Below are 56,495 nucleotides of genomic sequence, written 5' to 3'. Positions count from 1 at the left end.
CCCACCCACCCGCACCCGACGACGCAGCCGAAACGCACAGGGTGCCCCCGGCGAAGAGGGCACCCTGCATCCAGCCAAGCCGAGCGCAGCGGCTACGCGTCGTAGTCGTCGTCGAGGCGCTCCTGCTCACGCTCCCGCTCGCGCGGCGGCGTCGGCTCGTCTTCACGACGCTGGCCGCGGCGGTTCTGGCCCGGCTCCTTGGCCTGGCCCATCTTGTCGCGAGCCTGCTGCTGCCACTGCTCGGCCTGGTCCTGGAACTTGTCCTTCATGCCCATGTGATTCACTCCCTGTGATGGGTGGGGGATGGGGCTCCCTCAGATTCACACGGGCCAACACGCTCTGCATGTCGATCAGTCACGCTGTGTAGCCCGCATCATCCGGGCCTCCTCGTCGGCCGCGCCGCCCGCGCCCACCAGCCCGGTCCGCATGCCCTCCAGCCGGTCCGCGAACCGCCGCATCTCCCGCTGCCCGACCGTCCCGATCACCGCCGGCAGATACCCGCGCACGCCCTGCATCCCGCGCAGCCACCACTGCCCGTACACATGGGCGGAGCGCCGCTCGATGCCGGCCACGATCCGGTCCACGGCCGGTCCCAGCGGGTACGTCTTGTTGGACGGCCACGGCAGCCGCTGCCTCAACTCCCGCATGACGTCCTCCTGATCGGCCCCGCGCACCATGTCCGTGTCGGTCCACGACAGATAGCCGACGCCGACCTTCACACCCCGGTACCCGACCTCCGCGCGCAGGCTGTGCGCGTACGCCTCCACACCCGACTTGGACGCGCAGTACGCGGTCATCATCGGCGCCGGCGTGATGGCGGCGAGGGAGGCGATCTGGAGCAGATAGCCGCGGCTCTCCATCAGCACCGGGAGGAACGCCCGCGCGGTCACCGCCGAACCGATCAGGTTGACCTCGATCACCCGCCGCCAGGCCTCCGGATCGGAGTCGGCGAACGGACCACCGGTCGCCACACCCGCGTTGGCGACCACGATGTCGACCTTCCCGAACCGCTCCTTGACCTCCCGGGCCACCCGGGCCATCGCCTCGTGGTCGGTGACGTCGGCGTGCCAGTGGTCGCTGTCGCTGTGCAGCCGCGCGGAGACGTCCTTGAGCGCGTCCGGTTCCAGCCCGACCAGCGCGACCTTCACCCCGCGCGCGGACAGCTTGCGCGCCAGCAGCTCACCGACGCCGCGCGCGGCCCCCGTGACGACCGCGACCTGCCCTTCGAGGCTCACCCTGCTCATGCGCCTTCCCTCACCTTCGCGTACGTCGTGACGAGTTCCCGTATCTTCCCGGTGACCAGCTCGGGCGCCTCCACGGGTGTCATGTGGCCGAGCCCGGGCAGCTCGGTGAGGCCGGCCGCCCGCGGGAGCGCGGCGACGAGCGCCCGCGCCTGCGCGGGTGGCGTGAGCCGGTCGTGCGAGCCGACGACGACCGCCGTGGGCGCGCTCAACTCCCGTACGCCGTGGTCGAGGTCGAGCACGTCGAGGACGCGCGCCCAGCTGTAGCGCACGGCGCGCGGGCAGGCGTGCACGACCCGAGCGCACGCCTCCACCATGTGCGGGGCGGAACCGGCGCCCATCGTGCCGTACTTGAGGACGCGCTTCGCCAGCCGCGTGACCGGCCCGAGAGGGGCGCGCGAGGCGAGAACGCGCCGCGTCAGCCAGGTGCGCAGCCGTCCCGGGCGCAGCGGTACGACGGTGGCGGCGGCGACCAGCTGCGAACTGCCCGTGCTGCACAGCAGGACGGCCGCCGTGTGCTCCCGCACCCGGGCGCGCCCGGCCGCCGCCATCACCGTCATGCCGCCCATGGAGTGGCCGGCGAGCACCGCCTTCTCACCGGGCGCGAGGGTCGAGGCGAGCACGGCTTCCAGGTCGTCGGCGAGGGCGTGGGTGCTGCACGCCGGGCTCGCGGGGCTGCGGCCGTGGCCGCGCTGATCGTAGGCGATGACCCGGTGGTCGGTGGCCAGGGCGCGGATCTGCGCGGCCCAGAACGCGGTAGAGCAGGCCCAGCCGTGGATGAGGACGACGGCAGGCGCGTTCTCCGGCCCGTGCACCTCGACGTGCAGCCGCGCGCCGTCGGCGGAGACGACGGTCAGCTCGTGCGCGGGCGCGGGCGGGGCGTAGGGGCCGGAGACGACGTGGAGGAGGCGGCTCATATGGCGGCCTCGGCGGTCTCGGCAGCCTTGGCCGGGGCGGCGCTGCCGGCGTCCTCGGAGGCGGCACCCTTGGCCGGCGCCCGCAGCACCTCGTACTCCATGAGGTCCACCCGCCGCGTCGCCCGCCGGAACTCGGACGTCGTGCCCGGCCAGATGGTGGTGTTGCGCCCGTTCGCGTCGAGATACCAGCTGGTGCAGCCGCCGGTGTTCCACACCGTGCGCTTCATCCGCTCCTGCACCCGCCGGTTCCAGGCGTTCACGGCGCTGGGACGCGCGTCGAGTGCGGCGCGCCCGCCGAGCACGCCGAGCTGCCGTACGAAGTCGGCCATGTAGTTCAGCTGGGACTCGATCATCAGGATCATCGAGGAGTTCCCCAGGCCGGTGTTGGGCCCGATGATCGTCATCCAGTTGGGGAACCCGGCCGCGGAGGCGCCGCGCAGGGCCTCCATGCCGCCCTTCCAGACCTCGGCGAGGGTCTTGCCCTCCGCGCCGACGACCCGCTCCGCGATCGGCATGTCGGTGACGTGGAACCCGGTGCCGAAGATGATCGCGTCGACCTCGGCCTCGCTGCCGTCCGCGGCGACGAGCGTCGAACCGCGCACCTCCTTGAGCCCGCTCGCGACGACGTCGACGTTCGGCCGGGCGAGCGCCGGATAGTACTCGCTGGACAGCAGGATCCGCTTGCAGCCGATGCGGTAGTCGGGGGTGAGCTTGACGCGCAGCGCCGGGTCCTTGATCGCTCGGGCCATGTTCCGCTTGGCCAGCTGCTCGACGAAGCCCAGCTCGCCCGGGTGCTTGGTGAACGCCTGGACCTGCAACTCCCGGATGCCCCACAGCAGTCCGCGCCGGGCCTGCGTGGTGAACGGCAGCTGCCGGTGCAGCCACCGCTCGGCACCGCTGATCGCGCGGTCCATCCGGGGCATCACCCACGGGGGCGTGCGCTGGAAGAGGGTCAGCCGGCCGACCTGCGGCTGGATGGCGGGCACGATCTGGATCGCCGAGGCGCCGGTGCCGACCATCGCGACCCGCTTGCCGCGCAGGTCGTAGTCGTGGTCCCAGCGGGCGGAGTGGAACACCTTGCCGGGGAAGGAGTCCAGGCCCGGAATCTCGGGGATCTTCGGGTCGGACAGCGGCCCGGTGGCGGAGACGACGATGTCGGCCGAGAGCCGCCCGGAGCTGGTCTCGATCTCCCAGCGAAGCTTCTGGGCGTCCCAGGTCATCATCTTCACCTCGGCGTTGAAGCGGAGGTGCGGTCGCAGCCGGAAGACGTCCGCGACATGCTCCAGGTAGGCGCGGATGTGCTGCTGCCCGGAGAAGGTGCGCGGCCAGTCGGGGTTGGGCGCGAAGGAGAACGAGTACAGGTGGGACGGCACGTCGCAGGCGCACCCCGGATAGCTGTTGTCCCGCCAGGTGCCGCCGACGCTGCCGGCGCGCTCCAGCACCACGAAGTCGGTGATGCCCTCCCGCCGCAGCCGCACGGCGGCCCCGAGCCCGCCGAACCCGGACCCGACCACCGCCACCCGCACATGCTCGTACTCGTGCTCGGCCATCCCGAAGCCTCCACGCATCGCTCGCGACCATGCCAGTGAACACTGGCGCAATGGGGAGACTAGAGGAGAGCCGTACTCACCGGTAGGGGTCGGAACGAGGAAAGTTACCGACGGTACGACTTAGGGTTCGAACGTGGCAGACAAGGCAGAGAAGCAGGCGGCGAAGCGCGAGTACCGCATGGAGGAACTGGCCCGCCTCGCCGGCATCACCGTGCGCACCCTGCGCTTCTACCGCGAACGCAAGCTGATCCCGCCACCCCGCCGCGAGGGCCGCATCGCCTGGTACGACGACCACCACCTGGCCCGCCTGCGCACCATCAGCGCCCTGCTGGAACGCGGCCACACCCTGAACGGCATCGCCGAACTCGCCGAGGCCTTCGACCACGGCCGCGACGTCGGCGACCTCCTCGGCCTCGGCGCCCCCACCGAGGAGACCCCGGTCCGCCTGACCCCCGAGGAACTCGCCGACCACTTCGCCGGCCAGGCCACCCCCGAGAACCTCGCCGCCGCCCTGGAACTCGGCTACCTCGGCACCGACGGCGACGAGATCGTCCACATCAGCCGCCGCCTGCTCGACGTCTCCTCCGCCCTCGTCCACGAGGGCATCCCCCTGGCCGAGGTCCTCGCCGCCGGCAAACACGTCCGCGAACACGCCGACGCCCTGGCCGACCTCTTCGCCGACCTGATCCTCCGCCACGCCGGGGAAACCGACATCGACCGCCTCCGCCCACTGGCCCGCAGCGTGATGGAGGCGGAACTGTCACTGGCACTGGACCGGCGACTGCGGAAACAGAACCAGAGCGGAAGCAGAGCAGAACCAGAGCAGGACTAGAGGTCGTAGACGATGGTGACCGGCGCGTGGTCCGACCAGCGCTCGGCATGCGTGGCGGCGCGCTCGACGTACCCCTTGACCGCCTTGGCCGCGAGGCCGGGGGTGGACACGTGGTAGTCGATCCGCCATCCGGTGTCGTTGTCGAAGGCCCGCCCCCGGTACGACCACCAGGTGTACGGGCCCTCGGTCTCCGGGTGCAGTGCCCGTACGACGTCGACGTAGCCGCCGGCCTCCGGGGTGAGGACCTGGGTGAGCCAGTCGCGTTCCTCCGGCAGGAAGCCGGAGTTCTTGGTGTTGCCGCGCCAGTTCTTGAGGTCGGCCTGCTGGTGGGCGATGTTCCAGTCGCCGCAGACGAGGACCTCACGGCCGTCGGCGGCGGAGCGTTCGCGCAGTTCCTTGAGGTAGGCCAGGAACTCGCCCATGAAGCGCAGCTTCTCGTCCTGCCGCTCGGTGCCGACCTCGCCGGAGGGGAGATAGAGGGAGGCGACGGTCACACCGGGCAGGTCGGCCTCGACGTAGCGCCCGCTGCGGTCGAGCTCGGACGACCCGAACCCCACCCGCACGCGGTCGGGTTCACGCCGGGTGTACAGGGAGACGCCCGCGCGCCCCTTCGCGGCGGCCGGGGCGTGCACCACGTGCCAGCCGTCCGGCGTCCGCACATGTTCGGGCAACTGCTGCGGCTCGGCGCGTACCTCCTGAAGGCACAGCACATCGGCGTCGGTACCGGCCAGCCACTCCACAAAGCCCTTCTTCGCGGCGGCGCGCAGCCCGTTCACGTTCACGGAGGTCACAGTGAGCACCCCGGCACGATACCGGCACACTGGACGAAGTCCAGATTGCCCTCTGCATAGAAGTACGATGCTTCACATGAATATACGCCGCGTCTCCTTCGATCATCCCGACGCCGTCAAGCTCAACGACGAGGTCCAGGCCGAGTACCACGAGCGCTACGGCGACGGCGGCGACGCCACCCCGCTCGACCCCGCCGACTTCGACCCCCCGAACGGCGTGTACTTCATCGCGTACGACGAGCTGGACCGGCCCGTGGCCACCGGCGGCTGGCGGCGCCAGGACCAGAACGACGAGGGCAACGAGGACGGCGACGCCGAGCTGAAGCGGATGTACGTGATCAGGGAGATGCGCGGCCTCGGCCTCGCCCGCCGCATGCTCGCCGCCCTGGAGGACGACGCCCGCGCGGCCGGCCGTACCCGCATGGTCCTGGAGACCGGCACCCAGCAGCCGGAGGCGATCGCCCTGTACACCTCCAGCGGCTACGAACCGTGCGCCAAGTTCGGCTACTACCGCTTCCACGAGGCGAGCCGCTGCTACGCGAAGACGCTGTGACGCGGACCACTTGAGGGCCAGTCACCTGGCCCTCGCCCGTCGCACAACACGATAGAGCCCCGCTGGAATCCCAGCGGGGCTCTATGCTGCGTGGACCTGAGGGGATTTGAACCCCTGGCCCCCTCGATGCGAACGAGGTGCGCTACCGGACTGCGCCACAGGCCCTTGCAACGAGTGAAACTTTAGCACCTCGATCGCCCTGCTCGGAAATCCGCTCCAGGTCGGGCGGGCTACTCGTTGGCCGCGCGGGGCCGGTCGCCGTCCTCGTACTGGTCGAACAGCGGCGTACGCCCCCGCTCCCGGGCCCGCCGCGCGGACGCGGCCCGCCGGGCGTCGCTGCGGCCGCCGCTCTCCGGCCGGTCCCCCTCGTGGTCCGCCGCACCGTCCCCGGGGTCCTCCTGGGGCGCCTCGGCGGTCAGCCGGGTCTCCTCCTCGCGGGCGACGGCACTCGACCGCGCCGAGCTCCAGGCGTCCGCCGCCCCGAGGTCGACATCGGCGGTGGCCCGGGGCGCGACCGGCGCGGTCACATAGGTCGGCAGCGGCACGGGTACCGGCTCCCAGCTGTCGCCGTGTCCCGGCCGCCGCTGCCGCTCCCGCTGCTGGTCGACCCACTCGGCGTGGTCGGTCTGCTCGACGAGCGCCCGCCGGTCGGCGGCGAGCGCGGACAGGCCGGCGTCGGCCTCCGGCTCGGGTCCCTCGTCGGGTGCGTCGGTGTCGGCGGGGGCGGCGGCGGGCTGCCGGCGCGACTGGCGCACCCGCTCCCGCAGCCGCTGGGCGGCGACCTCCGCGCGGCGGCGGTCCATCTGGTAGGCGAACCGGCGGCGTTCCTGGGCGCGCAGGTACGCGATGTACGCACTGAGCAGCACCGCGGGCACGCCGGGCGCCCACAGGAAAGTGAGTCCTCCGACGGCGGCGACGACCGAGCCGAGCGTGAACGCGAGGAAGAGCATCACGGTGGTGCGCCGTCGGCGCGCGAGGACCTTCGAGCGCCGGGCCCGTGCCGCTGCCGCCTCCGCGCCGGGCGCGCGCCGGGCGGCGGGCACCTGCTTGCCCGCCTCGGGTGCGGGTGCCGATCCGCGGGACGAGGGCCCGTCCACCGCGATCCCGGCCATGCCTCCGGCCGCGTCCGCGGCCGTGTCCGCCGGTGCGGACGTCCGTGCGTGTGCCGGTTCCGCGCGTTCCGCGCCGCGTGCCGGCGCGGGCACCTGGGTCTGGGGGCGGGTCGGGGGCACGGCGAAGGCCCGGACGTCCACCGAGTCGGTGACGGCGTCCGGGTCGCTCAGGACGGGCTCCTCCTCGTCGGCGGAGCGCGCCCGCAGGTCCTTGGCGTATCGGCGCTCCATCCCGGCCCGTCCGGACAGCAACCGGATGGCTGTGCTGAAGCGTTCCGTCGGACGGGCCTCATTCAGCTCGTCCTGCCTACGGAGCCACATCGGCACCAAGTAGGCGGCCCAGGCCCCGACGATGACTGCGTAGATGAGGCCGCTGCTGCTCACGCCTCACACGGTAGAGGGGTTTGCGTGAGGCCATCCGCCAATTGAGCCGGTGTGTCGCACGATCTGGCTGATATTTCGAGCTTTTTTTGTGATCGATGCGATCAACGGGGCCCCGCGAACGTCAATTCGGCGTTCCGGAGCCGTCACCCATCGATCGAATTCGAACGTTTATTCAATTTCAAGCCCGATTTCCCTGACCGCCCTGCACACGGGTGCGCCGCCACCGGTTCACCAGGCCGTCGGGCACTTCCTCCGCGGTGAGCGCGAAGACCAGGTGGTCCCGCCAGGCGCCGTCGATGTGGAGATAACGGGGCCGCAGCCCCTCCTCCCGGAATCCGAGTTTCTCCACGACGCGGCGGCTGGGCCCGTTCTCCGGGCGAATGCAGACCTCGACCCGGTGCAGTCCGACGGTCCGGAAACAGTGGTCCACGACGAGCGCCACGGCGGTGGGCATCACTCCGCGGCCGGCCACCGCCTCGTCCACCCAGTAGCCGACGTGCCCGGAGCACATCGAGCCCCAGGTGATCCCGGCGACGGTCAACTGCCCGACCAGCCGCCCCTGGTACTCGATGACGAAGGGCAGCATCCGGCCCGCGTTCGCCTCGTTCCGCAGATGGCGGACCATCTGCCGGTAGGTCGGCCGGTGCGTGACCGGCCCGCCGGGCGCGGGCGGCGGAATGGTCGCCTCCCAGGGGCGCAGCCAGTCACGGTTGCGCCGGTTGACCTCGCGCCAGGCCCGCTGGTCGCGCAGCTTTATCGGCCGGAGGACGACATCGCCCTCCGAGAGCTCGACGGGCCAGGATGCGCTGTTCAGCTCGCACCCCCATGGCCGGGTCTGGGGTGGTCACCGCCGCGGATCTGGTCGACGGCGTGCATCAGCAGGGGTTCGAGGACGGCCAGTCCGTCGCGCACGCCGCCGGTCGAACCGGGCAGGTTCACGATCAGTGTGCCGCCCGCCACTCCGGCCAGGCCCCGGGAGAGCACCGCGGTCGGCACCTTGTCCCTGCCGTACGCGCGGATCGCCTCGGCGATGCCCGGCACCTCCCGGTCGAGCACCGCGCGGGTGGCCTCCGGGGTGCGGTCGGTGGGCGAGATGCCGGTGCCGCCGGTGGTGACGATCACGTCGTACCCGGCGTCGACGGCGGCGCGCAGCGCGGCCTCCACGGGATCGCCGTCGGGGACGACCCGGGGGCCGTCGACGGCGAACCCGAAGGCCTTGAGGCCGTCGGCGATCAGCGGGCCGCCCTTGTCCTCGTAGACGCCCGCGGCGGCGCGGTTGGAGGCCGTGACGACCAGCGCCCGGTACGGCGGGACGTCGTTGCTCATGCCCTGCTCCAGTCGCCCGACTTGCCGCCCGTCTTCTCCTCCACCCGTACGTCCGTGATGACCGCCCCCTTGTCGACCGCCTTGACCATGTCGATCACGGTGAGCGCGGCGACGGAGACCGCGGTGAGGGCCTCCATCTCGACGCCCGTGCGGTCCGTCGTCCTCACCGTGGCGGTGATCTCCACGGCGTCGTCCGCGACCGACAGGTCCAGTGTCACACCGGACACCGACAACGGGTGGCACAGCGGGATCAGGTCGGGGGTGCGCTTGGCGCCCATGATTCCCGCGATCCGCGCGGTGGCGAGGGCGTCGCCCTTGGGGACCCCTTCGCCGCGCAGCAGCTCGACCACACGCGGGGAGACGAGGACGCGTCCGCCGGCACGCGCGGTCCGCGCGGTCACGTCCTTGCCGGACACGTCGACCATGCGGGCGGCGCCCGCGTCGTCGATGTGCGTCAGTCGGTCCTGCTCAGGGGCTCGTCCGGGGGTCTCCCCCCGGGAAGGCACAGTCATGGTGTGGCGCTCCCGGTCCGGGCCCGTCGCGGTGCGGCGCACGGGCCTGTTGTGCGCGACACGGTACCTCCAACGCCGGGCGCTCAGCCGAGCAGGACCACCTCGACGTCGGTGCCGGGCTCTACGGACTCCAGGTCCTCGGGGACGACGATCAGCGCGTCCGCGTGGGCGAGGGCCGCGACCAGGTGGGATCCGGTGCCGCCGACCGGGGTCACCGCGCCGTCGGCGTACCTCGCCCGCAGGAACTGTCTGCGGCCCTTCGGCGAGGTCAGCGGCTTGTCCACGGTGAGGGTGGCGCGGGTCCGCGGCCGGTGCACGTCATCGAGGCCCATGAGGGTGCGGATCGCGGGGCGGACGAACAGTTCGAAGGAGACGTAGGACGACACCGGGTTGCCGGGCAGGGCCAGCAGCGGGGTGTGGTCGGGGCCGATGGAGCCGAAGCCCTGGGGCTTGCCGGGCTGCATGGCGAGCTTGCGGAACTCGATGCCGCTGCCGGGCTCGTCCTCGTCGCCGACGTGCGACAGCGCCTCCTTGACGACGTCGTACGCCCCGACGCTGACGCCGCCCGTGGTCACCATCAGGTCCGCGCGGACGAGCTGGTCCTCGACGGCGGTGCGCAGCGTCTCCGCGTCGTCGGCGACGGCGCCCACGCGGTAGGCGATCGCGCCGGCGTCGCGCGCGGCGGCGGTGAGCGCGAAGCTGTTGGAGTCGTAGATCTGTCCGCTCGCCAGTTCCTCGTCGGGCTGGACGAGTTCGCTGCCGGTGGACATCACGACCACGCGCGGGCGCGGGCGCACGCGTACGGTGCCGCGGCCGATGGCGGCGAGCAGTGCGATCTGCGGCGGGCCGAGGACGGTGCCGGCCTCCAGGGCGCGGTCGCCTGCCTTCACGTCGCTGCCCGTCGCGCGGACGTGCGCGCGTGCCTCGCACGGCCGGTACACGCGCACCTGCCCGGTGGCGCCCTCCGGGGCGAGGCTGCGGGCGCGCATCCCGGTGACCGGGCCCTCGCCGAGGCCGCCGTCGGTCCACTCCACGGGGATCACCGCCTCGGCGCCGGGCGGCAGCGGGGCGCCCGTCATGATCCGGGCGGCCTGGCCGGGGCCCACCTGGAGCAGGCCGGCCTGGCCCGCCGCGACATCCCCCACGACGTCCAGCGCGGCGGGGAACTCCTCGCTCGCGCCCGCGACATCCGCGACCCGTACCGCGTACCCGTCCATGGAGCTGTTGTCGAACGGCGGCAGGGAGACCGGCACCGTGACGTCGTCGACCAGGACGCAGCCCTGGGCGTCGAGCAGGTTCAGCTCGATGGGTTCGAGGGGGCGGACGGTCGCGAGGATGTCCTCCAGGTGTTCGTCCACCGACCAGAGGTGGTCCTGACCGGTGGCGTGGGGCGCGGCGGTGCTCAAGGTGGCTACATCTCCTCGGTGACGTAACTGCGAAGCCAGGTCCGGAAGTCCGGTCCCAGGTCTTCACGTTCGCACGCGAGTCTGACAATGGCACGCAGGTAGTCGCCACGATCGCCGGTGTCATAGCGGCGGCCCTCGAAGACGACGCCGTGCACCGGGCCGCCGACCTTCTCGTCCTGGGCGAGCTGCTGGAGCGCGTCGGTCAGCTGGATCTCGCCGCCGCGGCCCGGCTCGGTCTTGCGCAGTATGTCGAAGATGTGCGCGTCGAGGACGTAGCGGCCGATGACGGCGTAGTTCGACGGGGCGTCGGCCACGTCGGGCTTCTCGACCAGCCCGGTCACCTTGACGACGTCGCCTTCCGCGGTGGCCTCGACGGCGGCGCAGCCGTAGAGGTGGACCTGCTCGGGAGCGACCTCCATGAGCGCGATGACGCTGCCGCCGTGCCGCTCCCGGATGTCGATCATCCGCTTGAGCAGCGGGTCGCGGGGGTCGATCAGGTCGTCACCGAGGAGGACGGCGAAGGGTTCGTCGCCGACGTGCGGGGCGGCGCACAGGACGGCGTGGCCGAGGCCCTTGGGGTCGCCCTGGCGGACGTAGTGCATCGTCGCGAGGTCGCTCGACTGCTGCACCTTGGCGAGCCGTTCGGCGTCGCCCTTCTTCTCGAGCGCGGACTCCAGTTCGTAGTTGCGGTCGAAGTGGTCCTCAAGGGGACGCTTGTTGCGACCCGTGATCATGAGGACGTCGTCGAGGCCCGCCGACACGGCCTCCTCGACCACGTACTGGATCGCCGGCTTGTCCACAACCGGCAGCATCTCCTTGGGAGTGGCCTTGGTCGCCGGCAGGAACCGGGTACCGAGACCGGCTGCGGGAATGACAGCCTTGCTGATCCTGGGGTGCGACTGAGTCATGCCCGCCACCATATCCGGTGCCTTGGTAGGGAATCTGGGACTCCGGCTAATTGGCGCTCATATGAGCACATTGGAACAGGATGGGGTGACAGATGAGCCACATGGGACCTGCCGCGGAGCCTGACAAGCGATCGTTGCGACGAGGGTTCATCGCCGTGAGGAACAGGTTGACGGCGGATGACGTGCGGGAATCCGCGGTGGCGTTGGCCGGCCGGGCGCTGGAGCTGCCCGAGCTGGCGCATGCGCGCACGGTGGCGGCGTACGTGTCCGTGGGGAGCGAACCGGGCACGCGCGCGCTGCTGGACGCGCTGCGCGCGCGGGGCGTGCGCGTCCTGCTGCCCGCCCTGCTGCCCGACAACGATCTGGACTGGGGCGTGTACGCCGGCGAGGGCTCGCTCGCCCAGGTTCAACACGGCGGGCGGATGGCGCTCTTGGAGCCCGTCGGCGACCGCCTCGGCGTGGACGCGGTGACCGCCGCCGACGTGGTGCTGCTGCCCGGCCTCGCGGTCGACGCGCGCGGCATGCGGCTGGGGCGCGGCGGGGGGTCGTACGACCGTGTCCTCGCCCGGCTGGAGCGCGCGGACGCGCGTCCGGCGCTGGTGGTGCTGCTGTACGACTCGGAGGTCGTCGAGCACGTCCCGGAGGAGGCGCACGACCGGCCGGTGCAGGCGGTGGTGACGCCGTCGGGCGTGCGCCGCTTCGGGAGCGGGTGAAGCGGGGGATGTGAGAGCGGGCATGTGAAAGGGGTCCTCCACGCGCGCGTGGAGGACCCCTTTCACGAGTGTGCCGTCAGCGGCTCACGGCTTCAGGACGAGGGTGTCACTCGTGCTCTTGTCGACCGCCTTCTCGGAGAAGGACCACGGCAGCAGCTCGCCCTTGACCCACTTGCTCGTCTGGTCGGTGTAGTGGGCGCTGTAGGCGTGCCCGGAGGCGCCGCTGAGGTTGATCCACCGCGACTTGTCGAGGTCGCCGAGGTTGACCACCATCCGCATCGACGGCACCCAGACGACGCCGTAGCCGCCGGCGGCGTTCCAGCCGGTGGCGTTGACCGTGGCCTCGCCGCCGCTGAGCTTCCAGGGACCGCGGTTGAGGGCGTACTGGAGGAAACCGGGGCCCTCGGTGCCGAGGGTCTGGTTCTTCAGGAACAGGCGGTGCAGCCGGCCCCAGCTCCAGGTGTCGATGTCCTTGCCGAGCTTCGCGGTCAGCTCCCAGCGGGCGTCGATCATGGCGCGCTTGAACAGCTCGTCGCGGTTGTCCGCGTCGGGGCGCGTGCCCGCCTCGGGCGCCTTCCACCAGTCGCTGTCCTGGTCGTCCATCAGGGTGCGGACCACCTCGAACCAGCGGTCGCCGCCGTCCGGCTGGGCCTGGTCGGCGTCGCGCTGGCCGCACTCGCGCACCCGGCGGTCGTCGTCGACGGGTCCGGTGGTGTCGACCGGCTCGACCCACAGGCACTGGCCCTTGACGCGCAGTTCCTTGGGCAGCTTGTTGCCGAAGGAGAGCTTCAGGACATTGCGCCAGACGGCGTTGAAGTAGGCGGCGGCCGCGGAGTCGGCGTCCTGGGTGTAGTCCCAGCCCTCCAGCAGCTTCTGCGCCTCGCGGACGTCCTTGTCGCCCACGTCGATCTTCAGCAGCGTCGGCACCAGCAGCTTGGCGATCTCGCTGCTGTTGTCCATCTGCATCTGGCGCATGTCCTCGGTGGACACCTTGCCGTCGCCCTTGATCTTCGACTCGATCAGGTCGGTGATCCGCTGGCTGCGGGTGCCGTAGCCCCAGTCCGTGGTGAGCGTGTAGGGGTAGTCCTTGCCGACCACGGCCTGGTTGGCGGTGACGATGTAGCCGCGCTTCGGGTCGTACTCGTACGGCAGCTCGTCCTGGTCGATGTAGCCGGTCCAGCGGTACTTCGCGTCCCAGCCGGGCGCGGGGATGGAACCGTCGTGGCCCTTCGCGCGGGTGGGGATCCGGCCGGGCAGGGTGTAGCCGATGTGGTTCTCGGTGTCGGCGTAGACGAGGTTCTGCGAGGGCACCTCGAACAGGGCGGCCGCCGCGCGGAAGTCGTTCCAGTCGGCCGCCTTGTCCATCTCGAAGACGGCGTCCATGGTCCGGCCCGCGTCGAGCGCGGTCCAGCGCAGCGCGATGCCGTAGCCGTCGCCCCGGTCGGGGGCGGCTGTGTCGACGGTGGCCTTCTTGCCGGCCTTCACGAGTTCGTCGTCGCGGTCGGACAGCAGCGGTCCGTTGTTGGTCTCCCGGACGATGATGTCCTTGGACTTGCCGCCGGCGACCTTGATGGTCTCCACGCGGCTCTCGAAGGGGACCACCTTGCCGTCGTACAGGTAACCGTCGCCGGTGAGCTTCTCCAGGTAGAGGTCGGTGACGTCGACGCCGGAGTTGGTCAGGCCCCAGGCGATGTCCTGGTTGTGGCCGATTATGACGCCCGGCATGCCCGCGAAGGTGTAGCCGGAGACGTCGAACTGGCAGGTCCGGGAGACGGTCCGGCAGTGCAGGCCCATCTGGTACCAGACGGACGGCAGCGACGGCGACAGGTGCGGGTCGTTGGCCAGCAGCGGCTGACCGGTGATCGTGTGCGCGCCGCCGACGACCCAGGAGTTGGAGCCGATGCCGTTGCCGTTCACGCCGACGGCCGCGGGGAGGTCGTCCAGGACCTCGTAGAGGCCGGACAGCTGGGTCTGGAGCGCGCCCGAGGCCGCGTTCGGGTCGGTGCCCGCGGCGGTGCCGGCACCGGTACCGGTTCCGGTGCCCGTGCCGGTGCCCGCGGTGCCTCCGGTGGAGGTGCCGGTGCCGGTGCCGTCGGTGGACGTGCCCGCGCCGGGGCCCTGCTCGAACGTCTGGGTCAGCTCGTCGTACTGGCCCTCCTGGACGATCGCCCGGTTGCGGCTGTACGGGTACTGCGGGTACAGGTCGGCGATCTGCTTCGGGCCGAGACGGCTGGTCATCAGGGCGCGGTCGATCTCGTCCTGCATGTTGCCGCGCAGGTCCCAGGCCATCGCCTTCAGCCAGGAGACCGAGTCGACCGGGGTCCACTCCTGCGGCTTGTAGTCGTTGCTGAAGCCGAGGGCGGCGTACTCCAGCGAGATCTCCTTGCCTTCCTTGCCCTTGAGGTAGGCGTTGACCCCCTTGGCGTAGGCCTGGAGGTACTTCTTGGTGGAGTCCGACAGCTTGGTGTCGTACTCCTCCTTCGCGATCCGCTCCCAGCCCAGGGTGCGCAGGAACTCGTCGTTGTCGACCTGGCTCTTGCCGAACATCTCGGACAGGCGCCCGGCGGTCATGTGCCGGCGTACGTCCATCTCGTAGAACCGGTCCTGCGCCTGGACGTAGCCCTGCGCCATGAACAGGTCCTCGTCGGAGGAGGCGTAGATCTGCGGGATTCCGTAGCCGTCCCGCTTCACGTCGACGGGCCCGGACAGGCCGTCGAGCGTGAGTGAACCCTTTGTCTGCGGGAACGAGGCACGGACGGTGCTGACGGTCCAGTACGACCCGTAGGCGACGCCGCCGATGATGGCCAGCACCAGCACGAGCACGATCAGACGGGCTTTGCGCCCCTTTTTCCTGCCGGACTTGCCGGGCTTCTGACCCGTTGAGGCGGTGGTGTTGGGGGGCATCGCTGTCCTTGCTGTCCTAACGCGAGCGGCAGGCGGTCCTGGAGTGCTGGAGCAACCATAGGCGCAGGGCCCCCTCCGCCTTGACGCGGAGTCGGGAACCAGCGCGCACGGACGTTCGATCTTGCCTGGGCGAACGTCAAGAAATCGTCAAGAGTTAGGTAAGGTAACGAAGTAGTTGGTGCGGAGTGGGCTCGACTCCGTGTCGGATATGTACAAGAGCGTGCACGCGCGCGTGGAGCGCGTGGACCAGGGAAGGGAACGGCCGCTGACTGTCCACCACCTCAACCAGCTCCTGCTCGTCTGCTCGCTCGTCCTGCTCATCGCCGTCGCAGCGGTCCGGATCTCCTCGCGCAGCGGGCTCCCAAGCCTGCTCGTGTACCTGGGCATCGGCGTCCTCATGGGCCAGGACGGGATCGGCGACATCCACTTCGACAACGCCGAACTGACCCAGGTCATCGGATACGCGGCCCTCGTCGTGATCCTGGCCGAAGGCGGTCTCGGCACGAAGTGGAAGGAGATCAAGCCGGCCCTGCCGGCCGCCTCCGCGCTGGCGCTGGTCGGGGTCGCGGTGAGCGTGGGGGTCACCGCGGCGGCGGCCCATCTGCTGACCGGCCTGGAATGGCGCCAGGCACTCATCATCGGGGCGGTCGTCTCCTCGACCGACGCGGCGGCCGTCTTCTCCGTCCTGCGGAAAATCCCCCTGCCCGCGCGCGTGACGGGCACTTTGGAGGCCGAGTCCGGCTTCAACGACGCCCCGGTCGTCATCCTGGTCGTCGCGTTCTCCACGGCCGGCCAGGTCGAGCACTGGTCCGTCCTGATCACGCAGATAGCCGGAGAGCTGGCCATCGGCGCGGCCATCGGGCTCGCGGTGGGCTGGCTGGGCGCCTGGGGCCTGCGGCACGTGGCGCTGCCCGCCTCCGGCCTGTACCCGATCGCCGTCATGGCGATCGCCGTCGCGGCGTACGCGGCGGGCGCGCTCGCCCACGGCAGCGGCTTCCTCGCCGTCTACCTCGCCTCGATGGTGATGGGCAACGCGCGACTGCCGCACTGGCCCGCCACGCGCGGGTTCGCCGACGGCCTCGGCTGGCTCGCCCAGATCGGCATGTTCGTGCTGCTCGGCCTGCTGGTCACGCCGTCCGAGCTGGGCGACGACATCGTGCCCGCGCTGCTCATCGGCCTGGCGCTGACCATGGTGGCGCGCCCGCTGAGCGTCGCGGTCTGCCTGACACCGTTCCGGGTGCCCCGGGCGGAGCAGACCCTGATGTCCTGGGCCGGGCTGCGCGGCGCCGTGCCCATCATCCTGGCGACCATCCCCATGGTGAACGGCGTCGAGGGCAGCCGCCGCATCTTCAACATCGTCTTCGTGCTGGTCGTCGTCTACACCCTCGTCCAGGGGCCGACGCTGCCCTGGCTCGCGCGCAAGCTGCGCCTCGGCGACGGCTCCGAGGCCGCCGACCTCGGCATCGAGTCGGCGCCCCTGGAGCGGCTGCGCGGGCATCTGCTGTCCGTCGCGATCCCCAAGGGGTCGAGGATGAACGGCGTCGAGGTCGCCGAGCTGCGGCTGCCCGCCGGGGCCGCCGTCACCCTCGTCGTGCGGGAGGGGAAGTCGTTCGTACCGCTCCCGACGACCGTGCTGCGGCGCGGTGACGAGCTGCTGGTGATCGCCACCGATCCGGTCCGGGACGCCGCGGAGCGGCGCCTGCGCGCGGTGGGCCGGGGCGGCAAGCTGGCCGGCTGGCTGGGGACGGACGGCAACGGGACGTAAGGGACCATGCCGAGTGCGATGGGCTGCAACGGGTGCAACGGACGGCAACGGACGCAATCAACCGCAACGGGACGTAGGGGTGCGCCGAGCGCTGTCACGTCCCGCCGCATTTCACAGGTGGCGACCCTGATGGTGCCCCTTTTCACAGGTGCAACGCGCGTAGATGCCTGTACCATAAAGGCGAACCAGACTTGATCGAACCAACTCTGCCTGACGCAGAGCTGGCGCGACCGTATGGCGGCCGGCAGGGCTCCTCACAGTGAGCGCCGGTATCTACCGCAGTTCCGCGCAAGAGGACAGCTCTCGGCGCCGCGCCCCCCACGAAGGGGCCGCGCTACCAGGCGGCAGAAAGGCACGGGCCGTGGCGTCCACGGTCACCACCGAGCCGTCCAAGGACACGACGGCGTCCGCCCGTCCGGGATACGGGCAACTGCTGCGCACACGCGGCGCCTGGACGTTCCTGCTCCCCGGCTTCGCGGCACGCCAGCCGTTCGCCATGCTCACGATCTCCATCGTGCTGCTCGTGCAGCACACCACCGGCTCGTACGGGGCGGCGGGCGCCGCCGCGGCCGTCACCGGTGTCTCCATGGCACTGTTCGCGCCCTACAGCGGACGCCTCGCGGACCGTTTCGGGCAGCGCGCCGTACTGGTCCCCGGTGTGCTGGTGCACGCGGTCTCCGGCCTCACCCTGACGGCGCTCGCGCTGGCACACGCCCCGCTGTGGGCGCTGTTCCTGGCCGCGGTGCCCACCGGCGCCTCGGTGCCGCAGGTCGGCCCCATGGTGCGGGCCCGCTGGGGCGTGACGCTCCAGGGCTCGCCCCTGATGACCACGGCGGCCGCCTTCGAGTCGGTCACGGACGAGCTGACCTTCGTCGTCGGTCCCCTGCTCGCGACCGCCCTGTGCACCGCGGTCGACCCGGCGGCGGGCCTGGTCACGGAGGCCGCGCTGACCCTGATCGGCGGTCTGCTGTTCGCCGCCCAGAAGACCACGCAGCCGGCGGTCGCCGCCGACGGGCACGCGCGCGTGCAGCACGCGTCGGCGCTGCGGGTCCCCGGGGTGCGGGTGCTGATCGTGGCCTTCCTGGGCATCGGCTCCGTCTTCGGCGGCATGCAGGTCTCCTTGGCCGCGTTCACGGAGTCGATCGGCGAGCCCGGGCTGAACGGCGTCCTGTACGGGACCTTCGCCGCGGGCAACATGCTCTCGGGCATCGCCTGCGGCGCCATCGCCTGGAAGGCCGCCCCGCAGCACCGTCTGGTCGTCGGCTACACCGCGCTCGCGGTGGCCGCCGCCGGCCTGTGGGCCGCGCACTCGGTGCTCGTCCTGGCAGGCCTCGGCCTGCTGGTCGGCATGTGCATCGCGCCCGCCCTGATCACCGGCTACACCCTGGTCGAGGGCCTGGTCCCGGCCGGGGCCCGCACCGAGGCCTTCACCTGGCTGACCGGCGCGGTCGCACTCGGGCAGGCGGCCGCCGTCACGGTCGCCGGACAGCTGGAGGACCGCTTCCAGGACGGCGCCGGATTCCTGGTGCCGCTGGGCGGCACCGTGCTGGCGCTGGCCACCGTGGTCGCGCTGCGTTCACGGCTGGTGGCGCGGCCCCACAGCCGCACCGTCGCGCGTGGCGTCGGTCACCGCTCGCCGGTCACGGTGGACTGATCGGCTGGAATACGTCACTATGGAGCGTCGTTAGCACTCATCGAGTGAGAGTGCCAGGAGGAAGACAGTGCCGACCTACCAGTACCAGTGCACCGAGTGCGGCGAGGGCCTCGAGGCGGTGCAGAAGTTCACCGACGACGCCCTGACCGAGTGCCCCAACTGCGGTGGCCGCCTCAAGAAGGTGTTCTCCGCGGTCGGCATCGTCTTCAAGGGCTCCGGCTTCTACCGGAACGACAGCCGCGGCTCCTCGTCGAGCAGCTCGCCGGCGTCGTCGAAGTCGTCGTCCTCGTCGACGTCCTCGTCCTCGGAGTCCAAGAGCTCGGACTCCAAGGCCTCCGGTTCCAGCACCTCCGCCGGAACCGCCGCGTAACACGCTTCCGAGAAGACCCCGCCGTCACCCGGCCGCGGGGTCTTCTCGCGTTCCCCGGGCGGCTCCCCGTCCGCGGATGACGGCGACTACTGTGCTGGTCATGGCGAACGCAGAGATCGGTGTCATCGGCGGGTCCGGCTTCTACTCGTTCCTCGAGAACGTGACCGAGGTGCAGGTGGACACGCCCTACGGGCAGCCCAGCGACTCCCTCTTCCTCGGCGAGATCGCCGGGCGGCGGGTCGCCTTCCTGCCTCGCCACGGCCGTGGCCACCATCTGCCGCCGCACCGCATCAACTACCGGGCCAACCTCTGGGCGCTGCGGTCGGTGGGCGTGCGCCAGGTCCTCGGCCCGTGCGCCGTGGGCGGCCTGCGGCCCGAGTACGGACCGGGCACCCTGCTCGTCCCCGACCAGCTGGTCGACCGTACGAAGTCCCGCGTCACGACGTTCTTCGACGGCCTGCCGCTGCCCGACGGCACCGTGCCGAACGTGGTGCACGTGTCCCTGGCCGACCCCTACTGCCCGGTCGGCCGGGCGGCCTCGCTGAAGGCGGCGCGCGGCCGGGACTGGGAACCGGTGGACGGCGGCACGCTGGTCGTCGTCGAGGGGCCGCGCTTCTCGACGCGCTCCGAATCGCTGTGGCACCAGGCGCAGGGCTGGTCGGTGGTCGGCATGACCGGCCACCCGGAGGCGGCCCTCGCCCGCGAACTCGAGCTCTGCTACACGTCCCTCACCCTGGTCACCGACCTGGACGCGGGGGCCGAGACCGGTGAGGGCGTCTCGCACGACGAGGTGCTGCGGGTCTTCGCGGCGAACGTGGACCGGCTGCGGGGCGTGCTGTTCGACGCGGTGGCCGCGCTGCCGGCGGCCGGGGAGCGCGACTGCCTGTGCACGCGGGCGCTGGGCGGGATGGATCCGGGGTTCGAGCTGCCGTAGCCGATCGCGGCCTGGCGTGGTCGAGGCGGCCCGCCGTGGCCGGACCGTGGACGTGGCCGGGGCGACCCGCCGTGGTCGGGCCAGGACGGAGCCAGGGCGGCCAGGACGTGGCGTCGGCCCGTGGGCGGCGGAACTCGTCGTTCGGGTGAGGCGGTTGTCCACAACCCGCCAGTAGTGCACCGGCCCCGGCGGGCGTCGGCGCGAGGCCTCATCGTGGGCTCGAACCGATCGCTCGTCGCAGGTGGTGGTCCTCATGTCCTTCGCTCCGTCGTCCGCTCCGCCGTCCCCCCGCCCGCCGGGCACCGACGTGCCCGCCACGTGCCAGGTGCCGCACTTCCCTCCGGTCCGGGTGCGCGGCGGACGGTACGGGCTGCGCCGACTCGTACGGCACCGGCAGCGGGCGCTGGCCGCCGGGCTGGCGCTCACCGCCGCGGCCCTCGTGGCGGCCGGCCCGCGCGCCCCGGTGGACGCCCCTCGCGGCGACCGGGCCCGCGGGCACCCGGTGGCCGACCGGACTCCGGAACGGCCCGTCGCGCCGCGGGTGACCGCGCCGGTGCGGATCGCCGACGCCGCCACGGTACGGCTGCTGCGGCCGGGCGACCGGGTCGACGTCATCGCCGCGGAGGAGACGGCGGCCGGGGGCGAGGCCCGCGTCGTCGCGCGCGGGGCGCGGGTGACGAGGGTGCCCGAGCCGCTCGGCGACGCGGTCGACAGCGGCGCGCTGGTCGTGCTGTCGGTTCCGCGCGCCACCGCCGCTCGTCTCGTCGGCGCGAGCGCCACGGCACGGCTGGCGGTGACGCTGTGCTGAACACGATCTCTCGCGTTCCGGGCGATCCGCCGTCAGGTCGCTCGTTCGAGCCCCCGAATTGGACAGGGCGGCGGCGCCGTGACGTAGGTTGCGGAGCGTTTTGTTCCACACCCTGTGCGTGCGAGGAGAGGCCCCGAGGTGAGCGAGAAGAAGGAACCGAGCGTCTGGCAGGGCTTCAAGGCCTTCCTGATGCGCGGGAACGTTGTCGATCTGGCGGTTGCGGTGGTCATCGGCGCCGCCTTCACGAACATCGTGAACTCGGTGGTGAAGGGGGTCATCAACCCGCTGGTCGGCGCGATCGGGACCAAGAATCTCGACAGCTACAGCTCGTGCCTCAAGGGCCCGTGCGAGCTGGCGGCGGACGGCTCCGTCTCGAGCGGGGTCATGATCCTGTGGGGTTCGGTCCTCGGCGCGACCCTCAGCTTCGTGATCACCGCTGCGGTCGTCTACTTCCTGATGGTCCTGCCGATGGCCAAGTACCTGGCGCGGCAGGACGCCCGCAGGAAGGCGCGGGAGGGCACGAAGGAGCTCGTGGAGGTGACCGAGCTGGAGGTGCTGAAGGAGATCCGCGACGCGCTGGTCGCGCAGCGGGGTTCGGGCCGCACCGAGTCGTAGCCGCGGTCGCGGCTCGACGGGTTCACAGGTGGTGGGGCGGCTTCTCGTCGAGGAACCGCTTCAGGTCGTCGGCGCTGTCGCCGCCCGGCCGGTCGCCCCAGCCCCGGTCCGTGTCGTCGGAGGACTGCTCGTCCAGCGGGTCGTCGAAGATCAGCGCGGCCTTCGGGTCGCGCGGCTCGGGGGAGGCGGTGCTCATGCCCCCAGGGTACGGCCTGCGGGGAAACCGGCCCGCGGTCCCTTCGAGTGCACTCCCCCCGCCTTGTGAACTCAATCACAAGATTTTTCGTCCGGTTTCTGCTCTGCTGGGGCTTATGACCTCCAGTTCGACTCCGCGGCCCGCTCACGCGGGCGGACACACCCCCGGACGGCCGCCGTTGCGTCGGCTCACCGCGCGGGGCCGGGACGAGGCGCACCGCGTCGCCTCTCCGCTGGAGCTGTTCTTCGACCTGTGTTTCGTCGTGGCGGTCGCCCAGGCCGGCCTGCAACTGGTGCACGCCGTCGCCGAGCACCACGCGGGCGAGGGCATCCTGAACTACGCGATGGTGTTCTTCGCCATCTGGTGGGCCTGGATGAACTTCACCTGGTTCGCCTCGGCCTACGACAACGACGACGCCCTGTACCGCGTGGTCACCCTGGTCCAGATCGCCGGTGTCCTGGTCCTGGCGGCCGGGGTGGCACGGGCCTTCGACGAGCACGACTTCGTCACCATCTGGCTCGGGTATCTGATCATGCGGCTGGCGATGGTCGCGCAGTGGCTGCGGGCCGCGAGATCCGCGACCGGCGCGGAACGGACGACGGCGGTGCGGTACGCGGTCGGCGTGCTGATCTGCCAGGTCGGCTGGCTGGGGCTGGTGCTCCTGCCGGAGCCCGCCCGGCCGTGGCTGTTCCTCGTGATGGTGATCGCGGAACTGTGCGTGCCCGTCCTCGCCGAGCGGGGCTTCGAGACGACCTGGCATCCGCACCACATCGCCGAGCGGTACGGGCTGTTCACGATCATCGTGCTCGGCGAGACCATCGCCGCCGCGACGGTGGCCGTGCAGTCCGGTGTGGAGGAGAACGACGCGCTGGGTGAGCTGCTGCCGATCGCGGCGGGCGGCCTGCTGATCGTGTTCTCCGCGTGGTGGATCTACTTCGTGGTGCCGATCGCAGGCCGTCTGCACTCCAACAGACAGGCGTTCCTCTGGGGCTACGGCCACTACGTGATCTTCGCCGCCGCCGCCGCGATCGGCGCGGGGCTGGAGGTCGCGGTCGAGCAGGCGGTCGGCGAGGCGCACATCTCCACCCTGTCCGCCTCCGCCGCCGTGACGCTGCCGACGGCCCTCTACCTGCTCGCCGTGTGGGCGCTGCACTCCCGCCACTTCAAGGTGGGCATCGCCCAGCAGACGGTGCTGCCGGTGACCGCCCTGCTGGTCATCTGCTGCAGCTTCCTCGGCGACTGGGCGGTCCTCGCGGCGGGCGTGGCGACGGCGCTGGCGGTGGTGACCGGGGAGACGCTGACGGCGCGCGGAGCCGCCCGGGGGCGCGGGGCGAGGGCACACACGTCGGCGGTCTGAGCGCACCGCGCGGAGAGCCGGCCCTCGCGCGGGCCGCAGCACGTGAGACTTGTCCCCATGACTGTGGACGCTCTGACGGACGTGGCAGGCCTGCGGGTGGGACACGCGACGCGCGTCGGTGACGGCTGGCTCACCGGCGCCACCGTCGTCCTGGCCCCGGAGGGCGGAGCCGTCGCCGCCGTGGACGTACGCGGCGGCGGCCCCGGCACCAAGGAGACCGACGCGCTCGATCCGCGCAACCTGGTACAGAAGGTCGAGGCGATCGTGCTGACCGGCGGGAGCGCGTACGGACTCGACGCGGCGTCCGGGGTGATGGCCTGGCTGGAGGAACGGGCGCGCGGGATCCGCGTCGGGGCGGATCCCGCGCACGTCGTACCGGTCGTGCCCGCCGCGTGTGTCTTCGACCTGGGCCGCGGTGGCGACTTCCGGGCCAGGCCCGACGCGGCCGTGGGTCGGGAGGCGGTCGAGGCGGCCGCGGCCGGCGGGCTCGGCGCTCCGGTGCCGGAGGGATGCGTGGGCGCCGGGACGGGAGCCGTGGTGGGGGCGCTGAAGGGCGGCGTCGGCACCGCGAGCACCGTGCTCGGCTCCGGGATCACGGTGGCGGCGCTGGTGGTGGCCAACGCGGTGGGGTCCGTGCTGGATCCCGGGACGGGGGCGTTGTACGGGGAGTTGTTCCAGGGGCGGGTGGACTACCCCGAGGCACGGGTCCACGAGGCCGCGCGGGGGCGTATCGCCGAGGCGGAGGCCCGGAACGTGCCGCCTCCGCTGAACACCACGCTCGCGGTGGTCGCCACCGATGCGGAGCTGACGAAGGCGCAGGCGCAGAAGCTGGCGGGCACGGCGCACGACGGCATCGCGCGCGCTGTCCGGCCGGTGCACCAGCTCAACGACGGCGACACGGTGTTCGCGCTGGCGACGGGGGCGCGGCCACTCGACGCCGGGAGCCCGCTCGCGCTCAACGACCTGCTCGCCGCGGGCGCGGACCTGGTGACGCGGGCGATCGTGCGAGCCGTACGCGCCGCGCAGCCGGTGGACGGTCCGGGCGGTGCGTGGCCTTCGTACCGGGAGTTGTACGGGTGAGGGAGTTGTACGGGTGAGGGGAAGGGGTACCGGGAAGTGGCCGGTAAGTGGCGTCCGAATGCCGACGGGGACTGCCAAGCGTCCTCTGACCAGGGGTTTTTGACTGGTCGTCGGATCACGTGGGAACTTTCCGGGCGGCCCGTCCGTTTTCCCGGCGTACGTTTTCTCGGTTCCCGGACACGATGTCCGGCCGAGGGGCTACGGTATGCACCCACTAGGTGACATGCAGCAACGCCGGGAGAAGTTTTGAGCGTTCCGTACGAGACCGCAGCGTACGAACCACCCGAGTCGCCCGAGTCTCCGGAGGAGCATCTCGCGCGACTGCTCGGCCGCGCCCTGAACTCGTTCGAACTGCCCGACGAGACGATCAGGCGCCTCGACAGCGCGCTGGCACACGACAGTTCGCTGCACTCCGCGCACCACAGCGCCGGCCTGCACCGCGAGACGTACCGGCACACCTGGCTGCTCGCCGACGGCTCGGCGCTCACACTGTGGGAGCTCGTCCACAACACCGCGCGGGGCCGCGCGGTCCAGCACGAGGTGTACGTCGACGAGGAGGAGCTGCGCGCGGCGACCACGCGGCTGCCGCTGCCGCCGGAGGCCCCGGACTTCGAACTGCCGGTGCTGGTGCAGCTGCCCCCGGTGACGGGACCGCGGCACTCGTACGCGCCGGACGACTCCGCGGACCACGCGCGCCGGCTGCTGCGCCGCGCGGAGAACCCGGACCGGCCGGGGGCGGAGACGGCGGCGCTGCTGGCCACGGCGTGCGCGCACCAGATCACGCAGGCCTTCGGGCGTCCGTGCCGTGCGGGCCGTGCCGGACTGGGCTTCTCGCTCTACGAGCACGCGTTCCTGCTGCGCGACGGCGCGGAGGTCTCCCTGTGGGAGGTCGAGCACACGGCCACGCCCGACGGGCGGCACATGTGCGAGGTGTACACGTCCGAGGACGCGGCGCGGGAGGCGATGGAGCGCCGGGCGGCGCAGCTGTCCTGAGCGGGGCGGCTCAGTGGCCGTGGCCGAGCTGCCGTACCAGTCCCGCGAAGGCGTCCTGCTCCGCCGGGGTCAGTTCGACCGACTCCAGCTCGGGGGCGCTCCGACGCTGTTCGGGGAGCGCGGCGAGGAGGCGCGTGCCGGTGCGGGCGGCGGCGGCCCGTGGGCCGGTGCCCGTGGCGGGCCGGGAGCGTACCTGCCGCAGCAGACGGGTCAGGCCGACCACCCAGGCGACGGCCGCCAGGACGAGGAAGGCGACGCCCCCCAACTGCAGGATCGAGACGTGCTCAGGCATACGGCCCAGTAGACATGAGATCACGGTCCGGGACATCGACCCCGGACCGTGATCTATGTCGCAGGTGCCGTGAACCGCTCACCGGCACCGCAAAGGGACATCCCCTCTTCCCGCTCCTACGCGGCCACCGGCTGCTTGGTCGTGGCCGTCGCGGCGGCCGGGCCGTCGGCCGCCGGGGCGGTCCCGGCTTCGGGTGCCCGCTTGCGCAGGCCCTTCAGCAGGATCACCAGCCCGGCGGTGACCGCCGTACCGGCCGCGATGGCCAGCAGGTACAGGAACGGCTTGCCGATCAGGAAGGTGACCCAGATGCCGCCGTGCGGGGCGCGCAGCGTTGAGCCGAACGCCATGGCGAGGGAGCCGGTGACCGCGCCGCCCGCCATGGCGGCGGGGATGACCCGCAGCGGGTCGGCTGCCGCGAACGGGATGGCGCCCTCGGAGATGAAGGAGGCGCCGAGGACCCAGGCGGCCTTGCCGTTCTCACGTTCGGCGGGGGTGAACAGCTTCTTGCGCAGGGTGGTGGCGAGCGCCATGCCCAGCGGCGGCACCATGCCCGCGGCCATCACGGCGGCCATGATCTTCATCGCGGAGTCGCTGGGGGCGGCGACGGAGATGCCGGCCGCCGCGAAGGTGTACGCGACCTTGTTGACGGGACCGCCGAGGTCGAAGCACATCATCAGGCCGAGCAGGGCACCGAGGAGGACGGCGTTGGCGCCGGACAGGCCGTTCAGCCAGTCGGTCAGGCCCTGCTGCGCCTTGGAGATCGGCTTGCCGATGACCACGAACATCAGGAAGCCGACGACCGCCGACGACACCAGCGGGATCACCACCACCGGCATGATGCCGCGCAGCGCCGCAGGGATGTTGACGCGCTGGATGGCGAGGACGACGCCACCGGCGAGCAGACCGGCCACCAGACCGCCGAGGAAGCCCGCGCCGATGCCCACGGAGATCGCGCCGCCGACGAAGCCGGGCACCAGACCTGGCCGGTCGGCCATGCCGTACGCGATGTAGCCGGCGAGGACCGGGACGAGGAACTCGAAGGCGGTCGCGCCGATCTGGAAGAACAGCGCGCCCCAGCTGTCGGCCTGGCCCCAGTCGAAGTGTTCGATGACGGACTGGGCCTCGTTGATCTGGTAGCCGCCGATCGCGAAGCCGAGAGCGATGAGCAGACCGCCGGCCGCGACGAACGGGACCATGTAGCTGACGCCGGACATCAGCCACTTGCGCAGCTTGGTGCCGTAGCCCTCGCCGGGCTCACCGGCGCGCTCCACCGGCGTTCCGCCGGGCTTGGCGGCGCTCGTCACCTCGCCGCGCGCCGCCTTCTCGCGCACCTCGGCGATGAGTGCGGCGGGGCGGTTGATGCCCGCCTTGACTCCGACGTCGACGGTGGGCTTGCCGGCGAAGCGGTCCTTCTCGCGGACGGGGACGTCGTGGGCGAAGATCACGCCGTCCGCCGCCGCGACGACGGCCGGGTCGAGCCGGGTGAAGCCGGCCGAACCCTGGGTCTCGACGACGACTTCGACGCCTGCCTCACGGCCGGCGTTCTCCAGGGACTCGGCGGCCATGTAGGTGTGGGCGATGCCGGTGGGGCAGGAGGTGACGGCGACGATACGGAAGGGGCGCTCGCCCTCTCCGGTCGCGCTCTCAACGCGCGGGGCGCCTTCCGCGGCGTCGGCGGCCTGTGCCGCTTCCGTGGCCTCCGCGCGCTCCGCGCCTCCCGCTTCGGTGGTGTCCGTGGCGGCGTCGGCGGAGGCCGCCACCGGCGCCGCCACGGAGTCTTCTGTGCCGCCCTCGGCCGCCGCCTCGGGCTCCTCCCCGCGGATGAGCGCCGCCGCGGCCGACGGGTCGCCGACCCCGCGCAGGGCGTCGGTGAACTCGGAGTTCATCAGCTGCCGGGCGAGCGACGACAGGATCGTCAGATGGGCGTCGTCGGCACCGGCGGGCGCGGCGATCAGGAAGATCAGGTCGGCCGGGCCGTCCGGGGCACCGAAGTCGATGCCGTCGGCGCTGCGCCCGAACGCGAGCGTCGGCTCGGTGACGTGCGGGCTGCGGCAGTGCGGGATGCCGATGCCGCCGTCGAGGCCGGTCGGCATCTGCGCCTCACGCGCTGCCACGTCGAAGAGGAAGCCCTCCAGGTCGGTCACCCGGCCCAGGGCGACCATGCGCTGGGCGAGGGCGCGGGCCGCCGCTTCCTTGGTGTCGGCGGACAGGTCGAGGTCGACCAGTTCCGCGGTGATCATGTCGCTCATCGCGGGCTCCTTAGCTCGCGTATCGCCCGGGGAGTGGGTGGGCGGGGATGGGGACGGGGGTGCGGTGGGGGGTTGCGGGGGTGGGGAGACGGAGACCCAGACGAGTGGGCCGGGTCGGGAGACGGAGACCCGGACGACTGGGACAGGTGGGGAGGGCCCGCCTCAGTGCGGCTCGTGGGGAGTGAGCCGGTCCGGACAACGAGGACGTACGCCGCGTCATGACACGGCCTCCTTCAGCACACGGTCCACCGGGACGTCCGCCGTCACCGACACCGCGGCCGGGTTCAGGTCGGACGGCGTCGGCATCACGCTGCCGGGGAGCTGGACGGCCGCCGCGCCGTGGGCGATCGCGGAGGCCAGGGCGTGGGGGCCGCTGCCGCCGGCGATGAGGAAGCCGGCGAGGGAGGAGTCACCGGCGCCGACGTTGCTGCGTACGGCGCCGACGTGGGCGCTGCCGAACCAGGTGCCCGCGTCGTCCACGAGGAGCTGCCCGTCGGCGCCCAGGCTCGCGAGCACGGCACGTGCGCCCCGCTCGCGCAACTCCTCGGCGGCCTTCAGCGCGTCGCCCACCGTGGCCAGGGGGCGCCCGACGGCTGCCGCCAGTTCCTCGGCGTTCGGCTTCACCACGTCGGGCTGCGCGCGCAGCGCCTCCAGCAGCGCGCTTCCCGAAGTGTCCAGCGCGATGCGCGCGCCACCGGCGTGCGCCCTGGCGACGACATCGGCGTACCACGACGGCGCGAGGCCCCGGGGCAGGCTCCCGCAGCAGGCGATCCAGTCCGCGTCGCGGGACTGCTCGCGCACCGTCTCCAGCAGCAGTTCCTGCTCGGCCGGCGACAGTTCGGGACCCGGTGCGTTGATCTTCGTGAGCACCCCGTCCGACTCGGCGAGCGCGATGTTGGAGCGGGTGGCGCCGGCGACCGGCACCGGCGCGACCTCGATGCCCTGCGCGTCGAGCAGATCCGCGACGAGCGCGCCCGGCGCACCGCCCAGGGGCAGCACCGCGACCGTGCGCCGTCCGGCGGCCGCGACCGCGCGCGAGACGTTCACGCCCTTGCCACCGGGATCCACGCGCTCGGTCTCGGCACGGATGACCTCACCGCGCCGCAGGGCGTGCACCTCGTAGCTGCGGTCGAGGGACGGGTTGGGGGTGACGGTGAGGATCATGCGCGCACTACTTCCGTGCCGCCGCGCTCGATGGCGGCGGCGTCTTCGTTGCTCAGCCCGCTGTCGGTGATCAGCAGGTCCACGTCGCTCAGGTCACCGAAGCGGGCGAAGTGCTCCTGGCCGTGCTTGGAGGAGTCGGCGAGCAGCACGACCCGGCGGGCCGCGGCCATCGCCGCCCGCTTCACCGCGGCCTCGGCGAGGTCGGGGGTGGTCAGGCCGTGCTCGGCGGAGAAGCCGTTGGCCGCGACGACAAGGACGTCGGCGCGGATCTCGCCGTAGGCCCGCAGCGCCCAGGCGTCGACGGCGGCGCGCGTGCGGTGCCGTACGCGCCCCCCGACGAGGTGGAGCTGGATGCCGGGATGGTCGGCGAGGCGGGCCGCGATGGGCAGGCTGTGCGTGACGACGGTGAGGGCCGTCTCCAGCGGGACGGCGGCGGCCAGGCGCGCCACCGTCGTACCGGCGTCGAGGATCAGCGTGCCCTCGGCGGGCAGTTCCGCGAGGGCGGCCTTGGCGATCCGGTCCTTCTCGTCGGCGGCCGTGGACTCGCGCTCGGCGAGGTCCGGCTCGAAGTCGAGGCGTCCGACGGGGATCGCCCCGCCGTGCACGCGGCGGACCAGGCCGGCGCGGTCGAGGGCCTTCAGGTCGCGGCGGATGGTCTCCGCCGTGACCTGGAACTCCTCGGCCAGCGACACGACGTCCACCCGGCCGCCGTCACGGGCGAGCCGGAGGATCTCCTGCTGCCGCTCCGGTGCGTACATGTCCGTTCGCCTCCGACTGATGCCCGAACGTGTGGGGTTTCACTCGGAGGCTACGCCGCGATTTCCGGAAAGTAAACGGGTTCGGGCATAAACGGGCATGATCGGGCGACGTCAGCCGGGGGCCGGTCGGCGGGGACTTCAGAGGGCTTCAGGAGACGAGCTCCGGCTCGGCGGCCTTGCCCGCCGGAGCGCCGTCGCCGTCCACGCGATCCCTCGCAGCCCCCGCGGACTCCGGAGTCTCCGCAGCCCCCGCGGACTCCGCGGCCTCTGGGGCCTCTGTGGCCTCCGCCCCCTCCACATGCTGAGCCGGACGCTTCGGCAGCGCGCTCATCAGCAGGAAGATCACGCCCAGCACCGCGGCCACCCACCCGAGCGCGTGCTGGAAGGCGTTCACGTAGGCCGGCCCCGTCTCCGCCAGGCTGAGGTCTTCGTCGATCACGCCGAAGAAGACGACCGAGACCAGGCCGAGTCCCAGCGCGTTGCCCATCTGCTGCACGGTGTTGATCAGCCCGGACGCCGAACCGGAGTGCTCGCGCGGCACCCCCGACAGCACCGCGTCCGTCAGCGGGGCGACGATCAGGCCCATGCCGACGCCCATGACGACCAGGGGCAGGGCCATCTGCCAGGGCGCGATGGCGAGGCCGTAGTGGTCGGCCTCCCAGAGGTAGAGCAGCACGCCCGCCGCCATGGTCAGGGCGCCCGCCTGGAGGACCTTGCGGCCGAACCGCGGCACCAGCTTCTGCACCGACAGCCCGGCGGCCATGGAGACGGCGACGGAGAACGGGATGCCGGTCAGCCCCGCCTTCAGCGGACCCCAGCCCAGGCCGACCTGCATGTACAGCGTCCAGACCAGGAAGAACACACCGAGCGCGATGCCGAACACGGTCTGGACGGCGATGCCGGCCGCGAAGCTCTTCACCTTGAACAGGGACAGCTCGATCAGCGGCGAGCCGTCGCGGACGGCCTTGCGCCGCTCGTACGCCACCAGCGCCGCGAAGACCACGAGGGCCCCGGCCATGGACGCGTAGCCCCACAGCGGCCAGCCCAGCTCACGGCCACGGGTCAGCGGGTAGACCAGCATCAGCAGGCCCAGCGTCACCAGCGCGACGCCGACCAGGTCCAGCTTGAGGGCGCGTGGGGCCTTGGACTCGGTGATGAAACGGCTGCCCAGGATCAGGCCGGCGAGGCCGACCGGGAGGTTGATGAGGAAGATCGGGCGCCATTCGAGGCCGAAGAGGTTCCACTCCGTCAGCAGTGCGCCGAGCAGCGGCCCGGACACCGCGCCGAGCCCGACGACCGCGCCGAACAGCCCGAACACCTTGCCGCGTTCGTGCGCCGGGAAGGTGGCGTGCACGATCGACAGCACCTGAGGCACCATCAGGGCGGCCATGCCGCCCTGAAGTACGCGGGCGGCGACCAGCATCTCCGGGTTCGCGGCGAAACCGCACAGGGCGGAGGCGAAGGTGAAGCCGCCGATGCCGATGAGGAACACCCGCTTGCGGCCGTGGATGTCGCCGAGGCGGCCACCGGTGATCAGACCGGCGGCGAACGCGAGCGCGTAACCGGCGGTGATCCACTGGATCTGGGAGAGGGTCGCGCCGTCCGCCCGCCGCATGGACGGGAGGGCGATGTTGACGATCGTGACGTCGACGAGGTCCATGAAGGCCGCCGTCATCACGATGGCGAGCGCGAACCAGCGCCGCCGGTCGGGCACGGCGTCACTCGAAGAGTCATTCGGAGTCGGTCGGGTCTCGGTGGAGATCATGACTCGAAACTAGGTCCGCATTAGGTCAGATCATGTCCTAGATCCCGGGCATCCTCGAAGACATGACGACGGACACCCCGGCCCGGCTGCTCCAGCTCCTCTCCCTCCTCCAGACACCGCGCGAATGGCCCGGCGGCGAGCTGGCCGACCGGCTCGGCGTCTCCCGGCGCACGGTCCGGCGGGACGTCGACCGGCTGCGCGAACTCGGCTATCCCGTACAGGCGACCAAGGGCTCCGACGGCGGCTACCGGCTCGTCGCGGGCAAGGCGATGCCACCGCTCGTCCTCGACGACGAGGAGGCGGTGGCCATCGCGGTCGGCCTGCGGGCCGGTGCCGGGCACGCCGTCGAGGGCGTGGACGAGGCGTCCGTACGGGCACTGGCCAAGCTCGAGCAGGTGCTGCCGTCCCGTCTGCGCCACCGCGTCACCACCCTCCAGGCCGCGACCACCCCGCTGACCAGCGGCGACGGTGCCAGCATCGCGCCCGAGACGCTCACCGTCATGGCGTCGACGGTGGCCGGCCACGAGCGGCTGCGGTTCGCCTACCGCGCCAAGGACGGCACCGAGTCCCGCCGCCTCACCGAGCCGTACCGCCTGGTCTCGACAGGCCGCCGCTGGTACCTCGTCGCTTACGACCTTGACCGCGCCGACTGGCGCACCTTCCGCGTCGACCGGGTCAGCGAGCCCTTCGCCACGGGCGCGCGGTTCACGCCGCGCGAGCTTCCGACGGGAAGCGCGGCCGAGTATCTGCGGCAGTCGATCGGACGCCGTCAGGAGACCTACGACTTCACCGTCACCTTCGCCGCGCCCGCGCAGGTCGTCGCGAGCCGCCTGCCGGCCTTCCTGAGCCCGCCGCGGCCGCTCGACGACACCAGCTGCCGACTGCACGGCTCGACCGGGGACCCGGTGGAGTGGCTGGCGGTACGGCTGGCCATGCTCGGCCACGAGTTCACGGTCGAGGAGCCGGCGGAACTCGTCGCATGCGTACGGGAGCTGGGCGGCAGGCTGACCCGCGCCGCGGGCAGGTGATCAGCGCCGGCCGCGTGTCGTCCGGCGGGTGATCGGCGCCGGTCACGTGTCATCCGGCCGGTGATCCGCGCCGCTCACTGGCGCCCCGCTCTCACCCGTCCCAGCGGAAATCCCGCAAGGCCGCCAGATTGCGCATCGCCAGCGCGGCCGGACCCTGTGCGCCGGTCGCCGCCGCGGTGCCTTCCGCCCAGGTCTCCATGGCCACCCGTACGGCCGCGCTCGCGACGGCGGCGGCGAAGCGGAGGTCGGGCGGGGGACCGTCGTGGGGGGCCGCACCGGCGTCAGCCGATGCCGGCTCCCGCTCCCCCGGCGCCCTCTCCTCCGGCTCCCGCTCACTCTCCGCCCGCTCCGCCAGCACCTGGGCCAGCTTCCCCTCCGCCTCCTGGCACACCTCGGCCCACACCTTCCGCAGGGCGGGGCTGGTGATGGCGAGGCGGATCAGGGTGCGGACCCATTCCCAGGAGGCCGCCGACACCCCGCCCGGCACCCCGGCATCGGGCGACAGCGTCACGCGGGCCGCGTGCTCCAGGGCCTCGGGGACGGACAGTCCGGCCGGGGCCTCCCGTACCGCGTCGGCCCAGCGCTGGGCGCCCGCGGCGTAGAGCGGGGCGACGGCCTCCTCCTTGCTCGCGAAGTAGCGGTAGAAGGTGCGCGGGGCGATCCCGGCGGCCTGGGCGATGTCCTCGGCGCGGGTGCCGCGCAGTCCGTGCCGGACAAAGAGTCCGGCCGCGGCCCGTGCGATCTCCATCCGGGTGGCCGCCTTGCGCCGCTCGGTCAGCGAGGGGGTGGTGCTGCTCACTCCGTCAGGTTATGCCCGTGTGGCACAATCTGCCATCCGGCGGGGCTCCCCGGGGTTCAGGTACGGGGTGCCCCGCCGCACCCCTGCCGCACCCGGACACAGAAGAGCCGGGCTCCGACGCCCGGGGGAAGGCGCCGAAGCCCGGCTGGGAACGTCCCGGCGCCGGGGGGAGTGCGTCGGGACGTGGCTCTGGGGGTGCGGGTGCCGAGATCCGGTACCGGACTCGTCGGACTCGTCGAACTCGTGTACCCGGAAGTCTTGTTCCCGGGCTCTCGGCAGTTGAAGCGACGTTACATCGCCATGTTTGCGCGGGCTTTCGCCACCCGGCGTGCGCGGCTCCTCCCGTCGTACGCCGTTCGACGAACCGTCCGCCGCGGCGGCGGGCCTCACGCCGCCGCGTCGAATCCGGTGTCCCGCGCCAGCTTCTTCAGCTCCAGCAGCGCGTGCTTCTCGATCTGGCGGATGCGCTCGCGCGTCAGGCCATGCTCCTTGCCGACCTCGGTGAGGGTGCGCTCCCGGCCGTCCTCGATGCCGTACCGCATCTTGATGATGGAGGCCGTGCGCTGGTCCAGACGGCCGATGAGGTCGTCCAGTTCCTCGCTGCGCAGCAGCGTCAGGACCGACTGCTCGGGCGACACGGCGGACGTGTCCTCCAGCAGGTCTCCGAACTGGGTCTCCCCTTCGTCGTCCACGGACATGTTCAGCGAGACCGGGTCACGGGCCCAGTCGAGCACGTCGGTGACGCGCTCCGGCGTGGAGCCGAGCTCGGCGGCGATCTCGGCGGGTTCGGGCTCCCGGCCGTTCTCGCGGTTGAACTCGCGCTGCACGCGCCGGATCCGGCCCAGCTCCTCCACCAGGTGGACGGGGAGGCGGATGGTGCGGGACTGGTCGGCTATGGACCGGGTGATCGCCTGACGGATCCACCAGGTGGCGTACGTCGAGAACTTGAAGCCCTTGCGGTAGTCGAACTTCTCCACCGCGCGGACCAGGCCGGCGTTGCCCTCCTGGATCAGGTCGAGCAGCGGCAGACCGCTGCGCGGGTACCGGCGGGCGACGGCGACGACCAGGCGCAGGTTGGAACGGATGAAGATGTCCTTGGCCCGCTCCCCGTCGGCGACCAGGGCCTCCAGCTCCTCACGGGTGGCCTCGGCCCTCGACTCCTCGTACCCGTCGAGCACCTGCTGCGCGAACACACCCGCTTCGATGATCTGTGACAGCTCGACCTCCTTTGCGGCGTCGAGCAGCGGCGTCCGCGCGATCTCGTCCAGGTACATGCCGACCAGATCGCGGTCCGCGATCTCGCCGCCATGGGCGCGAACACTGCTTGCCGCGTCGACGGTCTCGCCGGCGGCGGACGTACGACGGGCGACGGCACGGGTTGCCATGCGTGCTCCCTTGCGATGATGAGGTCAGCGGGTGGTCCTTCGGACACTCAGCACCAGTTGTGGACCCTTGGATCCTCTTCCGAGTGCCCTGCATCCGATGGAAACAACGACTGGAATCCGGACAGAATTCCCAAGCCGCCCCTCAATTTTTCTGATCGTGCAGTACCCTGTGCCGCCACAAAGGGAGGCGAGATGGCGACAGAACGTGCGGAAGTGCAGGTCAGGCCGGGAGTCGAGGGTGACCTCACCGATCTCACCGACCTCTACAACCACTACGTACGTGAGACGGCCATCACATTCGACACGGAGATCTTCACTCCGGAGGAGCGCCGCCCTTGGCTGCTCTCCCACCCTGAAGACGGCCCCTACCGCCTCATGGTTGCCACGGACACCGCTTCCCGGCGGATTCTGGGGTACGCCACCTCCAGCCCCTTCCGCCCCAAGGCCGCCTACGGCACCTCCGTCGAGGTCACCGTCTACGTCGCCCCGGACGCCGGCCGCCGGGGCATCGGCACCCTCCTCTACAAGGCCCTCTTCGAGGCGCTGGCCGGCGAGGATCTGCACCGCGCGTACGCCGGCATCGCCCAGCCGAACGAGGCCTCGGCCCGGCTGCACGAGCGTTTCGGCTTCCGGCACGTCGGCACGTACCGCGAGGTGGGCCGCAAATTCGAGCGTTACTGGGACGTGGCCTGGTACGAGAAGGAGCTGTGAGCCGATCCAGCCCCGGTCAGCCGAACTGCACCGACCGCTTCGCCAGCCCCATCCAGAACCCGTCGATCACCGACTTCTGCTCCCCCAGCTCGCCGGCCGCGTCCGCCGCGCCCATGGTCACGAACAGCGGGGCGAAGTGCTCGGTGCGGGGGTGGGCGTACCGGCCCGCCGGCGCCTTGTTCAGGAAGTCCAGCAGCGCGTCTACGTCCCGCGCCGCCAGCGCCCGCCGCCCCCAGTCGTCGAACTCGGCGGACCAGCCGGGCACTCCCCCGCCGGTGTGGCGAAGGGCAGCCAGGTTGTGGGTGAAGAACCCGGAGCCGACGATCAGTACGCCCTCGTCGCGCAGCGGCGCGAGCTTGCGGCCGATCTCCATCAGCCGTACGGGGTCGAGGGTCGGCAGGGAGACCTGGAGGACGGGGATGTCGGCGTGCGGGTACATCTCGACGAGCGGGACGTAGGCGCCGTGGTCGAGGCCTCGGTCCGGGATGTCCTGCACGGGCATGCCGGGGGCGCGCAGCAGCTCCCGTACGGACTCGGCGAGCGCGGGGGCGCCGGGGGCGTCGTAGCGGACCCGGTAGTAGTGCTCCGGGAAGCCCCAGAAGTCGTGGACGAGCGGCACCGGCTCGGTGGCGGCGAGGGCGAGCGGGGCCTCCTCCCAGTGGGCGGAGACCATGAGGATCGCCTTGGGGCGCGGCAGGGCGGCCGACCAGGCGGCCAGTTCGCCGGGCCAGACGGGGTCGTCCGCGAGGGGCGGGGCGCCGTGGCTGAGGTAGAGCGCGGGCATGCGCTCCGGGGCGGTGGCGGACATGGTCGGCGGCTCCTCCACTTACCTGGACTACCTGAATTACTTGAACTCTCAAATGACTGTCCACACCACCGTACGCCCGATTTGTTTAAGATTCAAGGAGAGTGCCCGTACAGTGGAACCCATGAACACGGCACCCGCATCCGAACCCGCGGAGCCCCGCTGGCTCACCTCCGAGGAACAGTACGTATGGCGCTCCTACATCGAGGCCGCCACTCTTCTCGAGGACCATCTCGACCGTCAGCTCCAGCGTGACGCGGGTATGCCGCACGTGTACTACGGGCTCCTGGTCAAGCTCGCCGAGTCGCCGCGCCGCCGGCTGCGGATGACCGAACTGGCCAAGCACGCCAAGATCACCCGCTCCCGGCTCTCGCACGCCGTCGCCCGCCTGGAGAAGAGCGGCTGGGTCCGCCGGGAGAACTGCCCCTCCGACAAGCGGGGCCAGTTCGCGGTCCTCACCGAGCAGGGCATGGAGGTGCTGAAGCAGTCCGCTCCGGGCCATGTGGCCGCCGTACGCCAGGCCGTCTTCGACCGGCTCACCCTGGAACAGCAGAAGTCCCTCGGCGAGATCATGCGGATCGTCGCCGAGGGACTTCAGCCCAACGAAGCGGGAGCGGACCTGCCCTGGCTCCGATGAGCGGTGCTCATGGCACTCATGCGCTCATCGGGGGCTCAGGGGGTGTCTGCCGCGCGCCTGCCGCGCGCCTGCCGGATGCTCAGTGCGCGATCACCGGCACGGGCACCTCGTCCTCGGCCGCGGCACCGGAGCCCGAGCCGGAGCCGGTGACGGTCGTCATCCTCGGCTTGCCCGCGTTGACCAGGGTCAGGGCGATCGCCGCGGCCACGACCAGGATGCCGACCGCGAACCAGATGGCGCTGGTGTAGCCCTCGACCATGCCCTCCAGCTGGACCAGCTGCTGCTGGGAGCGGGAGGTCGCCGAGCCGATGTGGTCGGCGATGTAGGACGTGGTCGCCGAGGCGGCGACGGTGTTCAGCAGGGCCGTACCGATGGCGCCGCCCACCTGCTGCGAGGTGTTGACCATCGCGGAGGCGACACCGGCGTCCCGCGCCTCGACGCCCTGCGTGGACAGGGACATCGCCGGCATGAACGCCGTACCCATGCCGAGGCCGAGCAGCAGCATCGCGGGCAGCAGCAGGGCGGCGTACGAGGAACCGACCTCCAGCTGGGTCAGCAGCAGCATGCCGAGGGCGGCGACCAGGAAGCCGGGGCCCATCAGCAGCCGCGGCGCGACCCGGGTCATCAGACGGGTGCCGATCTGGGTGGAGCCCACGATCATGCCGGTGATCATCGGCAGGAAGGCGAAACCGGTCTTGACCGGCGAGTAGTCCTTCACGATCTGCAGGTAGTAGGTCAGGAACAGGAACAGACCGAACATCGCGATGATCGCGAGGCCGAGCGAGAGGTAGACACCGCCGCGGTTGCGCTCGGTGACCACGCGCAGCGGCAGCAGCGGGGCCTTCACCTTGGCCTCGACCAGCACGAACGCGAGCAGCAGCACGGCCGAGCCGACGAACATGCCGACGGTGACCGCGTCGCTCCAGCCGTCGGACTCCGCGCGGGTGAAGCCGTAGACCAGCGCGACCAGACCCAGGGTGGACAGGATCACGCCGGGGATGTCGAGCGGGGAGCGGTTGCGGCCGCCCTCCGGCTCACGGACGACGAGCCAGGCACCGGCCGCCGCGACCACGGCGAACGGGATGTTGACGAAGAACGTCCAGCGCCAGTCCAGGTACTCGGTGAGGAACCCGCCGAGGATCAGACCGACGGCGCCGCCACCACCGGCGATCGCACCGTAGATGCCGAACGCCTTGGCGCGCTCCTTGGCGTCGGTGAACATCACCGCGAGCAGCGACAGCGCGGCGGGCGCGAGCAGCGCGCCGAACACACCCTGCAGGGCGCGGGCGCCGAACATCATCGCCTCGTTGGTGGCGGCACCACCCAGCGCGGAGGCCACGGCGAAGCCGGCCAGACCGACGACGAAGGCGCGCTTACGGCCCCACAGGTCGGCGATCCGGCCGCCGAAGAGCAGCAGACCACCGAAGGCGAGGGCGTACGCCGTCACCACCCACTGGCGGTTGCCGTCGGAGATGCCGAGATCCTGCTGGGCGGACGGCAGGGCGATGTTCACGATGGTCGCGTCCAGCACGACCATCAGCTGGGCGAGCGCGATGAAGATGAGCGCCTTCCAGCGCCCGGGGTCGGGGAGGGGTATGGCGGAGGCGGCGGAGACGGACGCCTTGCCGGTGGACTGAGACATGGAGGTACCCACTTCGGGACTTCGGTGGAGCTTGGTGAGGGAAAAGCCGAGCTGTACGACGAAAAAGAGAGAAAAAAGGGAAACCTGAGGGACGGCGCGTCCTCGTCGACGGCCGCGGGAGTGTCGGTGTGCTGGACTGGCGGAGCGCTTCAGGCAGTGACCCGGCGCTTCAGCCGCTGACGGACTGCGGGCTGAACTGCCGGATGAACTCCTGGCGGACTACCGGATGAACTCCTGGCTGGACTGCTGGATGATCAGGGTCGGCGCAGGTCCTCCATGGTGACGGCCGTGCCCGGGAGTTCGGTGCGGGCCGGGGCCCGCAGTCCGTCCAGGTACAGCTGAAGATGGCGGTGGACGAAGCGGTCGGCGCTCAGGCACGCGGTGCCGGCCGGCGGCCGGCTGAGCTGGGCGACGCCGAGCATCAGGTCGCCGACGCCCACGTCGGGCCGGAGCTGACCGGCCGCCTTGGCGCGGTCCATGACCTCCCCGACCAGCTGCTCGAAACGCTCGCGCGCGGCCTCCAGGTCCGGGTGGTTCTGGTCGAAGGTGCTGGAGACCATGGGGCACAGCGCGCTGATCCGCTCGTCGGCGGCGGCGTGCGCGATGCGCTCCATGGCCGTGAAGGCGTCGCCGGTCTCGGCGAGGGCCCGCTCGGCCGCCTCGACCGTACGGTCGATGACGGCGCAGACGACCTCGCGGACGAGGGCGTCGCGGTCCGGGAAGTTGCGGTACACCGTGGCGTTGCCGACGCCGGCCCGGCGGGCGATCTCGTCGAACGGCACGTCGGGGCCGAACTCGACGAACATCTCCCGGGCGGCGGTGACGATCCGCTCCCGGTTGCGCAGGGCGTCGGCGCGCGGCCGGGTCGCCTTGCGGCGCGCGGGGGTGGCGGTCTGCACGGCGTACTCCTCGCTCGATGACTGGTGATGCTGCTCGGTGACTGCTTGATGTGTGGCCGGTGATCCGGGGACCGGGTCCCCGTTTCGCTCGGACGCATGGTTAAACGGGGATTCGATCCCCGCTTATTTCCCGCTGCTGAAAACTTTCCATGTGACCTGAATCACGCACCCGGACCCGGGAAACCCACGATCGGTCTCCTCCAACGCGCGCCCGCGTCCCGCCCGTCACAGGGTGATCGAAAGGGTGCAGCCAGACCGGGGCGGCTGCCTGGAGCGAAAGGTCCATGCATGCAGCCGCAGCCGTCCAGCCGCTGGATACGCCCGGTACGACGCATGCGGCGCGCGGCGGTACGACGGATGCGGCGCGAGTCGATGCGACGCGAGGCGATGCGGGGGTTGGGGGGCGGAGCGGCGCCGCGTGTGGAGCGCGGGCGGCTGCCCCGCATGCTCCAGGCGGTACCCCGCGTGTGGCGTGAGACGGTGCCGCGCACGTGGCGCGAGGCGGTGGCCCGCATCGGCCGGGAGACGGAACCCGGCACATGGCGCAAGGCCGCACCCCACACCTGGCGCGACGCGGCACCCCGCACATGGCGCGAGGCCGCACCCCGCGTGCGGCGCGCGGCCGCGTTCGCGGCGGTGACCGCCCTGACGGCCGCGGTCAGCACCTCCGCGAGCACCGGCCACTTCACCCACGGCCCGGCCACGGCGGGCGCGCGCCCCCTCGGCACAGCGCACTCGTCAGCCCTCGCGCCCTGCATGATCACCAGTCACCGGGACGTCCAGATGTCCGAGGGCATCCCCACCCCCGGCGGCTACTCCCCCTCCACCGGCACGGTCCGCGCCCTCACCCTGATGATCGACTTCTCGGACGCCCCCGGCGCCGGCACGGCCCTCGACCGGTACCGCGAGTTCTTCCCGCAGACCCAGGATTGGTTCCGCACCAGCTCCTACGGCCGCCTCGACTACCGCCCGGAGACCCCCATCCGGGGATGGCTGCGCATGCCGCAGCCCTTCGAGGCGTACGGCATAGAGCGCGGCGCGCCCTTCGACCCCGGGTACCGCAAGCTCGTCCAGGACATTGTGGCCACCGCCGACCCCAAGGTCGACTTCAGGTCGTACGACCTCCTGAACGTGCTGGTGACCCCGAACGCGGGCCCGTCCGCGCTCGACACCGTGCTGTCGGTGACCTTCGCCGGGAACGCGGAGGCCCCCTCGGCGGACGGCGTGCCGGTGGCCAACGCGTCCTTCGTCTACTCCCGCCAGGACGACGGCTCCGGCTCCTACGACCGCACCGGCTACCGCGTGCTGCCCCACGAGAACGGGCACGTATTCGGCCTGCCCGACCTCTACACCCAGGAGGGCGGCGGCGCCGTCGGCCACTGGGACATCATGAGCGAGGACTGGGGCGCCAACAACGACCTGCTCGGCTGGCACAAGTGGAAGCTCGGCTGGCTCGACGCCGACCAGATCGCCTGTGCCGTGAAACCCGGCACCGCCGAGCACACCCTCACCCCGCTGGCCCGCACCGGCGGCATCAAACTCCTCTTCGTCCCCCTCGACGGCCGCACCGGCTACGCCGTCGAACTCCGCACCCGGGAGGGCAACGACGAGGCCGTGTGCCGCCCCGGCGTGCTCATCTACAAGGTCGACGCGGCCGTCGACACCGGCCAGGGCCCGATCACCGTCTACGACTCCCGCGGCGACAGCGGCGGCTGCACCCGCAGCCCCAACGTCCACGCAGAACTCTCCGACGCGCCGTTCACCCCCGGCGACACGTTCAAGGACCCGGCGAAGGGCATCCGCATCACGGTGACATCGGCGGACCCGAAGGGCGACCATGTGATCCGGGTGACACGGGACTGAGGGGGCAGGGGGGCGGCATGCGTCTGACGAAGTACACGCACTCGTGCGTACGCCTGGAAGCCGGAGGCTCTGAATCCGGCGGCGTTCTGATCATCGACCCGGGCATCTGGAGCGAACCCGCGGCCCTCGCCGGCGCCGACGCGATCCTCCTGACCCACGAACACGCGGACCACGCCGACCTGTTGCGCCTCAAAGGCCTGGGCGTCCCCGTCTACGCCCCCGCCGGCGCGCACCTCCCCGGCCTCGACTTCATCGGCGTCACCGCCGGCGAGGAGTTCACCGCGGCCGGCTTCCGGGTGACCGCCCACGGCGGCCGACACGCCCACGTCCACGGCGGCCTCCCCGACTGCCCCAACCTCGGCTACCTCGTCGAGGACCGCCTCTACCACCCCGGAGACTCCCTCCACCGCCCCGACCGCCCCGTCGAAACCCTCCTGGTCCCCCTCCAGGCCTCCTGGCTCAAAACAGCGGAAGCGATCACCTTCCTCCAAGCCGTCGCCCCGGAACGGGCCCACGGAATCCACGACGGCCAGATCAACGAACGCGCCCTGACCAGCATCAACGGCTGGCTCACCACCACCGGCGCCGACCACTACCACTGGCTCCCCCCAGGAGCCTCCCCCCGCTGACCGACCCGCCCGCTACACTGACGACGGCAACGCGGACACAACCGCCCGCACCGCCGAATGCCTTCGTAGCTCAGGGGATAGAGCACCGCTCTCCTAAAGCGGGTGTCGCAGGTTCGAATCCTGCCGGGGGCACAACGCGTTACCGCTCCGACCTGGGGTTCGTCCCCCAGGGAGGACTCCCACTCGGCCTCGGACTTCTCGTCCGGGGCCGTTTGCGTGAGCGGACGGAGAGTTGATCCCCGAAATCTCTCCAACGGATAAGCATCATCCGGCACGGACTCCGGCCCGGTCCTCTCCGGAGCCCAGGGCGGTTTCCGCGTCGTGGCCGCCCCAACTGTCGGGGGTGCGCCACAGGACCTGAACCCCGAAGACACCGAACACGGTGTCGGCCGACCAGTCCTCGGCGGGCGGTTCGGAGAGCACCAGGTAGAGGCGGTCGGCAGGAGCGGGCAGGGTGTGGTTGATCTCCAGGAGGCGGGTGGCTCCCGCGCGGAGGTCGGCGTAGGTGGAGCGGCCGGCACCGAGAACCTCGTAGAGGAAGTGGCCGTCGTCCGCGATCCGGCTGACGTCGACGACCGGGGAGTCGGTCGGCTGCAGGTCCTCCCAGAGCAGGGCGGCCTTGAGAGCGTGCCGCACCGCCTCGTGCTTTCTGCACGTGCGGTCGGCGGTCGCCGCACTCTCCAGCGAGTGCAGAAGCCCCTGCGCTGGCGCGGGCGTGGCGGGCAGGTCTTCGGCGGGGGTCACGGGCTCGGTTTCCTTCTGCTCGGACTGCTGTTCAGCGGTGGCGGGTGCGTCGTCGGTTTCGGGTTCGCCCGTGGCGACCTGGCGGTGGAGCGCCTCCCGGGCTTCATGCAGCGCCTGGGCCCAGCCGGCGCGTGCCAGGTCCGCCTGGAGACGGTTCACGTCCAGGTCGCCGTCCTTGAGCATGCGGTTGGTGTGCGCCGCGATGTCACGCAGGAGGCTGAGGCGGTGCTTGTCGGGGGATCCGAGCACGCGACGCACGTCCACCCAGTCCGCCTGGTCGCGGCGGAGGACGCGGTTGGCCATGCCCTTGAGCTCGGACAGACGATCACGGGCGTTCTCCGGAACGGTTCCGTCTCCGTTGGTGAGTTCGTCGAGAACGCCGAGCGCCGCCAGGTAGCGTTCCGCCATTCGCGGCGAGATGGGCTGGCGGCCACGCTGGTCCGCGGTGAGCAGGCAGTGGTTCGTCTCGTGAGCGAACACCCAGCAGTCCAGTACCGCGCCGGGACGCGGGGGCACCGAGCCGTGGCGGACGGTCAGGACCAGAGGGACGTCGATCGCGGGCGACAGGGCCTTGACCCTGTACCGGCCACCGGGTGCCCGGCCCGTCACGCGGACTCGGACGTCCGTACCGATGTCGGGGACGTCAGCGTCTGCCATGCCTGGTTCGCCTTCGGTGGTTGCTGGTTCGGTACTGCCGCCGTCGGTGTTCGTGAGGGCCTCCGGGAGCGGAGAGGTGTGCAGGACGGTCAGGCTCTGGGTGCTGCGGGTGAGCGCGACGTACAGCTGGCGCAGTCCGGCCGGGCCTCGGTCGGCGATGGTGGCGGGTTCGACGACGAGGACGTGGTCGTACTCCATGCCCTTGGCCTGGGCGGCAGCCAGCACGGACACCGCCTCGCGTCCCTGCTCGGTGATGCCCTCGGCCAGGTCCAGCTGGCGGCTGATCTCGTCGAGCCAGCCGGAGTCGTCGGGGACGATGACAGCCACGGAGCGCAGAGTGTGTCCGTCGCTGGTGCCGATGAGGCGAGTGGCTTGGGCCACGGTGTCGTCGAGGAGTTTCCACGGCTCGGTCACGATCGTCCGTACGGCGTCCTCACCCGCCGTGCGCACGGCCTGTGGGAACGGCAGTGTGGGGGCGATGGTCCGGGCCAGGGGGGCGACGAACTCCATGATTTCGGCGGGCACGCGGTAGCTGGTGTTCAGCTCGGCCACGCGCCAGTCGCCGTGGTCGGACAGGAGGGTGCCGAGGCGGTCCCAGTCGGTGTGGGTGTGGGGGCCGGTGGCCTGGGCGAGGTCGCCGAGGATGGTCATGGAGCCCTGCGCCGCTGAGCGCCTGCGCAGGGAGCGGGCCTGCATGGGTGTCAGGTCCTGTGCCTCGTCGACGACGATGTGCCCGTACCGCTGCGGGGTCTCCCCGGTGATGAGATACCGCAGTTCTTCGAGGCAGACCCGGTCGTCGAGCGTCCAGGGATCGGCGTCGGCAGTGTCGGCCCGAGGACGGCGCAGAGCTGCCTGCTCCGAGGCGTCGAGAATGCCCTCGGCGCAGCTGCGCAGAAGGTCTTCGGAGTCGTAGAGGGTGCGGAGGGCTTCCCTGGCGCCGGGCGAAGGCCAGACACGTTCGATGAGGCGCTCGACCTGACGGTTGCGTTCCAGGTCGCGGCGGATCGTGTCGTCGCGGCTGCGGCGAGGGGCGACGGCGACGAGTTCCCGCAGCAGGCGGTCGACGAGCAGCCCGCGGAAGCGGTCGCGGCGCTCACGATAGGAGCCGTCGCCTTGGCGCACGCCTTCGAGGAGCGAAAGCATTTCGGAGCGCGGGACACGCAGGGTCGTGCTGCCGACGGTGACGGTGAACTCCGGCTTGGCCCCCTCGTAAGAGGCAGTGGTGGTGAACTCGTCGACGGCCTCGGGACGGCACTCGATCTCGACGCGCCGCCGCAGGACGGCCGCCATACGCTCATCGGACTTCACCACCCGCGCCTGGGGGGTGTCGGTGCCGAGGACCTCGCCGTCCCACAGACGGGTCACCTGCACGGCGTTGACGTTCCGGGTGCCGAGCGTGGGCAGCACCTGACTCACGTAGTCCAGGAACCTCTGGTGGGGGCCGACGACGAGGACGTCCTGGGCTTTGAAGTGCCCGTTGTTGACGAGCCAGGTCACGCGGTGCAGACCGACCGCCGACTTGCCGGTACCCGGGCCGCCCTGCACGACAAGGATGTCCGAGGGCGAACCGGTGACCAGGGCCATCTGGTCGCGGCGGATGGTCTCGACGATGTCCCGCATGCTGCCGCTGCGCGAGCGCTGAAGCTCACGCAGGAGGAAGTCGTCGGGCTGCAGCGGCTTCTGGCGCTGGACGCGGGCGATGTCGGCGGGCGTGGGGACGGGTGGGCTCGGTGCTCCCTCCTTCTGCGTGACGGTGGCCGGCTCGGTGGGCCGGGCTTCCCGCTGGGCGTCGTCTGCCGCCGGCCGTGGCTGCGGGACGGGGGCGGCGGCAGTGATCTCGTCGAAGTAGTCCTCGACGACACGCTGTACACAGCGCAGTCGCCGCCGCAGCAGCACCTCGCCCGGGGCCTCGGGCAGCGCCTCGAACCACTTCTTGGCCTGCCGACTGGTCCACAGTACGACGACGGTGTCGCGGGTACGGACGTCGGAAACGGCACGTCGGCCGACGTACCAAGTCTTGGGCCCCCTGCCGGGCTCGTCCTCGTCCGGTGCGTCGACTCGGCTGATGACCAGCGACTCGTTGCCGAGTCCGTCGTATGCCGCGGCCCGTTCCTCGGCCTCGATCCGGTTGGCGACGCTGTCCTTGCCGCTGGCGGAGGCCATGGCGACCGAGGCCCCGGTCATTTCCGCCAGCCGCGCGGCATAGCACTCGTAGGCGCGGTCCACGGCCTTCTGCTCGACGGCGATGATCTCGTCGCGCGTGGTGGTGTCGATGTACATACCCCTCCCCTTGCAACACCCCGGAGGGTGCTGCGACGGGCATACGCCCGGCCCCGTCGAAACAACTATCAGAGACCGGCTGGTAACAAACAGTCAGATGGCCAACGTCCCGACCAGCTCGCCGACCTCCGTCCGCCAGGCGCGAACCTGGTCGTGCGTGGGGCCGATCTCGTACTGGTGGTAGTGGCATCCCAGGCAGAGGTGCGACCAGAGGGCGTTGGTACGGCGAGCGGTCTCCGCCGGGGTGTAGCAGTGGAGGCACAGCATCTTGGCCCGCATCGTGGTGTCGGCGAGCCCTGGCACCGCGGCGTCGAGCACGCGATCGATGGAGAGCTCCAGGGCGGTCCGCAGAGCGAGGGAGGCTCCGCGGTGCCGGCCGGCGGCCGTGGCGCCGGTACGGGCGGCAAGCAGCTGATCCGCCGTCAGCAGGAGCTCCTCGACCGAGGTGGTGGAAGTGCTCATCACGCAGTCACCACCGGCTTGCGCACCTTGTGCGCCATGATCTCGATGTCGTCCACGAAGCGGTGGGGGTCGGCGATCTGCGCTCCCCTGGCGTGGGCGCCGTTCTGGCACTCCTTGAGGAGTTCTACCGCACGCGGTCCGCAAAGGGTGCGCAGTTCCCGGTAGACGTCGCCGGTCCGGCCGGCGTCGCCGAACAGGGCCAGTGCCGCGACCTTCATGAGCTTGTCGGCGCTGCCGACGGCGGCCTGCAGCTCGTCCTCGGGCGCGCCAGAGCGGTGATGCCGGATCCAGGCGGCTTCGAGGAAGGCGTTCTCCAGGGCGATACGGCACAGGCTGGGCAGCACGTGGGTCCGTGCCGCCGACGGCAGGTCACTGGTACTGGCGAGGGCCCGCGCGTCGTCGAGTGCCTGCCGTACCGGGTCGGTCACCGGCTTCACCTTCACCTTGGACGACTTGGCCCGCTCGACCTCGAACACCGTCACGGGCAGATCCTGGCTGGTGAACGCCCGCTGGAGCCGGGTGTCGTGGGTGAACACGACGACCTGCCGGTGCTCGCCGAGCTCGTGCAGGACCTGGGCGAGTCCGTTGACCTTGGCGGGGTCCATGGACTGCACGGGGTCGTCGATGACGATGAAGCCGAACGGGCTGTCGGCGGTGGCGGCCCGAGGCAGGAACAGGGACAGCGCGAGGGAGTGCTGCTCGCCCTGGCTCATGACGCTGAGAGCCGAGGCCTCCTGGCCGTCGACGGTGACATCCATGACGAGCTTGCGGACAGTGGCCTTCTCGCTGCCCTTCAGGCTCACGGCCTTGAGATCGATGTTGCTCTCCTGGCGGAGCCGTTCCCAGATGCGCTGCGACTGGTCGGCGAAGCCTTCCATCCGCTGTTCCCGCAACTCGGCGGCCAGCGACCTGATCCAGGTGCTCGCCTTCCTGATGTCCCGCAGCCGGGGCTTGTTCGCCTCCACGGCACGGGCCCTCTCCGCCCAGCCCGCCAGGCGGGTGACGAGCCCGCGCCAGCGTTCGTCCCGCTTCTCCAGTTCCCTGACGGCGTTCTCCTTGACCGCGGCGCAGGCATCGGCCAGGGGCGCGGCGGCCTCGTGGGCGCGCTGGACGAGCTCGCCGGGATCACTGATCGTCCGGCAGGCGGTCCAGGCGCGCCACGGGTCGGCCAGGGCGGCGGGGATCTGTCGGGGCGTGTGGACGAGGTCCTGCACGGCCCGCGCTGCCGACCGGAGTTCGCTGCGCGCGCCCGCTGCTGCCTCCGCCTCCTGCCGCAGTGCGGCGATCTGAGCGATGGCGTCCGCGGCCCATGCCGGGTCCAGCATCCCGTCGGTCCCGCACACGGGGCAGGCGGCAACATCAGGGTGTCGGTCGTGGTGCGCCACAGCCCGTTCGAGGAGTTCCGCACGCTGCAGAGCGTCCTCGGCGTCGGTGCCGCGCAGGTCCTCGATATCGGCGAGGGCATTGCGCAGACGGTCCAGGGCGGCGTGGACCTGCGCCATCTCGGGTCCCTGCACCTCGGCCTCGGTGCGCAGCCGGGCAAGCAGGCCGTCGTCCCCGTCGGCGGGCAGACCGGCGACGAGGGCTTCAACCGTCTCGAAGTCGGGGGTTCCCGCCGTGTCGACGGCGACGAGTGCCTGGACCGCGCGCTCGTCGTCCTCCAACTCGTAAAGCGCCTCCTTGAGGCCCGGCAGCTCCGCCTTCGCCGCCTTGTCCGCGTCTTCGAGCGCTTTGGCCTCCTGGCGGAGCCGGCCGTCGGCGACGCTGAGCTGCCCCAGGCCGAGGATGGTGGCGATGGCGTCGTACATCTCGGAGGGCTTGCCACTGATCATGCGGTCGAGATCGACGTACGACAGGAAGGGCCGGAAGTCTCGCAGGGCCTGCGTCCAGTCCGCCTGGCTGAGGGGGGTGCGGCCGTGTCCGGGGCGCTTGAGCTCGGCCCGGGAGGCGTCGAAGTCGTCGCCCTCCCAGGTGCGGGTGAGGGTGCTGTGGCCGGTGTCGCCCTCGATGGCGAGCTTGACCTCGATCTCCGGCCTGCCGTCGGTGTCGTGGAGGTTGCGCCAGTTGCTGCTGCGCATCGCGTGCTGCCCCTGCCAGCGCATGTTCACGCCGGTGAAGGCTGTCTCGATGCCCTCGGCGATGCTGGACTTGCCGGAGCCGTTGCGACCCACGACCAGGTTCACACCGGGTCTGGGGCTGAGCTTGAGCCAGGCGCGCGGTCCGATGCCGCGGAACCGGGCGACGGCGACGGACTCGAGGTAGATCCGGCCGACAGGGGAGGTCCCCCGGGGCTCGCCGTCGCCCAGGGCCTCCTTCAGGAGCACCTTCACGGGCTCGCTGAGCGCCTCCTCCGCCAGGCGGGCCTCCACCAGCCCGGCAATGGGCACGGGCTGGTCGGACGGGGCCGGACGGGCGGGGTCGGTGGGGTGGTGTGCGTTCTGCCGGTGCTGTTCCGTCACGGTCATACGGGTTCCTCCCGTGGGTGCGGTGGGTGGCGACTGCGGTGCGGAATGGACGCGGAGCGGACGGCCCGAGGTATGGCGTTGCGACGAAAAGGGACCGGGAGAGATCGGATGCGTGGCGCGGTACGGCGCCAGGACGCTTCACGGTGCGGCGGCGGAGCCTCGGCGCATGCTTCCATTCGGAAGCGTGACCAGATAAGCACAGCCATGAAAGCGCCGTCAAACAGCTTGACGAATTTGACGACTGTTGTAACGTGTTAACCGTCCCTACCCGACAGGCCCGAGAGGTGCGGAACTCCACGCCATGCCCCAGCAGCCACCAGCCCGACCGGCGCCTTCCGCACACGTGACAGCCGCCGAGATCTCGCGCATCGCAGGGGTCACACGCGCCACCGTCAGCAACTGGCGCCGCCGCCACGACGACTTCCCGACACCCAGCGCAGGCACGGAATCCAGCCCGCTCTACGACCTGTCGGCCGTCCAGGCCTGGCTGCGTGGTCGCGGTCACACCTCCGCCGTCTCGCCGACCGAGGAGCTGCGGACGGCACTACGGCTGCTGGGGCCCGGCTCGGGGATGGCCGCGCGACTCTTCCCGCTGGTGGCTGTCGCGTCCCGCCGTACACCGGAGGAACCGGCCGAACTCGCCGCCCTGCCCGACGACCAGCTGATCGCCCGAGCGGAGAAGGCCGCACGCGAGCTCCCGGCCACCGTGCCCGAGGCCGAGCCGGTCCACTACGGCCCGGACGACGCGGGCGCGGTCCGCGCGCTGCTGGGCTGCGTCCGTGAGGCGGGGGCCCAGGCCGCTCTCGACGTCCTCGCCGAACGCGAACTGGACGAGGGTGCCGCCAGCGGCGTCTACCAGACCCCGGAGGGTCTGGCCCGGCTCATGGCACGGCTCCTGCCCGCCGACGTGTCCCGCGTCCTCGACCCCGCCTGCGGCAGCGGCACGCTCCTCGCCGCCGCCGCACGGCAGGGCGCGCGGGAGCTGTTCGGGCAGGACTCGCTCCCCGTCCAGGGCCAACGCACCGCGGTCCGGCTGCTGATCGCCGCACCCGAGGCCGAGACCGCGATCCGCGTCGGCGACAGCCTGCGCGCCGATGCCTTCCCCGACCTCACTGTGAACGCTGTCCTGTGCAACCCGCCGTTCGCCGACCGCGACTGGGGTCACGACGAACTTGCCTACGACCCGAGGTGGGCGTACGGCCTCCCGCCCCGCTTCGAGTCCGAGCTGGCCTGGGTGCAGCACGCCCTCGCACACCTGGAGCCGGGCGGCCACGCGGTCATGCTGCTGCCGCCCGCGCTGGCTTTCCGCTCCTCCGGCCGCCGCGTCCGCGCGGAACTCATCCGCGGCGGGGCCCTGCGCGCCGTCGTCTCCCTTCCGGCGCGTGCCGCGTATCCGCTCCACATCGGCCTGCAGATCTGGGTGTTCCAACGCCCCGAGCCGGGCGGCACGGACCGTACGACGGTGCTGTTCGTCGACGGGGAGGGCGAGCAACGGGACGGCACCACGGGCACGCCGACCGCGACCGGTACGGCGACGGCGGGTGCCGGCTCCCGCGGCGGCTCGCGCTCCCGCCGGTCCGGCCCTTCCGCTTCCGCGGCCTCCGCCCCCACCTCTTCGGCCTCCGCCGCCACCTTCGACTGGGAGGGGCTGTCGGAGCGGGTCCTCAGCCAGTGGGCCGCGTTCACCACCGCCCCCGACACCTTCGCCGACGAGCCCGGCGTCGCCCGCGCGGTGCCGATCGTCGACCTCCTCGACGACGTCGTCGACGTCACCCCGGCCCGCCATGTCAGGGCGACCGCGGCCGACATCGACCCCGCGGCTCTGGCCCGGCGCGTCCACGACCTGCACGACCAACTTGTCGAGCAGGTCGCCGCCCTGGCGTCCGCCTCCGCGTCCGGCGGCTGGCAGCCGTCTGGGGCCTCGGCCCGCGAGTGGCGTACGGCGACGGTCTCCGACCTGGCGCGCGGCGGCGCCCTGACCGTGCTGCGGGCGGCACCGCCCGGCACCCGCGGCTCCAAAGGCTCCGCCGCCCCCGCCGTGGACCGGCCGGTCCTCACCGCCCAGGACGTCTCCACCGGAAACCCCCCGTCCGGCGGGGCCTTGGACCTCCACGCCGACGCCGCACAGCCCGTCGCCGCCGGGGACGTCCTCGTCCGCGCCGTCGCGAGCGGCGGCAACCAGGCCGCGATGACCCGGGTCGCGGACGACCGGGACGCCGGAGCGCTGCTCGGTCAGCACATCCATCTCCTGCGCCCCGACCCGGCCCGCCTCGACCCGTGGTTCCTGGCCGGGTTCCTCGGCGCCGACGACAACATCGCCTCCGCGTCCACCGGCTCCACCCTCGTGCACGTCACACCGGGCCGCCTGCGCGTACCGCTCCTGCCGCTGGAGGAGCAGCGGCGATACGGGGAGGCGTTCCGCCGCGTGTACGAGCTGCGCGCGGCCGTCCGCCGAACCGCCGACCTCGCCGCCGATGCCGCGGCCACCCTGACGACCGGCCTCACCGCCGGCGTACTCCTGCCGCCGGACGCCCCGGGCACCCCGGATACGTCGGGCGCCCCGGACAGCCGTTCCGTCTGAAACGCCCCACGCGTCCCACCGCACACGACCACACTGGATCCCTGCCGTCCTCCGCCCGGACGGCGCTCTTCGGAAGGAAGCCGGGACCTCTTGAACAGCAGTAAGCACACGGAGTTGGCGAACCACGCCTGGTCCGTCGCCGATCTCCTGCGCGGCGACTACAAGCAGTCCGACTACGGCAAGGTCATCCTGCCGTTCACCGTGCTGCGCCGCCTGGAGTGCGTCCTGGAGCCGACGCGCGACAAGGTCGTCGAGACCGTCGCCAGGTTCGCGGGCCAGGACATCGACACCGGCCACTTCCTGCGCAGGGCCTCGGGCCACTCCTTCTACAACAAGAGCGACCTCACGCTGAAGAAGATCGCGGCCGACCCGCAGAACGCGGCGAAGAACCTGCAGATCTACGTCGGCGCCTTCTCCGACAACGCCCGCGAGGTCCTCGACAAGTACGAGTTCAACCAGCAGGTCAGGAAGCTCGACGGCGCGAACCTGCTCTACCAGGTCATCGGCAGGTTCACCGACCTCGACCTGCACCCCGACGTCGTGCCCAACCACAACATGGGCTACATCTTCGAGGAGTTGATCCGCCGCTTCGCCGAGCAGTCGAACGAGACCGCGGGTGAGCACTTCACCCCGCGCGAGGTCATCAAGCTCATGGTGAACCTGCTGGTGGCGCCCGACGCGGACGCCCTCACCGTGCCGGGTGTCGTCCGCACGGTCATGGACCCGGCCTGCGGCACGGGCGGCATGCTCAGCGCCGCCGACGACCGCATCAAGGCCCTCAACCCGGACGCGACGGTCGAGGTGTACGGGCAGGAACTCAACCCCGAGTCCTGGGCGATCTGCCGGTCCGACCTCATGATCAAGGGCCAGGACCCGGAGAACATCCGCTTCGGCAACTCCTTCTCCGATGACGGCCACGCCCGCCGGAAGTTCGACTACATCCTCGCCAACCCGCCGTTCGGCGTGGAGTGGAAGAAGGTCAAGGAGGAGGTCGAGTACGAGCACAAGTCGCTCGGCGACGCCGGCCGCTTCGGCGCGGGCCTGCCGCGCATCAACGACGGCTCGCTGCTCTTCCTCCAGCACATGATCTCGAAGATGAAACCGGTGGACGTCAACGGCAGGGGCGGCTCCCGCATCGCCATCGTCTTCAACGGCTCCCCGCTGTTCACGGGCGCGGCCGAGTCGGGCGAGTCCAACATCCGCCGCTGGATCCTGGAGAACGACTGGCTGGAGGCGATCGTCGCTCTCCCGGACCAGCTCTTCTACAACACGGGTATCTCGACTTACTTCTGGATCCTGACGAACCGCAAGGACAAGGACCACAAGGGCAAGGTCGTCCTGCTGGACGCGCGCGACCAGTGGGTCAAGATGCGCAAGTCGCTCGGCGACAAGCGCAAGGAACTGGGTGACGGGACGAACGGCCGCCCCGACCACATCGGGGACATCACGCGGCTGTACGCGGAGGCCGTCCAGGTTGCCAAGGACCCCGAGCACCCGCTGCACGGCAAGGTCAAGGTCTTCTCGAACGAGGACTTCGGCTACCAGCGCATCACCGTGGAGCGGCCGTTGAAGCTGCGCTTCGAGGTGACGGAGGAGACGCTGGCGGCGCTGGCGGCGGCCAAGCCGGTGGCGAAGCTGGAGCGGAGCGAGGAGTTCATGGCGGCGGTGCGTACGCTGCTCGGCTCGGCCTGGGTGACGAAGTCCGAGGCGTTCATCGCACTCAAGGACGCGGTGGTCGCGGCCGGCCTGACGTGGCCCTCGGGGGCGCCGTTCGCGAAGGCGGTACGGGATGCGGTCGGCGTCCGGGACCCCGAGGGCGAGGTCCAGATGGTCAAGGGCGCGCCGGAGCCGGATGCGGACTTGCGGGACTACGAGAACGTTCCGCTGGGCGAGGACGTCGAGGAGTACCTGAAGCGCGAGGTGCTGCCGCACGTGCCCGACGCGTGGATCGACCACACGAAGACGAAGATCGGCTACGAGATTCCGTTCACGCGGCACTTCTACGTGTACAAGCCGCCGAGGCCGCTGGCGGAGATCGACGCGGAGCTGAAATCGCTGGAGGCGGAGATTCAGGCGCTGCTTGGTGAGGTTACGGAATGACCGTTGAACTTCCTGTGCTGCCTGCGCACTGGGGAAAGAGCCGAGTTGACCGCGTGGCATCGGTCCACGCCCGGATCGGCTGGAAGGCCCTCACTGCCGCTGAGTACCAGCCGCAAGGGTTTGCGTTTCTCTCGACACCCAATATCAAGGGCCACGAGATCGACTTCGACAACGTTAACTACATCACCGAATTTCGGTATCAAGAGTCGCCGGAGCTGAAGCTGCGGAAGGGCGATGTCCTACTCGCCAAGGACGGCAATACACTTGGCATCGTCAATCTTGTCAAGCACCTTCCTCGGCCAGCGACAGTCAACGGTTCAATCGCGGTTATTCGCCCCACTGGGATTGACGGGGCGTTCTTGCGTTACGTCCTGGTAAGTCGAGTAACGCAAGCCGCGATCAATATGCTGAAGGGAGGGATGGGTGTTCCACATCTCTTCCAGTGGGACATCAACCGCCTCCCCGTCCCAGTGCCACCATTGGAGGAGCAGCGCCGCATCGCTGACTTCCTCGACGCCGAGACCGCCCGCATCGACAGGTTGACTCACCTGCGCAGCCGCCAGGCACAGCTCCTCGAAGAACGATTCGGACTCGCACTCGACAACGCCTTCGAGAATGCCGCATATAAGCCCACTAGGCTGAAGTATCTCTTGGCGGTGAAGCCTCGGTATGGGGTTCTGGTTCCTCGGTTCAGTGATTCGGGTGTGCGATTCATCCGGGTCAATGACCTTCTGGACCTGGCTGGCAGGGCCGACTCGCTGGCAAAGATCCCGGATGACCTTTCATCCCAATACGCGCGGACGGTAACGCGACCCGGGGACGTTCTGCTCAGCGTCGTTGGGACGATGGGGCGATCCGCAGTTGTGCCGCCCCAGCTAGCTGGGGCGAATGTGGCTCGGGCCGTAGCATCCCTGCGGACACGCCAAGGAGTCTCACCTGAGCTCCTTGCCACATGGCTGACCACGCCCTCTTTTCTTCGACAGGCATCGGACGTAACCGGATCGGACACCGCGCAGCCGACGTTGGGTATGGAGGACCTCTCCAACTTCAGGTTGTCGTGGCCAGTCGATGAGCAGGGCCGAGACGAGCTCTTGCTCATCACCTCAACAATTCGTCGGCACCAAAGAGAACTCACCGGGCTCCTCGAAGCCCAGCGTCGGGTGCTTGCCGAGCGCCGCCAGGCCCTCATCACCGCCGCCGTAACCGGCCAATTCGACGTATCCACTGCCAGCGGGCGCAACGTAACGGACGGAGTCGCCGCGTAGCCATGAGCCCCATCCACACGGAGTCCGCATTCGGTGATGCCATCGTCGCCGCCATGGTCGAGCGCGGCTGGCGCGAAGCCCGCCCGCAGGACTACCAGGCCGATCTTGGGCTGGACACCAACGAGTTGTTCACCTTCATCGGGGCGACCCAGCCCGACGAGTGGAGCGAGCTGCTCACCGTCTACGGCGGCGACCCGAACGAGGCGCAGCGCGGGTTCGCCAGTCGGCTCGACCAGGCCATCGCCACCAACGGCCTCCTCGACGTGCTCCGCAACGGCGTCAAGGACCGGGGCGTCCTCCTCCGCGTCGCGTACTTCAAGCCGAACCTCGTCGCCCACGACTCTGTGCTGGACGGCTACCGCGCCAACCGCCTCACCGTGGTCCGCGAACTCGAATACGCGACCAAGCAGGCCGACTGGGGCAACCGGCTCGACCTCGCCCTCTTCCTCAACGGAATCCCGGTCGCGACGGCCGAGTTGAAGAACCCGCTGACCAAGCAGGGGGTGGAGCAGGCCAAGGAGCAGTACCGCACCGATCGGGACCCCACCGAGCTGATCTTCACCCGTCGCGTCGTCGCGAACTTCGCCGTGGACCCGGACCTGGTCTTCGTCGCCACCCAGCTCAAGGGCAAGAACACCCGCTTCCTCCCGTTCAACACCGGCTCCAACGGTCCCGGTCAGCCGGGCGGCGCCGGCAATCCGCCTCCCACCGCCTATGGCACATATGCGACCTCCTACCTCTGGGAGCAGGTCTGGCAGCCGGACAACTGGCTGGACCTGCTCCAGCGGTTCGTGCACCTGCACAAGAGCAAGACGCCCGGCGGCGGCACCACCAAGACGATGATCTTCCCCAGGTTCCACCAGTGGGACGTGGTCAAGAAGCTCACCGCGCACGCCGCCACCCACGGCGCGGGCCACGACTACCTGGTCATGGCCTCGGCCGGCTCAGGCAAGTCGAACACCATCGGCTGGCTCGCGCACCGCCTCAGCGACCTGCACACCCCCACCGACCCCCGGGAACTCGACCCCGACGCCGTGGCCAAGGGCCTCAAGCCGGGTGTGCCGGTCTTCGACAAGGTCATTGTCATCACCGACCGCCGCAACCTGGACGCCCAACTCCGGGAGACGGTCGGCAATTTCGAGCAGACCGCTGGCCTCGTCGTGAAGATCGACGAGAAGCACGGAGCGAAGGGCGAGCAGCTCGCCAAGGCCCTCTCCCGCGACACCGGGAAGATCGTCACCGTCACCCTGCACTCGTTCCCGGCGTTGCTGGACTACCTCCAGCGCAACCCCACCGAGATTCAGGGCAGCCACTTCGCGATCATCGTGGACGAGGCGCACTCCTCGCAGTCCGGCGACGCCGCCACCGCCGTACGGTCCGCCCTGCGCGACCTCGGCCTGGACTCCAACTCGGACGACGCGGGCGCAACCACGGTCAAGGCCGAAGGCGCCACCCTCGACGAGCAGCTCAAGAAGCGGGCCGAGCAGCGCTCCCGCGCCGCGAACCTCTCCTACTTCGCGTTCACCGCCACGCCGAAGGCCAAGACCCTCGAGCTCTTCGGCACGCTCCAGGACATCGACGGCAAGGCGGCCTACCGGCCCTTCCACACGTACTCCATGCGGCAGGCGATCGAGGAGGGCTTCATCCTCGACCCGCTGCGCAACTACGTCACGTACAACACGTACTGGAAGCTGGTGAACCAGAACCCCGACGAGCGGGAGGTCGACCCGTCGAAGGCGAACAGCCTGCTCGCCCGGTACGCGCTGACCCATGACTCGACGGTCGCCCAGCACGCCCAGGTGATCGTGGAGCACTTCGTGGCGCACAGCCGGGGCCGTCTCGGCGGGCGGGCCAAGTCGATGGTGGTGACCGCGTCGCGGCAGTCCGCCGTACAGATGGCTCGCGCCATCAAGAGCTACATCAAGGACCGGGACTACGACACCAAGTACCCCGACCTGGGGGTCCTGGTCGCCTTTTCCGGCTCGCTCACCATCGACGGCGAGGAGACCACCGAGCCGAAGGAGAACGGCGGGCTGTCGGAGAGCGCGCTGCCGAAGGCGTTCGCGTACACGCGTGCCGACGACAAGGCCGTCCGCGCCGGTGGTCCGGGCCAGCGCGAGTACAAGATCCTGGTCGTGGCGGAGAAGTACCAGACCGGCTTCGACCAGCCGCTCCTCACGACGATGTACGTCAACAAGACGCTGACCGGCATCTCCGCCGTCCAGACGCTGTCCCGGCTGAACCGGACCGCCGAGCGCAAGACCCAGGCCGACCTGGCGGTCCTCGACTTCGTCAACGACGCCGAGGACATACAGGAGTCCTTCCGCCCGTACTTCGAGGAGGCGAACACCCTCCCCTCCGACCCCAACCTGCTCTACACCGCGCAGAGCAGGG

General features: G+C 71.0%; 47 protein-coding genes and 2 tRNA genes (1 of these 49 running past the window's edge). 22 read left to right on the top strand and 27 right to left on the bottom strand.

The annotated features are described in order from the left end of the window. Positions 1 to 92 precede the first annotated feature (92 nt). From ACSU6L_RS21640 to ACSU6L_RS21625, 4 genes are all read right to left on the bottom strand, one after another. Complete coding sequence (locus ACSU6L_RS21640; RefSeq protein WP_073941445.1) at positions 93 to 275, bottom strand: hypothetical protein; 183 nt, start codon at positions 273 to 275, stop codon at positions 93 to 95. A gap of 75 nt (positions 276 to 350) precedes the next feature. Next, entirely contained in the window at positions 351 to 1,244 is an 894-nt protein-coding gene (locus ACSU6L_RS21635; protein WP_437059155.1) for an SDR family oxidoreductase, read from the bottom strand. Continuing rightward, entirely contained in the window at positions 1,241 to 2,158 is a 918-nt protein-coding gene (locus tag ACSU6L_RS21630) for an alpha/beta fold hydrolase (protein ID WP_437059153.1), read from the bottom strand. Before ACSU6L_RS21630 ends, ACSU6L_RS21635 begins: the two co-directional genes overlap by 4 nt. Then, complete coding sequence (locus tag ACSU6L_RS21625; protein WP_437059151.1) at positions 2,155 to 3,708, bottom strand: flavin-containing monooxygenase; 1,554 nt, start codon at positions 3,706 to 3,708, stop codon at positions 2,155 to 2,157. Before ACSU6L_RS21625 ends, ACSU6L_RS21630 begins: the two co-directional genes overlap by 4 nt. Before the next feature lie 178 nt (positions 3,709 to 3,886). On the opposite strand from ACSU6L_RS21625, the gene ACSU6L_RS21620 reads away from it, so the two are divergent. Next, positions 3,887 to 4,540, top strand: a complete 654-nt coding sequence (locus ACSU6L_RS21620; RefSeq protein ID WP_437064999.1) for a MerR family transcriptional regulator — start codon at positions 3,887 to 3,889, stop codon at positions 4,538 to 4,540. Here the strand turns inward: ACSU6L_RS21620 and ACSU6L_RS21615 are convergent. Next, the gene (locus ACSU6L_RS21615) at positions 4,537 to 5,340 is read right to left on the bottom strand and encodes an exodeoxyribonuclease III (protein WP_437059149.1); all 804 of its coding nucleotides are present in this window, start codon (positions 5,338 to 5,340) and stop codon (positions 4,537 to 4,539) included. The genes ACSU6L_RS21620 and ACSU6L_RS21615 overlap by 4 nt on opposite strands. A 67-nt stretch (positions 5,341 to 5,407) precedes the next feature. On the opposite strand from ACSU6L_RS21615, the gene ACSU6L_RS21610 reads away from it, so the two are divergent. Further along, entirely contained in the window at positions 5,408 to 5,884 is a 477-nt protein-coding gene (locus tag ACSU6L_RS21610; RefSeq protein ID WP_437059147.1) for a GNAT family N-acetyltransferase, read from the top strand. 91 nt (positions 5,885 to 5,975) lie between these two features. Here the strand turns inward: ACSU6L_RS21610 and ACSU6L_RS21605 are convergent. The 7 genes from ACSU6L_RS21605 to galU form a co-directional block, all read right to left on the bottom strand. Continuing rightward, a tRNA-Ala gene (locus tag ACSU6L_RS21605) sits at positions 5,976 to 6,049 on the bottom strand. Between the two features lie 65 nt (positions 6,050 to 6,114). Next, positions 6,115 to 7,380, bottom strand: coding sequence for a divisome protein SepX/GlpR (gene sepX / locus ACSU6L_RS21600; RefSeq protein WP_437059145.1), 1,266 nt, complete (start codon positions 7,378 to 7,380; stop codon positions 6,115 to 6,117). Positions 7,381 to 7,558: 178 nt separating this feature from the next. Next, the gene (locus ACSU6L_RS21595; RefSeq protein ID WP_437064998.1) at positions 7,559 to 8,194 is read right to left on the bottom strand and encodes a GNAT family N-acetyltransferase; all 636 of its coding nucleotides are present in this window, start codon (positions 8,192 to 8,194) and stop codon (positions 7,559 to 7,561) included. After that, positions 8,191 to 8,706 (bottom strand): MogA/MoaB family molybdenum cofactor biosynthesis protein, encoded by a 516-nt coding sequence (locus tag ACSU6L_RS21590; RefSeq protein WP_437059143.1) that lies wholly within the window; start codon positions 8,704 to 8,706, stop codon positions 8,191 to 8,193. Before ACSU6L_RS21590 ends, ACSU6L_RS21595 begins: the two co-directional genes overlap by 4 nt. Continuing rightward, positions 8,703 to 9,218 (bottom strand): cyclic pyranopterin monophosphate synthase MoaC, encoded by a 516-nt coding sequence (gene moaC, locus ACSU6L_RS21585; protein ID WP_437059141.1) that lies wholly within the window; start codon positions 9,216 to 9,218, stop codon positions 8,703 to 8,705. The genes ACSU6L_RS21590 and moaC overlap by 4 nt, the downstream gene beginning before the upstream one ends. An 83-nt stretch (positions 9,219 to 9,301) precedes the next feature. Further along, entirely contained in the window at positions 9,302 to 10,624 is a 1,323-nt protein-coding gene (glp, locus tag ACSU6L_RS21580) for a molybdotransferase-like divisome protein Glp (RefSeq protein WP_437059139.1), read from the bottom strand. A 5-nt stretch (positions 10,625 to 10,629) separates the two neighbouring features. Beyond that, positions 10,630 to 11,532 (bottom strand): UTP--glucose-1-phosphate uridylyltransferase GalU, encoded by a 903-nt coding sequence (galU, locus tag ACSU6L_RS21575; protein ID WP_437059137.1) that lies wholly within the window; start codon positions 11,530 to 11,532, stop codon positions 10,630 to 10,632. Positions 11,533 to 11,624: 92 nt separating this feature from the next. Here galU and ACSU6L_RS21570 point away from each other — a divergent pair, with 92 nt between their 5' ends. Continuing rightward, a complete protein-coding gene (locus ACSU6L_RS21570; RefSeq protein WP_437059135.1) occupies positions 11,625 to 12,245 on the top strand; it encodes a 5-formyltetrahydrofolate cyclo-ligase in 621 nt (206 codons plus the stop codon). A gap of 84 nt (positions 12,246 to 12,329) precedes the next feature. On the opposite strand, the gene ACSU6L_RS21565 is transcribed toward ACSU6L_RS21570, so the two are convergent. Further along, positions 12,330 to 15,149: a penicillin acylase family protein gene (locus ACSU6L_RS21565; protein WP_437059133.1), complete on the bottom strand. Its 2,820-nt coding sequence runs from the start codon at positions 15,147 to 15,149 to the stop codon at positions 12,330 to 12,332. A gap of 208 nt (positions 15,150 to 15,357) precedes the next feature. Between ACSU6L_RS21565 and ACSU6L_RS21560 the strand changes: the two genes are divergently transcribed. The 6 genes from ACSU6L_RS21560 to mscL all read left to right on the top strand — a co-directional run bounded on the left by ACSU6L_RS21560 (position 15,358) and on the right by mscL (position 21,295). After that, positions 15,358 to 16,914: a potassium/proton antiporter gene (locus tag ACSU6L_RS21560; RefSeq protein WP_437059131.1), complete on the top strand. Its 1,557-nt coding sequence runs from the start codon at positions 15,358 to 15,360 to the stop codon at positions 16,912 to 16,914. 361 nt (positions 16,915 to 17,275) lie between these two features. Further along, on the top strand, positions 17,276 to 18,568 hold the full coding sequence (locus tag ACSU6L_RS21555) for an MFS transporter (protein WP_437059129.1): 1,293 nt from the start codon (positions 17,276 to 17,278) through the stop codon (positions 18,566 to 18,568). A 67-nt stretch (positions 18,569 to 18,635) separates the two neighbouring features. After that, on the top strand, positions 18,636 to 18,938 hold the full coding sequence (locus ACSU6L_RS21550) for an FmdB family zinc ribbon protein (RefSeq protein ID WP_437059127.1): 303 nt from the start codon (positions 18,636 to 18,638) through the stop codon (positions 18,936 to 18,938). Between the two features lie 100 nt (positions 18,939 to 19,038). After that, entirely contained in the window at positions 19,039 to 19,872 is an 834-nt protein-coding gene (locus tag ACSU6L_RS21545; RefSeq protein ID WP_437059125.1) for an S-methyl-5'-thioadenosine phosphorylase, read from the top strand. 253 nt (positions 19,873 to 20,125) lie between these two features. After that, positions 20,126 to 20,680, top strand: coding sequence for a hypothetical protein (locus ACSU6L_RS21540; RefSeq protein ID WP_437059123.1), 555 nt, complete (start codon positions 20,126 to 20,128; stop codon positions 20,678 to 20,680). 138 nt (positions 20,681 to 20,818) lie between these two features. Continuing rightward, positions 20,819 to 21,295: a large conductance mechanosensitive channel protein MscL gene (mscL, locus tag ACSU6L_RS21535; protein WP_437059121.1), complete on the top strand. Its 477-nt coding sequence runs from the start codon at positions 20,819 to 20,821 to the stop codon at positions 21,293 to 21,295. Positions 21,296 to 21,317: 22 nt separating this feature from the next. Here the strand turns inward: mscL and ACSU6L_RS21530 are convergent, their stop codons facing one another. After that, positions 21,318 to 21,491: a hypothetical protein gene (locus tag ACSU6L_RS21530; RefSeq protein WP_437059119.1), complete on the bottom strand. Its 174-nt coding sequence runs from the start codon at positions 21,489 to 21,491 to the stop codon at positions 21,318 to 21,320. Between the two features lie 115 nt (positions 21,492 to 21,606). Between ACSU6L_RS21530 and ACSU6L_RS21525 the strand changes: the two genes are divergently transcribed. The 3 genes from ACSU6L_RS21525 to ACSU6L_RS21515 all read left to right on the top strand — a co-directional run bounded on the left by ACSU6L_RS21525 (position 21,607) and on the right by ACSU6L_RS21515 (position 24,921). Further along, complete coding sequence (locus ACSU6L_RS21525) at positions 21,607 to 22,848, top strand: low temperature requirement protein A (protein WP_437059118.1); 1,242 nt, start codon at positions 21,607 to 21,609, stop codon at positions 22,846 to 22,848. Between the two features lie 57 nt (positions 22,849 to 22,905). Next, positions 22,906 to 23,928, top strand: coding sequence for a P1 family peptidase (locus tag ACSU6L_RS21520; RefSeq protein ID WP_437059116.1), 1,023 nt, complete (start codon positions 22,906 to 22,908; stop codon positions 23,926 to 23,928). A gap of 246 nt (positions 23,929 to 24,174) precedes the next feature. Continuing rightward, positions 24,175 to 24,921: a DUF6227 family protein gene (locus tag ACSU6L_RS21515; RefSeq protein ID WP_437059114.1), complete on the top strand. Its 747-nt coding sequence runs from the start codon at positions 24,175 to 24,177 to the stop codon at positions 24,919 to 24,921. A 10-nt stretch (positions 24,922 to 24,931) separates the two neighbouring features. On the opposite strand, the gene ACSU6L_RS21510 is transcribed toward ACSU6L_RS21515, so the two are convergent. From ACSU6L_RS21510 to ACSU6L_RS21490, 5 genes are all read right to left on the bottom strand, one after another. Continuing rightward, entirely contained in the window at positions 24,932 to 25,213 is a 282-nt protein-coding gene (locus tag ACSU6L_RS21510; RefSeq protein WP_437059112.1) for a hypothetical protein, read from the bottom strand. 116 nt (positions 25,214 to 25,329) lie between these two features. Then, positions 25,330 to 27,462 (bottom strand): PTS fructose transporter subunit IIABC, encoded by a 2,133-nt coding sequence (locus ACSU6L_RS21505; RefSeq protein ID WP_437059110.1) that lies wholly within the window; start codon positions 27,460 to 27,462, stop codon positions 25,330 to 25,332. Between the two features lie 216 nt (positions 27,463 to 27,678). After that, on the bottom strand, positions 27,679 to 28,626 hold the full coding sequence (gene pfkB, locus ACSU6L_RS21500) for a 1-phosphofructokinase (protein ID WP_437059108.1): 948 nt from the start codon (positions 28,624 to 28,626) through the stop codon (positions 27,679 to 27,681). Beyond that, positions 28,623 to 29,384, bottom strand: a complete 762-nt coding sequence (locus tag ACSU6L_RS21495) for a DeoR/GlpR family DNA-binding transcription regulator (protein WP_365512992.1) — start codon at positions 29,382 to 29,384, stop codon at positions 28,623 to 28,625. The genes pfkB and ACSU6L_RS21495 overlap by 4 nt, the downstream gene beginning before the upstream one ends. Positions 29,385 to 29,532: 148 nt before the next feature. Continuing rightward, positions 29,533 to 31,149, bottom strand: coding sequence for an MFS transporter (locus tag ACSU6L_RS21490; protein WP_437059105.1), 1,617 nt, complete (start codon positions 31,147 to 31,149; stop codon positions 29,533 to 29,535). Between the two features lie 62 nt (positions 31,150 to 31,211). On the opposite strand from ACSU6L_RS21490, the gene ACSU6L_RS21485 reads away from it, so the two are divergent. After that, positions 31,212 to 32,177, top strand: coding sequence for a helix-turn-helix transcriptional regulator (locus ACSU6L_RS21485; protein WP_437059103.1), 966 nt, complete (start codon positions 31,212 to 31,214; stop codon positions 32,175 to 32,177). A 91-nt stretch (positions 32,178 to 32,268) separates the two neighbouring features. Here the strand turns inward: ACSU6L_RS21485 and ACSU6L_RS21480 are convergent, their stop codons facing one another. Both ACSU6L_RS21480 and ACSU6L_RS21475 read right to left on the bottom strand, forming a co-directional pair. Next, a complete protein-coding gene (locus ACSU6L_RS21480) occupies positions 32,269 to 32,925 on the bottom strand; it encodes a TetR/AcrR family transcriptional regulator (protein WP_437064996.1) in 657 nt (218 codons plus the stop codon). 437 nt (positions 32,926 to 33,362) lie between these two features. Continuing rightward, positions 33,363 to 34,361, bottom strand: a complete 999-nt coding sequence (locus tag ACSU6L_RS21475; RefSeq protein ID WP_437059101.1) for a sigma-70 family RNA polymerase sigma factor — start codon at positions 34,359 to 34,361, stop codon at positions 33,363 to 33,365. Between the two features lie 192 nt (positions 34,362 to 34,553). On the opposite strand from ACSU6L_RS21475, the gene ACSU6L_RS21470 reads away from it, so the two are divergent. Next, positions 34,554 to 35,072: an N-acetyltransferase family protein gene (locus ACSU6L_RS21470; RefSeq protein WP_437059099.1), complete on the top strand. Its 519-nt coding sequence runs from the start codon at positions 34,554 to 34,556 to the stop codon at positions 35,070 to 35,072. A gap of 16 nt (positions 35,073 to 35,088) precedes the next feature. On the opposite strand, the gene ACSU6L_RS21465 is transcribed toward ACSU6L_RS21470, so the two are convergent. Beyond that, positions 35,089 to 35,880 (bottom strand): dioxygenase family protein, encoded by a 792-nt coding sequence (locus ACSU6L_RS21465; protein ID WP_437059098.1) that lies wholly within the window; start codon positions 35,878 to 35,880, stop codon positions 35,089 to 35,091. A 121-nt stretch (positions 35,881 to 36,001) separates the two neighbouring features. Between ACSU6L_RS21465 and ACSU6L_RS21460 the strand changes: the two genes are divergently transcribed. Further along, on the top strand, positions 36,002 to 36,514 hold the full coding sequence (locus ACSU6L_RS21460; protein WP_437059096.1) for a MarR family winged helix-turn-helix transcriptional regulator: 513 nt from the start codon (positions 36,002 to 36,004) through the stop codon (positions 36,512 to 36,514). A 79-nt stretch (positions 36,515 to 36,593) separates the two neighbouring features. Here ACSU6L_RS21460 and ACSU6L_RS21455 read toward each other — a convergent pair whose 3' ends face one another. Both ACSU6L_RS21455 and ACSU6L_RS21450 read right to left on the bottom strand, forming a co-directional pair. After that, the gene (locus ACSU6L_RS21455; RefSeq protein ID WP_437059094.1) at positions 36,594 to 38,156 is read right to left on the bottom strand and encodes an MFS transporter; all 1,563 of its coding nucleotides are present in this window, start codon (positions 38,154 to 38,156) and stop codon (positions 36,594 to 36,596) included. 254 nt (positions 38,157 to 38,410) lie between these two features. Further along, positions 38,411 to 39,055 (bottom strand): TetR/AcrR family transcriptional regulator, encoded by a 645-nt coding sequence (locus ACSU6L_RS21450; protein WP_073941475.1) that lies wholly within the window; start codon positions 39,053 to 39,055, stop codon positions 38,411 to 38,413. A 636-nt stretch (positions 39,056 to 39,691) separates the two neighbouring features. Between ACSU6L_RS21450 and ACSU6L_RS21445 the strand changes: the two genes are divergently transcribed. The 3 genes from ACSU6L_RS21445 to ACSU6L_RS21435 all read left to right on the top strand — a co-directional run bounded on the left by ACSU6L_RS21445 (position 39,692) and on the right by ACSU6L_RS21435 (position 41,679). Continuing rightward, positions 39,692 to 40,918: a M6 family metalloprotease domain-containing protein gene (locus tag ACSU6L_RS21445; protein ID WP_437064994.1), complete on the top strand. Its 1,227-nt coding sequence runs from the start codon at positions 39,692 to 39,694 to the stop codon at positions 40,916 to 40,918. Between the two features lie 17 nt (positions 40,919 to 40,935). Then, positions 40,936 to 41,547 (top strand): MBL fold metallo-hydrolase, encoded by a 612-nt coding sequence (locus ACSU6L_RS21440; protein WP_437059092.1) that lies wholly within the window; start codon positions 40,936 to 40,938, stop codon positions 41,545 to 41,547. A 59-nt stretch (positions 41,548 to 41,606) separates the two neighbouring features. After that, a tRNA-Arg gene (locus ACSU6L_RS21435) sits at positions 41,607 to 41,679 on the top strand. 132 nt (positions 41,680 to 41,811) lie between these two features. Here the strand turns inward: ACSU6L_RS21435 and ACSU6L_RS21430 are convergent. From ACSU6L_RS21430 to ACSU6L_RS21420, 3 genes are all read right to left on the bottom strand, one after another. Further along, entirely contained in the window at positions 41,812 to 45,228 is a 3,417-nt protein-coding gene (locus ACSU6L_RS21430; RefSeq protein WP_437059090.1) for an AAA family ATPase, read from the bottom strand. Positions 45,229 to 45,321: 93 nt separating this feature from the next. After that, the gene (locus ACSU6L_RS21425; protein WP_437059089.1) at positions 45,322 to 45,690 is read right to left on the bottom strand and encodes a hypothetical protein; all 369 of its coding nucleotides are present in this window, start codon (positions 45,688 to 45,690) and stop codon (positions 45,322 to 45,324) included. Then, entirely contained in the window at positions 45,690 to 48,155 is a 2,466-nt protein-coding gene (locus ACSU6L_RS21420) for an AAA family ATPase (protein ID WP_437059087.1), read from the bottom strand. Before ACSU6L_RS21420 ends, ACSU6L_RS21425 begins: the two co-directional genes overlap by 1 nt. A 343-nt stretch (positions 48,156 to 48,498) precedes the next feature. Between ACSU6L_RS21420 and ACSU6L_RS21415 the strand changes: the two genes are divergently transcribed. The 4 genes from ACSU6L_RS21415 to ACSU6L_RS21400 form a co-directional block, all read left to right on the top strand. Beyond that, positions 48,499 to 50,736, top strand: a complete 2,238-nt coding sequence (locus ACSU6L_RS21415) for an N-6 DNA methylase (RefSeq protein WP_437059085.1) — start codon at positions 48,499 to 48,501, stop codon at positions 50,734 to 50,736. Positions 50,737 to 50,826: 90 nt separating this feature from the next. Next, entirely contained in the window at positions 50,827 to 52,836 is a 2,010-nt protein-coding gene (locus ACSU6L_RS21410) for a type I restriction-modification system subunit M (protein WP_437059083.1), read from the top strand. A 53-nt stretch (positions 52,837 to 52,889) separates the two neighbouring features. Next, the gene (locus ACSU6L_RS21405) at positions 52,890 to 54,101 is read left to right on the top strand and encodes a restriction endonuclease subunit S (protein WP_437059081.1); all 1,212 of its coding nucleotides are present in this window, start codon (positions 52,890 to 52,892) and stop codon (positions 54,099 to 54,101) included. Between the two features lie 2 nt (positions 54,102 to 54,103). Beyond that, positions 54,104 to 56,495: the 5' portion of a type I restriction endonuclease subunit R gene (locus tag ACSU6L_RS21400; protein ID WP_437059079.1), read on the top strand. 806 nt of this gene lie beyond the right edge of the window; 2,392 of the gene's 3,198 nt are visible here — the first part of the coding sequence; its start codon is at positions 54,104 to 54,106; its stop codon lies off the right edge, out of view.

This window comes from Streptomyces sp. enrichment culture (assembly GCF_964272855.1).
Classification (GTDB): Bacteria; Actinomycetota; Actinomycetes; order Streptomycetales; family Streptomycetaceae; genus Streptomyces.
Note: the sequence above shows the minus strand (reverse complement) of the source record. Positions and strands in the feature narration are given on the sequence as shown.

What these genes read in the sequence shown, in the direction of transcription:
- pfkB (WP_437059108.1), bottom strand. Translation starts at nt 28,626, where the DNA reads ATGATCCTCACCGTCACCCCCAACCCGTCCCTCGACCGCAGCTACGAG.
- ACSU6L_RS21525 (WP_437059118.1), top strand. Translation starts at nt 21,607, where the DNA reads ATGACCTCCAGTTCGACTCCGCGGCCCGCTCACGCGGGCGGACACACC.
- ACSU6L_RS21625 (WP_437059151.1), bottom strand. Translation starts at nt 3,708, where the DNA reads ATGGCCGAGCACGAGTACGAGCATGTGCGGGTGGCGGTGGTCGGGTCC.
- ACSU6L_RS21540 (WP_437059123.1), top strand. Translation starts at nt 20,126, where the DNA reads ATGTCCTTCGCTCCGTCGTCCGCTCCGCCGTCCCCCCGCCCGCCGGGC.
- ACSU6L_RS21610 (WP_437059147.1), top strand. Translation starts at nt 5,408, where the DNA reads ATGAATATACGCCGCGTCTCCTTCGATCATCCCGACGCCGTCAAGCTC.
- ACSU6L_RS21545 (WP_437059125.1), top strand. Translation starts at nt 19,039, where the DNA reads ATGGCGAACGCAGAGATCGGTGTCATCGGCGGGTCCGGCTTCTACTCG.
- ACSU6L_RS21505 (WP_437059110.1), bottom strand. Translation starts at nt 27,462, where the DNA reads ATGAGCGACATGATCACCGCGGAACTGGTCGACCTCGACCTGTCCGCC.
- ACSU6L_RS21530 (WP_437059119.1), bottom strand. Translation starts at nt 21,491, where the DNA reads ATGAGCACCGCCTCCCCCGAGCCGCGCGACCCGAAGGCCGCGCTGATC.
- ACSU6L_RS21565 (WP_437059133.1), bottom strand. Translation starts at nt 15,149, where the DNA reads ATGCCCCCCAACACCACCGCCTCAACGGGTCAGAAGCCCGGCAAGTCC.
- ACSU6L_RS21475 (WP_437059101.1), bottom strand. Translation starts at nt 34,361, where the DNA reads ATGGCAACCCGTGCCGTCGCCCGTCGTACGTCCGCCGCCGGCGAGACC.
- ACSU6L_RS21520 (WP_437059116.1), top strand. Translation starts at nt 22,906, where the DNA reads ATGACTGTGGACGCTCTGACGGACGTGGCAGGCCTGCGGGTGGGACAC.
- moaC (WP_437059141.1), bottom strand. Translation starts at nt 9,218, where the DNA reads ATGACTGTGCCTTCCCGGGGGGAGACCCCCGGACGAGCCCCTGAGCAG.
- ACSU6L_RS21480 (WP_437064996.1), bottom strand. Translation starts at nt 32,925, where the DNA reads ATGGAGATCGCACGGGCCGCGGCCGGACTCTTTGTCCGGCACGGACTG.
- ACSU6L_RS21455 (WP_437059094.1), bottom strand. Translation starts at nt 38,156, where the DNA reads ATGTCTCAGTCCACCGGCAAGGCGTCCGTCTCCGCCGCCTCCGCCATA.
- ACSU6L_RS21470 (WP_437059099.1), top strand. Translation starts at nt 34,554, where the DNA reads ATGGCGACAGAACGTGCGGAAGTGCAGGTCAGGCCGGGAGTCGAGGGT.
- ACSU6L_RS21430 (WP_437059090.1), bottom strand. Translation starts at nt 45,228, where the DNA reads ATGTACATCGACACCACCACGCGCGACGAGATCATCGCCGTCGAGCAG.
- ACSU6L_RS21460 (WP_437059096.1), top strand. Translation starts at nt 36,002, where the DNA reads ATGAACACGGCACCCGCATCCGAACCCGCGGAGCCCCGCTGGCTCACC.
- ACSU6L_RS21490 (WP_437059105.1), bottom strand. Translation starts at nt 31,149, where the DNA reads ATGATCTCCACCGAGACCCGACCGACTCCGAATGACTCTTCGAGTGAC.
- ACSU6L_RS21425 (WP_437059089.1), bottom strand. Translation starts at nt 45,690, where the DNA reads ATGAGCACTTCCACCACCTCGGTCGAGGAGCTCCTGCTGACGGCGGAT.
- ACSU6L_RS21485 (WP_437059103.1), top strand. Translation starts at nt 31,212, where the DNA reads ATGACGACGGACACCCCGGCCCGGCTGCTCCAGCTCCTCTCCCTCCTC.
- ACSU6L_RS21620 (WP_437064999.1), top strand. Translation starts at nt 3,887, where the DNA reads ATGGAGGAACTGGCCCGCCTCGCCGGCATCACCGTGCGCACCCTGCGC.
- ACSU6L_RS21590 (WP_437059143.1), bottom strand. Translation starts at nt 8,706, where the DNA reads ATGAGCAACGACGTCCCGCCGTACCGGGCGCTGGTCGTCACGGCCTCC.
- ACSU6L_RS21560 (WP_437059131.1), top strand. Translation starts at nt 15,358, where the DNA reads ATGTACAAGAGCGTGCACGCGCGCGTGGAGCGCGTGGACCAGGGAAGG.
- ACSU6L_RS21440 (WP_437059092.1), top strand. Translation starts at nt 40,936, where the DNA reads ATGCGTCTGACGAAGTACACGCACTCGTGCGTACGCCTGGAAGCCGGA.
- ACSU6L_RS21510 (WP_437059112.1), bottom strand. Translation starts at nt 25,213, where the DNA reads ATGCCTGAGCACGTCTCGATCCTGCAGTTGGGGGGCGTCGCCTTCCTC.
- galU (WP_437059137.1), bottom strand. Translation starts at nt 11,532, where the DNA reads ATGACTCAGTCGCACCCCAGGATCAGCAAGGCTGTCATTCCCGCAGCC.
- ACSU6L_RS21465 (WP_437059098.1), bottom strand. Translation starts at nt 35,880, where the DNA reads ATGTCCGCCACCGCCCCGGAGCGCATGCCCGCGCTCTACCTCAGCCAC.
- ACSU6L_RS21640 (WP_073941445.1), bottom strand. Translation starts at nt 275, where the DNA reads ATGGGCATGAAGGACAAGTTCCAGGACCAGGCCGAGCAGTGGCAGCAG.
- ACSU6L_RS21420 (WP_437059087.1), bottom strand. Translation starts at nt 48,155, where the DNA reads ATGACCGTGACGGAACAGCACCGGCAGAACGCACACCACCCCACCGAC.
- ACSU6L_RS21635 (WP_437059155.1), bottom strand. Translation starts at nt 1,244, where the DNA reads ATGAGCAGGGTGAGCCTCGAAGGGCAGGTCGCGGTCGTCACGGGGGCC.
- ACSU6L_RS21495 (WP_365512992.1), bottom strand. Translation starts at nt 29,384, where the DNA reads ATGTACGCACCGGAGCGGCAGCAGGAGATCCTCCGGCTCGCCCGTGAC.
- ACSU6L_RS21630 (WP_437059153.1), bottom strand. Translation starts at nt 2,158, where the DNA reads ATGAGCCGCCTCCTCCACGTCGTCTCCGGCCCCTACGCCCCGCCCGCG.
- ACSU6L_RS21570 (WP_437059135.1), top strand. Translation starts at nt 11,625, where the DNA reads ATGAGCCACATGGGACCTGCCGCGGAGCCTGACAAGCGATCGTTGCGA.